This is a genomic window from Psychromonas ossibalaenae ATCC BAA-1528, assembly GCF_000381745.1.
Taxonomy (GTDB): Bacteria; Pseudomonadota; Gammaproteobacteria; order Enterobacterales; family Psychromonadaceae; genus Psychromonas; species Psychromonas ossibalaenae.
The window spans coordinates 1-50,808 of the sequence record NZ_KB907003.1 but is presented as its reverse complement, the minus strand read 5'-3'; the positions used below and the strand labels follow the sequence as shown (position 1 = coordinate 50,808).

The window sequence follows — 50,808 nt, the reverse complement described above, 5'->3', positions numbered from 1 at the left end:
ACTTAAGCAAAAATTTGATGCGGTACTAGCTCAGTGGTAGAGCACAACCTTGCCAAGGTTGGGGTCAAGAGTTCGAATCTCTTGTACCGCTCCAAATTCCTATTTCAATCCCCTTAAATAAAATAATCACCCGCAGCATTTTTGTATCTAAAACTTTACCTTAAAGAAAGTCTCCAAATTCACTTCCTGATTTTATCCCCCCTAAATGAAATCATTATTACTGTATTCAAAAAAGATCTAATTTCATTTTTATTCAATGTCAAAAGTCACCAGCTGCGGGCTGTGATCCGATGCATTTGTGGCAATGCTTTGTGAATCAATAATTTTTAATCCGCGATAATAAACATGGTCTAACGGCAGGCCGAAGACACTGATGCGCAGATCCTTTTTGAATAATGTTTCTTTAAAACCGGACTTAATTAATGCCAGCTCAACGCTCTCTAAGCGGGCATCTGTCCAGGTATTAAAATCACCACTAAATAAAATCGGCCCGTTATGCTGTTTGATTAAACTCAGGTACGGCTGCAGCTGATTTTTCAACGGCTGTGAAGTAAAAGTAAAGTTCACTCCATGTAAATTAATCACCAGTAAAGTTTGGCTGCTGTTCTGCAGCGGGTAAGCTGCCGCTAATCCCGTCTTAGGTACGATTATCCAGGGTTCACTGTAACGGGTGGCGCAGACCTGCATGGCTGGAAATTTACTTAAAGTATTAACACCGTAAATAAAACCTGCATACTTGAATGCATAGTTGTGCAGATAGAAGAACTGATTGTTTAGGCTGAAATTCTTTAACGGCTGTGAATACTTGACTTCCTGCAGGGTAAGTAAGTCTGCTTTAGCACTCCACTCCAGAAGCTTCGCACGCCAGTTTTTATTCTGCTGTTTATAAATATTCCAGTTCAAAAGGGTAAAAGGAAAGCTGAGCTTAGCGGCGTTGTCTGCCGGCTGCCTGACGCGGGATAGTTCAGGGCAGGTTGAGTGGTAAAGCTGCTGATTATTATCAAAAACAGTAAGCTGGGCAGGTGACTCAGGAAAAAAGCTACCCGCATTGCCCTGTGTGGAAAATATAAGCATAAAAATTGGTAGGCAGAATCTGCTAAAAATGATGCTTACTAGAAATGTGATATTGGATTTCATATTAGGGCCTATGTATTTCTGTTATCTGTGCCTGCTGGAGACTATTTTTATGCTCAGTAAAGCAGGAAACATACAGTGCAGCCTCTCTACATTAATGACTGAGAACAAAAATAATCCCAGCTCTTCGGCTTGAATCTGAAAATCACTCATTCTGTGCTGCTCATCGTTCATTTAGGGGCGCTGAATCTTACTATTTACGCCTTGTTTTAGGTACTTTCAGGCTCAACAGGGACAAACTTCAAAGATAAACAGGTCCAAATTATATTATTATTGATGGAGGTCAATTATCTGGGTTATATTGTTGATCCGATTAATCATATTTAAGTCTGAATTATGCCATTAGAAAGAACACTTTCAATTATTAAACCTGACGCCGTGCGTAAGCACCTAGCTGGTACGATTTTAGCGCGTTTTGAAAAAGCCGGTTTAACACCTGTTGCGGTTAAAATGCTGCAGCTGACTAAAGAGCAGGCTGAAGGTTTTTATGCTGAGCATCAGGGTAAAGAATTTTTTGAGTCTCTAGTTGAGTTTATGACTTCGGGGCCGATTATGGTTCAGGTCTTACAGGCTGAAAATGCTATCAGCTATTACCGGGAAGTAATAGGGACAACCGATCCTGCTCAAGCAGCTGCTGGCACCATTCGTGCCGACTTTGCCGCGTCTAAGCAGCATAATGCAGTACACGGTTCTGACAGCCCGGTATCAGCCTCGCGTGAAATAGCTTACTTTTTTTCTGATGACGAAATTTGCCCGCCAATAGAAGCTTAAATCCTTTATAATACGTCAAATAAAATGCAGTTTTCTTACTGCGTTTTATTTTGGCATCATCGCAACGCCGATAATGTACATTTTCACAAGCTTTTAAAGTGACGGCGTATTTATAATTTAGGGATAATATGAGCGAATTTTTAATGTTGATGGAGCAGATTCCTGCTTTACTTTACGGCACGATTACTATTTTAGGGCTGTTAGTTGGTTCTTTTTTAAATGTGGTTATTTTTCGTTTACCTGTGATGATGGAGCGCGCATGGAAATCAGAATGTGCGGAGTGCTTTCCTGAAGCGAATATCAAAACCGAAAATGATGTTTTTAATTTAGTGCTTCCCCGTTCACGCTGCCCGCAGTGTAACCACTTAATCGGCTCCGCAGAAAATATTCCGCTTATCAGCTGGCTGTTCCAGAAAGGGCGCTGTAAACACTGTTCATGTCAAATTAGTAAGCGTTATCCGTGTATTGAGCTGTTAACCGGTTTAATGTCCTTAGGCGTTGCTTACCTGCTTCCTTTCGGCTGGCCTCTGGTATTCGGATTAGTTTTCACATGGGTATTAATTAGTCTGACCTTTATTGACTTTGATACTATGCTGCTGCCGGATCAGTTAACTTTGCCGCTGCTGTGGCTGGGTTTACTGATCAATATTTCAGGTACTTTTACAGGTTTAACGGATGCTGTGTTAGGAGCTGTTTTTGGCTATTTGAGTTTGTGGTCGGTTTACTGGGGCTTTAAGCTGCTGACCGGAAAAGAAGGCATGGGCTATGGGGATTTTAAACTTTTAGCCGCCTTAGGTGCCTGGTTCGGCTGGCAGGCGCTGCCTTTGATTATTCTCATTTCATCATTTGCCGGTGCGATTATCGGTATTGCAGTGCTGTTAGCATCAAAAGATAAAAAAAGCCGTCCAATACCGTTTGGTCCTTACCTTGCTATTGCAGGCTGGATTTTCCTTGTTTATGGTCAGGCCGTGACTGAAATGTATTATAATCTGGTGCTTTAATGAATAAGGGGGAGCTGCATAAAACAGTAGATACACAGCAGTCTATTGATGAAAAATGGATGAATTACGCCTTGTCTCTTGCTGATCAAGCGGAATTATTAGGTGAGATTCCGGTTGGGGCTGTGTTAGTCAAAAATGATCGGATTGTTGCTGAAGGCTGGAATCTGTCGATTGTTAGTCATGATGCCTGTGCACATGCTGAAATTATGGCAATTCGAGAGGCTGGGAAAACGCTGCAAAATTACCGCCTGATTGACTGTACCTTGTATGTCACCCTTGAGCCTTGCCCTATGTGTGCTGGTGCGCTGGTCCATGCGCGTATTAAACGTCTTGTTTACGGTGCCGGTGATTATAAAACCGGGGCCGCCGGATCTGTCTTTGATTTAGTGCGCAGCGATAAATTAAATCATCAGATCGAAGTGACTTCTGATATTTTTGCCGAGCGCTGCGCCGCTAAAATAAGCAATTTTTTTAAACGCCGCCGCAAAGAGAAAAAAGTATTGAAAAAGCAGCTTCTTGCTGACTCTTAACCTAACTACAGAGCTGACTATGACTAAAAAAATAATTACTTTTGAATTCGAAAAAGAAACTAAAAACAGTGTACGTTACAAAGAAGTCCCAGAGCCGGGACAGGCCCCTGTTGTCGGCAGTATCTATGTGCAGAAATGGTTTGCCGGTTCAAGTAAAGAACTATCGGTTAGTATTGAGAAAAAAGATTAAGAGAATGATTCACTAAGCCGGGCCTTTCGATACTCTGCACACTATAATAATGTACAGAGTATCTGCTCTATTTTTCATTTTCCTTTTCGTTCTCCACATCTAACTCTATCGCGTTCTTCAGTTTCTGTCGTTCCGCTTGTGCGTCCTCCTTAGCTTTCTGAGAAGCCTGCAGCGCGGTAAATGCTTTATCTTTCGCTGTTTGATAGTTATTGAGTTCAGCCTGTGCCTGTTCTTTGGCTAGTAATACTGCTGCTTGTTCAGCGGCTGCTTCATTCGCCTCTTTTAATAAAATATTTTCTCTATTTAAGCTTTTCTCTTTAGCGTACTGCAGCCTTGCCTGCTCTGCTAATGCTTCATCCTGGGCGAATTTCAGTGCCTGTTCTCTAGTCATTGTCTGCTCTTGAGCTAATTTGAAAGCCTGTTGTGCGCCTAAGCTTTTTTCCTGGGCCTCCTGTAATGTTTTTTCCATTGCGAGAATTTCTTTCTCGGCATTGTGCAGATTTCTTTCTTTATCTTCGCTGTCCTTTCGGGCTTTGCGCCATGCTTTTTCTTTAAGTTCAATATCCTGTTCGGTTCTTTGTAATGCTCTTTTCCTTGCAAGCGGTTTGTTGTTTTCTTCTTCTAAAGCCTGCTGTTCAGCTAAGGCTTTCTGCAGGGCGATTTTCTCGGCGGCCGCTTTGTCTTTAGCTTCCTGAAGTGCTTTTTCTTTTGCTAATGCTTTATCTTTGGCATCCTGCAGTGCCTTAGCGGCTGCTTCTGCTTTTTCTTTTTCGGCGACCGACCAGGTGAGTGTTTTTAAATACTGACGGATATTGTTTACGTAGGTCTGCGCTTCCTGACCTCGAGCATAACCGTAACGAGTTTTTTTATACCATTTCTTTTGATGCAGCAGAGGCAGGTTCTCTTTAACATCGGACCAGGCATCCGGGTTCTGCTTTTTCATCGCTGTAATACGCCTCGCATCCATTAAATGTCCGTAACCGAGATTATAACTGGCTAGGGCAAACCATACTTTTTCATCATTCGGAATACTGTCAGGCAGGCGTTTAATTAACTGCGATAAATATTTAGCGCCGCCTTTAATGCTTTGTTCGGCGTCCAGACGGTTTTCTATACCGACGTAATCAGCTGTATCCAGAGTCAGCATCATCATGCCGCGCACGCCGGTCGGAGATTTTGCATTTGGATTCCAGTGTGACTCTTGATAACTGACAGCTGCCATCAGCAGCCAGTCAACTTCTGCCGTTGCATAGTTCTTAAATAATTTTTCGTATTTAGGTAATACTTTGTCTATACGTTTTATAAAGGTGCGTGTGTCGACAAAATCAAAATGCTGCACATGGCCGAAATACTTTTCTTCAAGTTTTGCGATACTTTGATCCTGATATTTACCGCCGATAAATTCAATAATTGCAGAATAAACACTGTCATCTTGATCGCGTTTGATTAACCAGGCTACCGGCAGCTTTTCTGAGATGGTAAAGGCCTCTGCCAGTACGGGATAATAGCGCTGCTTTTGAGCAAGTGTTGAGCTGTCCACAATAGCAAAGGTAATCTCCTTGTCGGCAACTTTACGCAGCAGCGTTTCCTGGTCTTCATTCTCTAAAATCTGAATTTCCAGGTCAGGCACTTCATCTATCATGCTGTCTAATGTTTCTTCATGGCTGCTGTCTTTAAGCACGCTTATCGGTGCATTAACATCGATTATTTTACGCGGCCGGTAAGTCCCTTTGTGATAAACCACTTTTTGTGAAACATGATAATAAGGCGGAGAGCTGCGGTATTTCTGTGAACGTTTAGGCGTTAATGTCAGTCCGGAGCCTACAAAATCAATTTTGTTATTATCCAGAGCATCAAACAGCTCTTTAAGCGAATTATATTCTTTGATACGAAAATTTACATTCAGGTAAGCTGCAAACTGTTTACCAAGTTCATAGTCAAAGCCGCTATAAACAGAACCGTCATAACTGTAAGTTAATGAACTATTAATAGTGCCCATAATAATATCACCACGCATCTGAATTTTTTCTAAGCTGCTGGTTTGGGAAAAAGGGTTACAAGCGCCCACTAATAAAAGAGCGGAGCTTACAAAAAGCCAAGCCGTTAACTGCTTGAGTTTTTTAAGTGGCATAACAGAGTCCATATCAGAATTATGAGATGAAACTGTTCACTGTTTCATCTGGATTTTGTGAATTTATCATATTAAATATCAATTAGCCTTCGACTATAGAGTGTTTCTATATAATAAAAAATGCTTTTTGCATATAATAGCCAGCTAATAGCAGTTATATCAAATAAGTAATTATTTAAAGGCGCTTCTATTGGCAGGTTGTCACCTTGAATAATTAGTTATTTATCCGTGTAATTGACGTTACCCAAGATCATTTATCTATCTAACGAGAGAAATAACCTATGGAAATTTTGCGTGGGGCACCAGCCTTATCGACATTTCGTGTTAATCAGTTATTAAAAAACTGTGAAGCCTTAAATCTACCTGTATCGCAAATATATGCAGAATATATGCATGCGGCAGATTTAACTGATGCTTTAAATGACCAAGAGCAAGCTGTACTACAAAAACTACTAACTTACGGACCTAAAATTGCGGAACATGATCCTGTCGGGTCATTATTATTTGTGACTCCTCGTCCGGGGACTATTTCACCATGGTCTTCAAAATCGACGGATATCGCCAATAACTGCGGTTTGGCAAAAGTTAAGCGTTTAGAACGTGGTATTGCTTATTACGTTGAAACAACAACGGAATTATCAGCACAGCAGCACAAGGAGCTGTCTGATTTGTTACATGACCGCATGATGGAGGTGGTATTTACTTCTCTTGATGATGCGCAGAAACTATTTGCACAAGGTATTCCTGGAGAAATGACCAGTATTGATATCTTGAACATAGGGCGCAGTGCGCTTGAAGCTGCTAATGTAAGTTTAGGTTTAGCACTTGCTGATGATGAAATTGATTATCTATTAGAAAACTTTATTGACTTGGGACGTAACCCTAACGATATCGAATTAATGATGTTTGCCCAGGCAAACTCCGAGCATTGTCGTCATAAAATCTTCAATGCCGACTGGACTATTGATGGTGAAAAACAGCCTAAATCACTATTCAAAATGATCCGCAATACCCACGAAAAACACCCCGAATTTGTTTTATCCGCATATAAAGATAATGCCGCTGTGATGGAAGGTTATCAGGCAGGGCGTTTCTTCCCTAGTGTTGATGACCGTGAATACGGCTACCACCATGAAGATATCGATATATTAATGAAAGTGGAGACCCATAACCACCCGACAGCTATTTCGCCGTTCCCTGGTGCTTCAACGGGATCCGGTGGTGAAATCCGTGATGAGGGCGCAACTGGTATCGGTTCTAAACCTAAAGCAGGTTTAGTTGGTTTCTCTGTTTCTAACCTGCGTATCCCGTCATTCGAGCAGCCATGGGAGACGGATTTTGGTAAACCAGATCGTATCGTTTCTGCCCTAGATATTATGCTGGAAGCGCCGCTGGGAGGTGCCGCCTTTAACAATGAATTCGGACGTCCGAATATCCTTGGTTACTTCCGTACTTATGAAGAAAAAGTAGACAGTCATAACGGTGAAGAGGTCCGCGGTTACCACAAGCCGATTATGTTAGCCGGCGGTCTGGGTAATATCCGCCGTGAGCATGTACAGAAAAAGGATATTCCAGTCGGCGCTAAACTGATTGTGCTGGGTGGTCCTGCAATGAATATCGGTTTAGGCGGCGGCGCAGCCTCGTCAATGGATTCCGGTGCATCTTGTGAAAATCTGGATTTTGCTTCAGTCCAGCGTGAAAACCCGGAAATGGAACGCCGCTGTCAGGAAGTGATCGACCGCTGCTGGCAGATGGGCGATGATAACCCGATCCAGTTTATTCACGATGTCGGCGCGGGTGGTTTATCAAACGCAATGCCTGAGCTAGTTGATGACGGCGGTCGTGGCGGTATCTTCGATTTACGCGCAATTCCAAATGACGAGAAGAGCATGGCACCGCATGAAATCTGGTGTAATGAATCTCAAGAGCGTTATGTAATGGCGGTTAAGCCTGAAAACCTGGCTGCCTTTGAAGCGATTTGTCAACGTGAACGTGCACAATACGCTGTGATCGGGACTGCAACTGAAGAGCTGCATCTAACACTTAACGATCCGGAATTTGATAACAAACCCATTGATATGCCTCTGGAAGTGTTATTAGGTAAAGCACCTAAAATGCATCGTGATGTTAAATCACAAACAGCACAGGGCAAACCTTTAGATCTGTCTGGTGCAAGTATTAAAGATGCTGCTGAGCGTCTGCTTCGTTTACCGTCAATTGCCGAAAAAACATTCCTGATCACTATCGGTGACCGATCGGTAACTGGTTTAGTCGCTCGTGATCAGATGGTTGGCCCCTGGCAGGTGCCGGTTGCTGACTGCGCGGTTACCGCTGCCAGTTATGATACTTATTTTGGTGAGTCGATGGCGCTGGGAGAGCGTACACCTGTTGCACTGCTTAACTTTGGTGCTTCAGCACGTCTGGCTGTAGCTGAATCAATCACTAATATTGCCTGTTCTGATATTGGTGATTTCAAACGCATTAAACTTTCTGCAAACTGGATGTCTGCAACGGGACATCCTGGTGAAGATGCCGGTTTATATGAAGCTGTAAAAGCGGTTGGTGAAGAGCTTTGTCCAGAGCTTGAACTTACTATCCCGGTAGGTAAAGATTCAATGTCGATGAAGACTCGCTGGCAGGAAGGCGATGAGGAGAAAGAAGTTACCTCACCGCTTTCACTGATTATTACCGCATTTGGTGCTGTTCGTGATATCCGTAACACAGTGACACCGCAGCTGCGCAGCGATCAGGGTGATACAGATCTGATTCTTATTGACTTAGGTAACGGCCAGAACCGTCTTGGTGGCTCGTCACTTGCGCAGGTTTATAAGCAGCTTGGCGAGTCAACACCTGATGTCGATGATCCTGCTTTATTACAGGGTTTCTTTAACGCGGTGCAGACCTTGGTCGCGGATCAGAAATTACTGGCTTACCATGACCGCAGTGACGGCGGCTTATTCTCCACAATTACCGAAATGGCTTTTGCCGGTCATTGTGGTGTAACGGTACAGCTTGACCAGCTGGGTAGTGATGATTTTTCCGCACTATATAGTGAAGAGTTAGGTGCTGTTATCCAGGTACGTGCAGAAGATAAAGAAGCTGTCTTAAATACGCTGGCCGGGCATGGGTTAGCATCGAATTCTCTCGTGATTGGTTCATTAAACGAAACTGACCAGATTGAATTTACGCGTGACGGCAATGATGTACTGGTTGCTCCGCGCAGTGAATTCCGCAGTATCTGGGCTGAAACAACGCTGAAAATGCAGTCGCTGCGTGATAACCCGGCTTGTGCATTAGAAGAGTTTGAGTTGAAGTCAGATCTTCAAGATCCGGGGTTAAGCGCAAAGTTAACCTTTGATATTAATGAGGATGTGGCTGCACCGTATATTTCAACGGGTGTTTTACCGCGTATGGCGGTTCTGCGTGAGCAGGGCGTTAACTCTCAGCAGGAGATGGCGGCCGCCTTTAACCGTGCGGGGTTCTCTGCGGTTGATGTGCACATGAGTGATGTTTTATCTGGTGATGTACAGCTGGCTGATTTTGCCGGTTTAGCAGCCTGCGGCGGCTTCTCTTACGGTGACGTACTAGGTGCCGGTGAAGGCTGGGCTAAATCCATTCTGTTTAACGCGCAGGCGCGCGAGCAGTTCCAGGCTTTCTTCGAGCGTGAGAATTCATTTGCCTTAGGTGTGTGTAACGGTTGTCAGATGTTGTCAAACCTGCATGAACTTATTCCCGGTGCTGATTTATGGCCTCGTTTTGTGCGTAATAACTCTGAACGTTTTGAAGCGCGTTTCAGTTTAGTTGAAGTGCAGAAAACGAATTCACTGTTCTTAAATGATATGGCTGGTTCATACATGCCGATTGCTGTTTCACATGGTGAAGGCCGTGTTGAAGTGAAAGATCAGGCGCACCTGGATGCGATTGAAGCAAGCGGTTCAATTGCTTTACGTTTCATTAATAACTATGGTAAAAATACCGAGCAGTACCCGGCTAACCCGAATGGTTCACCGAATGGTATTACCGGGCTAACCTCTCAAGACGGGCGTGTTACAATTATGATGCCTCATCCTGAGCGAGTATTTAGAACGGCTGCTAACTCATGGCATCCTGAGGAATGGAAAGAGGATAGCCCCTGGATGCGCATGTTTAGAAACGTACGTAAACAGTTAGGTTAATACTTAGCAGAAAAAAAAGGGGATGTTAAATCCCCTTTTTTAATTCTTGTGCTAGGATTAAGTCATTGATTTTAATGGCTTTGTCAACGACTTGTAAATGAAAGGTGGTTTTTTTGTCTGTAGATATCGAAAATGTTTTATACATTGGCGGCAATATTAAACTTGTTGAAGTTATGCTGGACATGTTTAAAGAGGTCTCTGCGGAATCTGAATATCAGATTCAGCACTTAACAAGCTGTGTTGAAATTCATCGCGCATTAGCTGAAAAAAACTATAAGTATTTAATTAGTGAAGAGATAGTGGATAAAGCTGCTGTCGATAAAGTCGCATGCGATTATCCGTCATTAAAAACAGCCTACCTGGCTGGTATTCAGAATGCGGATCAGAAAGTAGAAAACAGCAGCGCCGGTTCAGTGATCAAAGTACTGCTCACCGATGAAGTTAAAGCTACCCTGGACTGTATCCGTATTCCTATCTATTACAAGAATAAGCAGGGGGAATTTTTAGCCTGTAACAGCTATTTTGCAGAAGCGGTAGGTATGACGACCGGACAGATTATAGGAAAAACAGCCGCAGAGATATTACCTGCGCACCTGTTACCCGGTTTAGAACAAGTAGACCAAAAAGTATTTGAGGATAATCAGGTACATCTCTACGAATGTGAGTATGTTGATGCTGCCGGCATACACCGTGAAGTGGTTTTTAGAAAAGAAGCGATGGATGGCGGTGAAATTCAGGTTGGTACTATCCTGGATATGTCTGAGCTTAATAATGCTAAACGATTAATTGAAAAAGAGCGGGTAAGATTAAGAGCCACTGCAGACATGTCTTCAGACCTGATATTTTTTAAAGATCTTGAAAGCCGTTTTCTGGGCTGCAATAAAGAGTTTGAAAAATTTGTCGGCTGTCCTGAGCGGGATATTTTAGGGAAAAGAGATGACCAGCTCTTTGAACTTGACCAGGCCTTAATGTGCCAGGCGCAGGATCAGGATGTAATGACCACAAAACAGATACATCACGGCAAAGAGTACCTTACCTATAAAGACGGTGTCCGTCATTTTATAGAGATGAAAAAAGTACCGCTTCAGGACAAAAAGGGCACAGTACAGGGATTGATTGGTATGGGGCGAGATATTACTGCCCAGTACATGATGCAGAAGCGTTTTAAAGTTGCCAATGTGGTATTTGAAAACAGTAAAGACAGTATAATCGTTACCGATGAACGCGGCGATATTATTTCTGCAAATGAATCGTCATGCCGCATCTCTGGGTATTCAATAGCAGAGCTGTTACAGGCGAATATTAAAATATTTTCATCACAGCAGCATGATCATTCTTTTTATGAGCAGATAGAGAATGCACTACAGGAAAAGAATAACTGGCAGGGAGATATTAGCTACCGTATTAAAAACGGTGATACCTATTATGCCTGGTTAGAAATTTATGTGGTTAAACATCCGGGGGAAGGGGGGGAAAACCATGTTTATTCTTTTACTGATTTAAGCCAGTGTAAAAATGTTGAACAGAAAACCCAGTTCCTTTCTAAGCATGATCCTTTAACCGGCTTGTTTAATCGTATTGCGTTGTTTACCCGGCTAGAAGATGCGATTGCCCGCTCCAGTCATAAAGAAATTGCCATGGCGGTGGTGCTGGTTGATATTAACGGCTTTAAAACGATTAATGATCAATACGGGCATAATGCCGGTGACGCAGTGCTTAGAGATATCGCTAAACGCCTCAAGTCCTGCGTATATGAAAAAGATACCGTTGCACGTTTCGGTGATGATGAATTTGTTTTATTAATTGATGAACTAAGCAATGAACAGGGAGCTGCTATTGTTGCACAGAAAATAGCCCGGCAGTTCAGCAGCGTCTTCTTGATTGATAACGTCGCCGTTAAGCTGTCTGCCACCATAGGTATCAGTATATTTCCAGATGACGGTATCGATGTTGACACTTTACTGGTTAATGCAGAAAAAGCGATGCAGCGGGCAAAATATGATAAAAGTGCACCTTATCATTTTTATACCGTGGAATTAACCCGTTATTCGAATCAGCAGTTTGCATTAGAAGACGAACTCAAGAATGCGCTGCAGGCACAGCAGTTTGAACTGTATTACCAGCCGCAGTATGATCTTAATAAACGTCAGATTGTGGCATTAGAAAGCTTACTTCGCTGGAAGCACCCAGAGCATGGCCTTCTGCTTCCCGACAGTTTCTTAATCTTAGCTGAAGAGAGCGGTTTATTAGTTCCAATCGGCCTGCAGATGATCCGTAAAGCCGCTGAGCAGGCGGTTATCTGGTCTAAATCCGGGATCAATTTCGGTCGAATTGCTATTAATTTATCGGAGATTCAGCTGGAGCAGCTTAGCTTTATTGCTGATATTCAGACTATTTTAAAAGATACCGGCTGTTCAAATAACTGGCTGGAGTTTGAAATTGGTGAGTCGGTATTCAGCAGTGATTCGGTGAATATCCACGAAAATTTACTTAATTTAAGTAAGGTAGGCTTTGCGTTAACGGTTGATGGTTTTGGTGCGGATCGTTCTGTTTTGTATTCAATAGATCATTTGCGCATTGAAAAGTTTAAAATATCAAAACAGTTTATTCACGGTGTTCCCGGGCATTTAGCGGGCGAAGCTATGATTAAGTCAGTAATCGTTTTAGCACGTGCGCTGGGGATTGACGTGGTTGGAGAAGGCATCGAAAATGCTGAGCAGGAGGCATTTTTAACTGCTCATAATATCGATTCAGGCCAGGGACATTTTCAGGCTAAACCGATGAAAACTTCCGAAATGACTTTCTACCTGCGCTGTAATAAACGTAAGTAAAGATCGTTGCTAATGCGGTACAAGAGAGGCTGATAACGATCCTTGTACTGCGCTTCCTATCTGAATTTTACCCGTGCTGCCGGGCGTTTTAAATCCTCAAGTTCATCCTAAAAACAGTTGTAATGCAAAATTGTTAGTTTTTCAGATAAATTTTAATAAAGCCTTATTCATTGCCGGTTAACTCCAAACTGTTTAAGTAAGTGCTTAGGCTTAGACGAAGGGAAAGGTACTAATTGATGTAACTTGTTATTCTCATTGTGAAATTAATAATGAAGTTTTGACCGGCGTAAATGACTAGAGATGTATTCTGTTTTTTATCATCACCCTGTAGTGTTTTTTAACTGAGTGAAGAGTAAGTTAAGTCTATTTTTTGTATTTTACAAATTCTGGCTAGTTGTTATGATGCAATCGTAAGTCTTACGAATAATTGGAATTAAGTTTGTCTATATCTGCCGAGAATGTTTTATATATCGGGCATAATATTAAACTGGTTGAAGCTATGCTCAACTCATTTAATACAGCCGCGAATCACTGTTGTTACAATACCCGCCGTTTAAATCACTGTAATGAACTACAAGCTGCTTTAGCTGAAAAACAGTATAGCCATCTTATTTGTGAGGTGCCGGTTAATAAAATCCTGTCAGATAAAATCCAAGAAGATTTTCCTTATCTAAACTGCATTTACCTGGCTGACAATGATGTCAACGAAACGCCTGCATCTTCTGCCACCGAGAGTGAGCTACTTACTGATGAAGTGAAAGCTGCTTTAGAGTGCATCAGTATTCCTGTTTATTATAAAAACAGACAGGGAGAATTTTTAGCCTGTAATACCTATTTTGCCCAAGCATTAGGCATGACCACTGCACTGATTATAGGCAAAACAGCTGCAGAGATATTACCTGCGCATCTATTACCCGGTTTAGAGCAGGTAGACCAGAAAGTGTTTGCAGATAATCAGGTTCACCTTTATGAGTGTGAGTATACAGATGCCGCCGGCATACATCGTGAAGTGGTTTTTCGCAAGGAGGCGATGGGTTGCGGTGAAATTCAAATGGGTACTATGCTGGATATGTCTGAGATCAATCAGACTAAACGCTTGTTGGAAAAAGAGCGAATTATGCTCCGTACGACGGCGGATCTGTCTCCAGATCTGATCTTTTTTAAGGATCTGCAAAGCCGCTTTCTAGGTTGTAACAAAGAGTTTGAAAAATTTGTAGGCTGCTCTGAAGGTGATATTTTAGGGAAAAAAGATGATCAGCTTTTTGAACTGGATCAGGCATTAATGTGCCAGGCACAAGATCAGGATGTAATGACTACAAAGCAGATTTACAGTGGTAAAGAATATCTGACCTATAAAGATGGTGTGCGTCATTTTATTGAGATGAAAAAAGTACCGCTGCTGGACAAAGGCGGCAAAGTGCAGGGGCTGGTGGGTATAGGGCGTAATATTACTGCTGATCATCTAATGCAGAAACGTTTGAAAATTGCCGATACGGTATTTGAGAACAGCAAAGAGGGCGTCCTTGTTACTGACGGCCGGGATAAAATTATTTCTGCCAATATAGCTTGTCGTCATATCTCTGGTTTTTCAGAAGCAGAACTGCTGCAGTTAAATATCCGAACTTTTTTACTGCAGCATTATGATGAGTCTTTTTATAAAAATATTGAATCGTTATTAAAAAAGAATAAATGCTGGCAGGGCGAAATTACTTATAGCGATAAGAATGGCGAGATCCATTTTTGCTGGCTGGAAATTCATACTGTCGAACATGCTGGAGAAGGTATAACTAACAATATTTATTCCTTTACGGACTTAAGTCAAAGCAGAAGTGCCGAAGAAAAAATACAGTTTTTATCTAAACATGATCCGCTAACCGGGCTGTTTAACCGTATCGCATTATTTACCCGCCTGGAAGATGCAATTGCGCGTGCACATCATAAAGAGGCCGCAATGGCGGTGCTTCTGGTTGATGTTAGCGGCTTTAAAAAAATCAATGATCAATACGGGCATCACGCTGGTGACAAGGCACTAAAAGAAGCTGCCAGACGCCTTAAGCAGTGTGTATTTGCAAAAGAGACGGTGGCGCGCTTTGGTGATAATGAGTTTGTCATCATTATTGATGAACTAGCCAATGAACAGGTTGCCGCTCTGGTGGCGCAGAAAATTGCGCTGCAGTTCAATGAAAAAATGATTATCGACAATATTGAAGCACAACTTTCAGTAACCATTGGTATTAGCCTTTCTCCCGATGACGGTATTGATGTTGATACACTTCTTAAAAATGCAGAACAAGCTATGCTGCGTGGTAAAAAAGATAAAAGTGCCCAGTATCACTTTTATACACCTGAACTGACTCGCTACTCCAGCCAGCAGCTGCAGTTAGAATTAGAGTTAAAAAATGCATTAGAGGTGGACCAGTTTGAGCTGTATTACCAGCCTCAATATGATCTTAATAAACGCCAGATTTCAGCTGTAGGGGCACAGCTTCGCTGGAATCATCCGCAGCAGGGGCTTCTGTTTCCCGAGCAGTTTTTGATTTTGGCACAGGAGAGTGGTTTGCTTATTCCTCTGGATTTGAAAATGCTCAGGAAAGCAGCAGAGCAGGCGGTAGTCTGGCAAAAGTCGGCTGTTAATTTTGGGCGTATTGCCGTTAATATATCCAAAGCTCAATTATCACAAAACTGTTTTATTGCTGATCTGCACTCCATTTTGAAAGAAACTAACTGCTCCGGCCGATGGCTTGAATTTGAAGTCGATAAATCTATTCTTCGCCATTCTTCAGTAGAAATTCAGTCAAATCTTCTGAATCTTGGCAAGATGGGCATTGCATTAACGATAACGAATTTTGGCATTGCGAGTACTGTTCTCGATTTAATTAACCTGCTGGGTGTTGAAAAACTGAAGGTATCAAAGCACTATGTCAGTAATAGTTCAGGGGCCTTAGTGAATGAGGCACTATCAAACTCGGTTAATGTTTTTGCCCGTACTTTAGGTATCAGCGTCGTTGGAGATACCGTTGAAAATGCGCCGCAGGAAGTTTTTTCAGCTTCTCAGCATAGTGCGTCAGCGCAAGTAAATGCTCAGGTTAAAGCCATGAAAAGCACTGAAATGACTTTCTATCTACGCTGTAACAAACGCAAATAACCTTACACATGGCAGAGGCTTCAGTGGCTTCTGCCGCCGCTGCAGTATTAAGAAGCGGTCCGCCGCGATCCCTTCCGCTATTTTTTATTCTATACCGCCTGACTTGAGCTTCATGTTTAAAAGCTGCTGCGCTTACTACCTGATGACTTGTGCACCTTAAATGATAACCGGCGCATAATCTGTATCTTCTTCAGTTTTGCGTATAAGATAATCTAACCTGATGTTTTTACTATAAGAATTAGCTTATGGATTTTTTTTCTCTTGAGATGCCCTGGCAGGACAGCACCCTGTATGTAGCGCTGTCTGCATTGTTATATTTTTCTTTGCTGCTCCTTACATCACTGCGTGTGGTTATTAAACGTAAACCGATAGGTATTTCTCTTGCATGGTTGTTTTTGATTTATGCACTGCCCCTATTCGGCATGATCAGCTATTTCATTTTTGGTGAGCTGCACTTAGGTAGAAAACGTCAGAGACGCCGCGAAGAAATGAGCGGTTTATTTCAGTCCTGGCTGCATAACGAGGTAACAGAAAACCGCATCGGTGAACAGCTGACCTCACCTTCGGTTATGTCAATGCGCCGTTTTGTTGAATCCTATACCAGCATGCCGATGATGCAGGGTAATAAACTGACTCTATTATCTTCGACGGAAGCTATTTTAACTGAACTTCAGGAATGTATCGATCAGGCGCAGCACAGCTGTTATCTGATGTTCTATATCTGTTATGAAGGCGGTCTGGCAGATAACGTTATAGAGGCGTTAATACGCGCTTCACAGCGTGGTGTCAGCTGTAAAGTGCTGCTGGATTCCGTGGGTAGTCATGATTTTTTTAAATCCGTTCAACCACAGAGAATGCGTGACTCCGGTGTTGAAGTTGTTGAAGCGCTGCCCGTTGGTGCGCTGCGTCTGCTTTTTCAACGTCAGGATTTGCGCCTGCATCGTAAGCTGATATGTATTGATGAGAAGGTTGCCTACACGGGCAGCATGAACTTGGTTGATCCTGCTTATTTTAAGAAAGGGCAGGGGTTTGGACAGTGGGTTGATATGATGGTGCGCTGTGAAGGCCCTATTGTACAGCTTATGCAGGGCCTGTTTATCTGGGACTGGTACTTAGAAACCAATGTTAAACTGTCTTTTGATAAGTTATCTGAGAAAAGTTTTGCCGTTAAAGGGGAGCAGAATGTACAGCTCATCCCGTCCGGTCCGGAATTTGGTAAAGCCAGTATTCATCAGGTGTTATTAACGGCTATTTATGAGGCTAAGGACAGCCTGGTATTAACTACCCCCTATTTTGTACCCGATGACAGTCTGCAGGAAGCATTAACGGTTGCCGCTTTACGCGGTGTTGATGTAAAGATTATTTTGCCCGCTAAGAATAACTCTTTTATGGTCAAATATGCTTCACGTGCCTTTTTTGATGAGCTGCTTTGCGCCGGGGTTAAAATCTATAAGTTTCACGGCGGCTTACTACACAGTAAAAGCATAGTGGTGGATGAGAAAATAGCGCTGCTGGGCACGGTTAATCTTGACCGGCGCAGTTTCTGGCTTAATTTCGAAATGACTATGTTAGTTGATAACCGCTATTTCACCAGTGAACTGCTTAACCTGCAGATGAATTATTTAGCAGACTCTCAGCGCTTACAATTAGAAGAGTGGCAGTCGAGAAGTTACGGCAAGAAGCTGCTGGAGAGCTGCGTGTATCTGTTCAGCCCTCTGTTGTAATAATCTATTGAAACCTTGAAGCCGAATTCACCCTGCCTGCGGCTAAACTTGCAGTGTCCCTCTTCTATAAATCATCCGCACCAAAGTACTCTTTGAGCATCGTTTCTGTAAACGCCTTTAATTATGTTTTAACAGGTGTTTGTTATAGAAGATGCTAGGGTGTCAAAAGCCGTCAAAAAACGCTTAATGGCAAGCTGAGGCCGCTTTAATGGTGGTAGGCTGCATAAAAGGTTTGTAAATGTATAAACAGGAATGACTTAGTGAGGAATTTAAGACAAAAAAAAGCCTGCGGTTAAGCAGGCTTTTTTATTTAGTACTTAAGAAGATTAAGCTTCTTCTTCAGTTTCTTCTACAGCGGGTGCATCAACTACGTCAACGTAGTCTTTACCGTAGTAAGAAGCAAGAAGTACTTCTTTCAGCTCAGAGATAAGCGGGTAACGAGGGTTTGCACCAGTACACTGGTCATCAAACGCCTGTTCTGCTAGATCATCAAGAGCAGCTAGGAAGTCAGCTTCATTAACGCCGGCAGCCTGAATTGAAAGAGGAATGTTTAATTCAACTTTAAGTTCATCTAACCAAGTTAGCAGTGCGTTAATTTTATCTTCAGTGTTACCTTCGTAGAAACCAAGGTGAACGGCAATTTCTGCATAACGAGCACGTGCTTTAGGACGGTCGTACTGAGAGAAAGTACCCTGTTTAGTTGGTTTATTAGTTGCATTGAAACGAATTGTATTCGTTAGCAGCAATGCATTTGCTAAACCGTGTGGAATGTGGAATTCATTACCGATTTTGTGCGCCATTGAGTGACACACACCTAGGAATGAGTTCGCAAACGCGATACCAGCGATAGTTGCCGCATTGTGAACTTTCTCACGCGCAACTGCATCGTTTTTACCGTTATGGTAAGAGCTTGGCAGGTACTCTTTTAATAGTTTAAGAGACTGCAGAGCCTGACCGTCAGAGTATTCGTTAGCAAGCATTGAAACGTAAGCTTCAACAGCGTGAGTAACTGCATCGTAACCACCGAATGCACAAAGTGATTTCGGCATATCCATTACCAGGTTAGCATCAACAACAGCCATGTTTGGTGTTAGTTCGTAATCTGCTAGTGGATATTTTTTACCAGTCTTGTCGTCAGTAACAACGGCAAATGGTGTTACTTCAGAACCCGTACCAGAAGTAGTAGTGATACATACTAATTCAGCTTTAACGCCCATTTTAGGGAACTTGTAGATACGTTTACGGATATCCATAAAGCGCATTGCTAAGTCTTCGAAATCAGTTGCAGGGTGCTCGTATAGAACCCACATGATTTTCGCTGCGTCCATTGGAGAACCACCACCAACAGCAAGAATTACGTCAGGATTGAATGCGTTACAAGCTGCAGCGCCTTTTTGGATAATTGAAAGCGTCGGATCCGCTTCAACTTCATGGAATACTTCAACCATCATTCCTTTGCTTTCAAGGATTGAACGTAACTCGTCAATGTAACCGTTAGCGAACAGGAAGCCGTCTGTTACGATCATTGCACGCTGTTTGCCTTCTAAATCAGTCATTGCGATTGGTAATGAACCACGACGGAAGTAGATTGATTTTGGTAGTTTATGCCATAACATATTTTCAGCTCGCTTCGCAATTGTTTTAGTGTTGATTAGGTGTTGTGGACCAACGTTTTCTGAAACAGCGTTACCACTGTGTGTACCACAGCCTAACGTTAGCGATGGTGCGAAACCAAAGTTATAGATATCACCAATACCACCGTGAGATGTTGGTGAGTTAATTACGATACGACATGCTTTCATTGCAAGACCGAACGCATCAACACGCTCAGAGTTTGCATCCTGGTCTGTGTATAGTGCAGCTGTGTGACCAACACCACCGATATCTAGAACAATTTGCGCCTGGCGAACAGCATCTTCGTAATTTTTAGCTTTAAACAGACCTAAAGTAGGAGATAGTTTTTCATGTGCGAACATGTTTTCTTCTTTTACTTCAAGACCTTCACCAACTAGTACTTTAGTTGAAGTTGGTACTTTAACGCCTGCAAGTTCTGCAATTGTAAAAGCAGACTGACCTACGATTTTAGCGTTAAGCGCGCCGTCGATAAACATAGTATCAGCAACTTTTTTAGTATCAGCTTCGTTTAACATGAAGCCGCCGTACTCTTCAAGACGTGCTTTAAATTCATCGTATTTAGATTCAACAACAATTGCAGCCTGCTCAGAAGCACAGATCATACCGTTATCGAATGTTTTTGACATTAGGATTGAAGATACAGCACGTTTGATATCTGCACTTTCATCGATAACAACAGGTGTGTTACCCGCGCCTACACCGATTGCAGGGTTACCTGAAGAGTATGCTGCTTTAACCATGCCTGGACCACCAGTTGCAAGGATGATTGCAGTGTCGTCATGCTTCATGATTGTATTAGTAAGTTCAAGTGAAGGAATGTCGATCCAGCCGATAATATCTTTTGGTGCGCCTGCTTCAATTGCCGCGTCTAAAACGATTTTAGCTGCGTAGTTTGTACATTCTTTAGCACGTGGATGTGGTGCAACAATACAACCGTTACCCGTTTTAAGTGCCATTAACGTTTTGAAAATCGCAGTTGATGTCGGGTTAGTTGTAGGCACGATTGCACAGATGATGCCCATAGGCTCAGCAAGTGTAACCGTGTTTAACGATTCATTACGTGATAATTCACCAACTGTTTTTGTATCTGCAAAACTGTTGTAAATGAACTCAGAAGCAAAGTGATTTTTAATTACTTTATCTTCTATAATGCCCATGCCTGTTTCTTTTACAGCCATTTTAGCAAGTTCGATACGGTGAGTTGACACTTTAAGTGCTGCTACGCGGAAGATTTCGTCAACTTTTTCCTGTGAAAAGGTTGCGTACTCTGCTTGAGCGAGTTTAACTCGCGCAATCAGTGCTTCTAAATCAGCAACTGTGCTTACTGTCATATATTTCTCCAAAGATTTATAAAATTAAAAAGTTAAAAATGTTTTAATAAAACTGAGTTCTTATATCGAAAACTTATCTTAGTAAAAAACTTTCACATTGATTATAGAAATTTGCATTTTTGACGTATTGATCGAGATCATGTGTAAGTAAATTACAAAAAGACTGCAAATGTCAAAGCTGGCGCAAAATATCGCGCTGGCAGCTAGGTTTCACAGGGTGTTTTATAACGTGAAAGCCACTGTATTTCAAGTGTTCTTAAGGAATTGTTGCAATAATGTAATTTTATTACACCTATTTGCTTTGTTGTTGTGTAGTTTGACGAAAAAGTCTTTGCGTGCAGGCGTAAGCGGTAATAAGCTCCCTGCTTATTTTAATCAATAAGGTGAAATTTTTATGTCCAATGTTTCGGCTTCAGGCCGCTCTGTGTTATTTTTTGCCGCCGTTGTTATCTCCCTGGCCGGGATAAAAATTGCTGCTCCGATTGTGGTGCCGTTTCTGCTGTCTTTATTTGTGGCCATTATCTGTAATCCGGCGATTAATTTTTTAGCTGAACGCCGGGTGCCGCGCGGCCTTGCGATTACCATAGTAATTGTGCTGATCTTTTCACTGTTTATTGTCTTAGGCGGGGTTATCGGCAGTTCGGTGAATGAGTTTAGACAGGCAATACCTGTTTATGAAGAAAAACTATCCAGCGAGATAAGCTGGCTTCTGGTATGGATGAGCCAGTACAATATTTCTCTTTCTTTAACGGAAATTCGTGAGTATTTTGATCCGGCTAAAGTGATGACCTTAGTCACCACTACATTAAGCGGTTTCAGCAGTGTCTTAGGTAATGTCTTCCTATTGTTACTTACTGTGGTATTTATGCTGTCAGAAGGACAGGGATTTGCTAAAAAACTACATGCTGCCTTTGATGATTCTGAAGGGAAAGAAAAAAGTCTAGATCATTTTTTGAAATCAGTTAACCAGTATATGGCGATAAAAACGATTATTAGTCTGGCGACAGGTTTAATCATCGGCTCTGTTTTATGGCTGATGGGAGTTGATTTCTATATATTGTGGGCACTCCTGGCTTTCTTACTTAATTATATTCCTAATATCGGTTCAATTATTGCAGCTGTTCCCGCGGTTATTTTAACCTTCTTACAATTAGGGGTGGGATCGGCTGCTGTTGTGACAGCTCTGTTTGTCAGCGTTAATATGGTCATGGGCAGCATTGTGGAGCCCAAATTCATGGGACGCAGCCTCGGTCTGTCAACGTTAGTGGTGTTTCTGTCATTAATATTCTGGGGCTGGTTATTAGGTATGGTTGGTATGTTATTATCGGTTCCCTTAACTATGATTTTTAAAATAGCTTTGGAAAATAGCGATGACGGGCGCTGGTTTGCGGTTTTATTGAGCTCGGATCATGAGATAGATGAATTACAGACAATTACTCAACAAGATAAATAAAGATGAAAATATTAGAAAATATCAACTGGCAGCAGGTAAGCAGTCAACAGGAAAATGAACTGCAGCGGTTATTTCACGGGCGTGGTTTTTGTTTTCCGGAATACACTTTTATTAATATTGACTGGTTATCACCGGTGGTATTAATCATTTTATATAAAGAAGTGGAATCCGACTGGCTGCAGGAATTAAGTGAAGCGCTGCTTAAAAAGATGACTGGTAATGGTTTCTGCGTTAAAAGTATTCAAGTTCAGTTTCGCTGTCGTGATTTTGCGCCGACAGAAGTGCTGTTTGGTGAGTGCATTACGGATCTGACTGCTACTGAGAATGAGCTCAAGTACAAAATAAATTTAGGTAAGAACCAAAACTACGGTATTTTCTTAGATATGAAAAACGGCCGCAGCTGGCTGCAGGGAAACAGCCGTGGAAAACGTGTACTGAATCTGTTTTCATATACCTGTGCATTTTCCAATGCGGCGATCGCCGGAGGGGCAGAGCAGGTTATCAATCTTGATATGAGTAAATCTGCACTGGCTGTAGGTCGTGACAACCATAGAATAAACGGTCATGAGCTGGATAAAGTAAAGTATCTCGGACATGATCTGTTTAAGTCCTGGGGTAAGATCAAGCGTCTTGGACCCTACGATATTATTATTGCGGATCCGCCTTCACTGCAGAAAGGCAGTGTTAATATCAAACGTGATTATCCAAAAATAATGCGCCGCCTACCAGAGCTGTTAAATCCGGGGGGATTGGCTTTATTATGTTTAAATTCACCGGATCTGGATTTCCAGTTTTTAAGTGAAACGCTTAAGCATGAATGTCCGCAGGCAAAAATCATTAAAAAGATAACACCTCCAGATGAGTTTAAGAATATAAACCCGGATCACGGCTTAAAGTGTCTTGTGATTGAACTGTAAAGTCTCGCAAAATACTTTTTAAATTTCTTTAAAACAAGTTATCCGTAATCGCTGATATAAAAAAGCCCCGCTCTGTTTAACCAGGCGGGGCTTTTTAAGATTTGCTAAAGACTAAGCTCAAGCTTCAGCAGCAGCTTTTTCTTCAGCCTGGGTAGCCTGAATTGCAGTTAATGCGATTGTGTAGACAATATCATCAACCAGTGCACCACGAGATAAGTCGTTAACCGGCTTACGCATACCCTGAAGCATTGGACCGATACTGATCAGGTCCGCACTACGCTGTACCGCTTTGTAAGTTGTATTACCTGTATTTAAGTCAGGGAAGATAAATACAGTCGCTTTACCGGCAACAGGGCTGTTAGGCGCTTTGCTTTGGGCAACATTTTCCATCACAGCCGCATCATATTGAAGCGGACCGTCAATAAGAAGATCCGGGCGGCGGTCCTGGGCGATTTTAGTTGCTTCACGTACTTTTTCAACATCACTGCCGGCACCAGAAGTACCCGTAGAGTAACTGATCATTGCAACTTTCGGATCAATACCGAATGCGATTGCTGAATCAGCTGACTGAATAGCGATATCTGCAAGCTGCTCGGCAGTCGGATCCGGGTTGATTGCACAGTCACCGTAAACTAATACCTGATCAGGCAGCAGCATAAAGAAGATAGAAGATACTAAGCTTGCATCCGGTGCTGTTTTAACTAACTGCAGCGGCGGACGAATAGTATTTGCTGTGGTATGAACTGCGCCTGAAACCAGACCTGCAACTTCATTTTCTGCCAGCATCATAGTACCTAATACAACCGTGTCCTGCAGCTGTTCGCGGGCTACAACTTCAGTCAGGCCTTTGGCTTTACGCAGTTCAACCATAGGTGCAACATAATTTTCAAGTACATCAAACGGATTAATGATTTCAACATCATCGGTCAGTTCAATACCCTGCTGTGTTGCGATGCGGTGAATTTCTTCCGGGTTGCCTAATAAAACGGGTTTTGCAATACCGCGCTGTGCACAGATAAGCGCCGCCTGAATGGTACGAGGCTCTTCACCTTCTGGTAATACAATACGCTGACTAGTTTTGCGTGCCAGCTCTGTTAAGTGGTAACGGAACGCAGGAGGCGACAGACGGCGTGTTAAAGATGAATCTTCAGTCAGCGTGTTCAGCCAGTGTTTGTCGATATGGCTGGCAATATATTCCTGTACTTTTTCGATACGCTCAATATCATCAACTGGAATTTCCATATTGAAATGCTGCAGGCGCTGCGCTGTCTGCCAGGTATTACTCTTGATTAATAAAATCGGTAAACCAGACTCCATTGCACGGCTGCACAGTTTCATTACTTCTTCTTCCGGCGGGTAGTCGCCGGTTAGTAATAAACAGCCGATTTTCATGCCGTTCATCACAGCTAAACACGCTGCGATAATCACGTCACTACGATCACCGGAAGTAACCAGCATTGAGCCTGCTTTAAAGTGCTCAACCATATTCGGAATTGAGCGGGCACAGAAAGTAACACTGTGTAAACGACGGTTATCAAGATCACCTACATTTAAGACTTGTGCTTCAAGGTGGGTCGCAAGATCTTTTACGCGTGGTGCAATTAACTCAGCACTCCATGGAATACAGCCTAGAATCGGCAGCGGGCTTTTGCTGAACATTTGTAAGACTTCCAGATTGTTATTTACAACACCATCTGGAATATCAAACATTTCTGTTAAATCAGGACGTGATTTATCATTTTCATCGACCGGCGCACCAACTTTATTAATGATACAGCCGGCAATGCGTTTGTTCTTTTTACCGCCGAAAGAAGAGACCGCAATTTCCATACGTTCTTTTAACTGCTGCGAAGAATCGTTACTTGGGTGGGTAACAAATACCATTTCAGCGCTTAATGCTTTGGCGATGCTGTAGTTAATTTCATTAGCAAACTGGTGTTTGTCTGTAGGTACTAGACCTTCAACAATAATGACATCACTTTCTTTGGTGCCTTCACGAAAACGCTCAACGATATTTTCTAATAAATCAGAAGTTCTGCCTGAAGAGATTAGGTTTTCTGCGTATTTCATTGAAAACGGCTCTGGCGGAGTTAATGATGAACCGTTACGAAGCGTTGTTGTTGATCGCTCTGGTCCTGTATCACCGGGACGCGGCTGAGCAATCGGTTTGAAGAAGTTAACGGCAACACCTTGGCGTTCCATTGCACGGACCATTCCAAGACTGACAGAAGTAACACCGACACCAGAACCGATGGGAATCAGCATAATTGTACGAGACATGACTATTCCTTTTATGGATAGAATTTAAGGAAAAAAGAGGAGCACGAACTCCCCAGTTTGTTATTAATATGGTTTAAGCAGAAACGAGTGATGCTGAATCTTGTGCAATCACCCACTCTTCATTGGTTGGTATAACCATTGCTGTTGGAGAGTTTTCCGTGGTGATGGTACCTTTCTTGCCGAGTATTGTAGTTTCATTTTTCTCGCTATCAACCTGGTAACCAAACACGGATAATAGATTAAGTACTTTATCGCGTACCATGGCAGAGTTCTCACCGATACCTCCAGTGAATACCAGCGCATCAATACGACCTAGCGGTACAGCATAACCCGCAATATATTTAGCTAAACGATAACAGAAAATATCACGTGCTAATATTGCTTGTTCATTGCCTTTTTCACAAGCACTTTGAATATCACGGAAGTCACTTGAGACACCAGAAATACCTAATAAGCCGCTCTGTTTTTGTAAAATGTCCATTACGCCGGCAGGGCTGTAACCTTCACGTGCAACAAGATGTTCAATAATACTTGGGTCAATATCACCACAACGCGTACCCATGACTAAACCAGCAAGTGGTGTCATGCCCATGCTTGTATCAACGCATTTACCATTTTTTACAGCACAAACAGAACCGCCGTTGCCTAAGTGAGCTGTGATAACGTTCGTTTCTGCAAGAGGTTTATCTAATAGGCGGGCTGCTTCACGGCTGACAAACAGATGGCTTGTTCCGTGCATACCGTAACGACGAATACCTTTCTCTTTATAGAGGTGGTACGGCAGCGCGTATAGAAAAGCAGATGCTGGCATTGTCTGGTGGAATGCGGTGTCGAAAACAGCAACTTGTGGTAGTTCAGGGAAAGCTGCTCGTGCTGCTTTAATGCCCATAATGGCTGCCGGGTTATGTAGAGGAGCTAAAGAAGCACACTCTTTAATGCTTTTACAAACGTCAGGAGTAATGACGACTGATTCAGTAAATTTCTCTCCACCATGAACAACACGGTGTCCTACAGCAACAAATTGTTCTGCAAGACCCTGCTCATTTTTAATGATTTCTTCTACAATATAAGAGATTGCTTCAGCATGTGCGCTATTTGGAGGCAGATGTGCTGCATCTTTCTTCCCTGAAATATTCCACTTCATACGCGCATCGGGAAGATTAAAGCATTCAGCAAGACCGCTGATAATTTCATCACCGTTATTAGCATTGATAACAGCAAACTTGAGAGAAGAACTACCACAATTAAGGACAAGAACTAGTTTATTGCTCATGAAAAATTCCACTAAATAAATTAAGATAATAGTCATCAGCCGACTAACTGATGAAAACGCTACCATGTGTGCAGTCCGCCGTTATTTCATGTTCTTGAGCGGGTGATTTGCTTCACATAATTTTTACTGAAGTCTACGCTTATGTAATAAAATGACAATCTACAATCGGGGTAAAAATTATTTAAAATCAAATTTTTTATTAACAATTCTGCAAACTCTTGCTAGTGTTAATTTACAGCCGTTATTTATTGTTATCCGGAGGGCTATTGAACTTATTTACAGATGTCGTTAAACAAGGCGATCATTACCTGAAAACATGGCCTAAACAGCCGACATTAAACTGCTTGTTTATTGATAGTAAAGTAGTTTATTACACTCAGCTGCTAATCAAGACCGTACCTGCTTTTGTGATGCTGGTGGTCGGATTGAATATTTTGTTTCCGTCTTTATTTGTCTGGCCGATAACTGTGACCTTTGTCCTGTTTTTACTAGGCTTGCCGATTCAGGGTTTATACTGGCTAGGTAAGCGTTCGCAGGAATTATTACCGAACAAACTGCTGCCCTGGTATATCGCCATACAGAGTGAGTTGAGCGGTAAGCGCTGTGAGCTGGAAGAAATGCTGATCAGGCCTTCGTATCTAGACCTGGCTAGACTATTAAAAAATGCTTTTAAAATCGGTGGTGATAATTTTTTACAAAATCATGAGCTGATTTAAGAATAGCTAAATACTGTTTTTCAGGGATTTTTTAGAGGATAAATCAGGCCTTGTTTTCTTATTTTTCTGCGCTGGTAAATTCGGCGTTTTTTGTCTGTAAAATCTGCAGATGAAAATGCGACGTTATATTAATGTAAAAGTAATTACCTTGTCGTTACTGTTGTTGTTTTTGCTGAACCCTGCATAAAAATCAGATTTTACTTCGCTGCTTTTGTGTTTGTTAAATTCCTAAGCACAACATGAAAGCATATTAATTAGTTTTTATTATTTATCCGTTTACTCTTTATCTTTTTGATAAATCTCGAGATTAAAATCACACTCAATCGACCATGATTTTTCAGCTAGCAGCTCCTGCATTTTCTGCTCATTAAACTTCCATGAAAACGGTGTCATATTAATCAGATTTTTAACCGTTTCAGGATCATCTGTCTGCAGCGGGTAATTAAGGTTTATCTGTTCTACTTTAATAAATCCTGAAGGTGCAGAATTCTCTACTGCGTGGTCGTTAACCTGCTGGTAAATCTTTTCACGCAGCTGCTGTAGATGACGTGGGGCAGGGGTGACGGTTATCAGATAACCCTCTGCTTTAATTAAGCGCTGCAGTTCAGTGTCAAGAGAAGGGGCATAAATTCGAATCAGGGCATCTAAGCTGCTATCAGGGAGCGGTACATCATAGGCACTGGCGACACAGAAATTGACGCTTTTATAACGCTTTGCCGCATAACGTACAGCTACTTTGGAAATATCTAAGCCGTTGATAATAAACTGCTCGGGAAGATGTTCAGCTAAAAGTGCAGTGTAATAACCTTCACCACAGCCTAAATCAAGGATCTGAGCCTGTTCTTTACCTTTCAGGTATGCAGCGGTTAATTCACTGACTTTTTCTGCAAGCGGTAAATAGCCGTCACTATTTAAAAAAGCGCGTCTTGCCTGCATCATCTCTTTATTATCACCGGGATTTTTTGAGTTTTTAGCATTCACCGGCAGCAGGTTTAAGTAACCTTCTTTGGCAATATCAAAATGGTGGTTATTAGCGCAGATTTGCGTGTTGTTGGTTTTTGAGAAGGCAGTCTGGCAAAGCGGGCAGATAAAAGGGGTCATAATGCGGCTCAGTTAAGGCAGGTAAAACTTACCTGCCGGGATAAATCAGTAAATGACGTTGTCATTGTATTGTAAAAGAATGTTTTTGATAATTTCCATGGTATCGCGTGATGGAGGATGTACACCGTCTAAAGGATAGATCTCGCCCATTGCGGTCCACTTATGTTTGCCGAGTTCATGGTAAGGCAGCATTTCAATCTTTTCGATATTTTTCATCGGTGCAATAAATTTACCCAGTGTATGCGCATCTTCTTCGCAGTCGGTATAACCGGGAACAACCACGTAACGCAGGTAAACAGGTTGATTCTGCTCTGCTAAATATTTAGCAAAATCAAGTGTGTATTTATTGCTTACATGCGTCAGATCGATGTGCTTTTCATTATCCATCTGCTTGATATCTAACAAAACTAAGTCTGCTACATCAAGCACACTTTTGGTTGTTTGATCAATGCGTCGTACAAAACCATTGGTATCTAGACAGGTATGTATACCTTCTAAACGACAAGCTTCGAACATAGCTCTGACAAATTCCGGCTGAAGCATCGCTTCACCGCCGGAGATGGTAATACCGCCGCCTGACGCATTCATGAAATGACGATACTGCAGAAGTTCTGCCATTAGTTCGTCGACACTCATATCTTTGCCGCCTTCGATATCCCAAGTATCGCGGTTATGACAGTATTTACAGCGCATCAGACAGCCCTGTAGAAAAATGATGAAACGAATACCTGGACCATCTACGGTACCACAGGTCTCAACTGAATGAACGTGTCCAATTACTGACATCAAAAACCCCTAAGAAACTGATTATTTCGTTTGTTTCCACATGAAAAACAAATGAAATAATCACTTTATTCTAGACAAAAAGAAAGGCTTCATCCGCAAAGATGAAACCTTTCTTGATTATAACAGGCAAACTCAAAAGTTTACCTGAATAATTTTATTTTTATAACGTCGCTGTGAACGTACGAGCGATAACGTCGTTTTTCTGTTCTTGAGTAAGCGAGTTAAAGCGAACTGCATAACCAGATACACGGATAGTTAACTGAGGGTATTTCTCAGGGTTTTCCATTGCATCTAATAACATTTCACGGTTCATTACGTTTACGTTTAAGTGCTGACCACCTTCAATTTCAGGAGTGTGCTTAAAGTAACCGTCCATTAGACCCGCTAAGTTAGCTTTTTGTGCGTCATCTGTTTTACCTAATGCGTTCGGTACGATAGAGAAAGTATAAGAGATACCATCTTGTGCGTATGAGAACGGTAGTTTAGAAACAGATGTTAATGATGCAACCGCACCTTTTTCATCACGTCCGTGCATCGGGTTTGCGCCTGGCGCAAAAGGAGTACCAGCACGACGACCGTCAGGAGTGTTACCCGTTTTCTTACCGTATACAACGTTAGATGTAATAGTAAGGATAGACTGTGTAGCACGTGCGTTACGGTACATTGGGCGCGATTGAATTTTCTTCATGAAGCTTTCAACAAGCTCACAAGCGATATCATCTACACGAGGATCGTTATTACCAAATTTAGGGTAATCACCTTCGATTTCAAAATCAGTTGCAATGCCGTCTTCGTCACGAACTGGTTTAACAGTTGCGTATTTGATTGCAGCTAGTGAGTCAGCAGCAATTGAAAGACCTGCGATACCACATGCCATTGTGCGAGAAACGTCACGGTCATGAAGAGCCATTAGAGACGCTTCGTAGCTGTATTTGTCGTGCATGTAATGGATACAGTTAAGTGCAGTCACATATTGCTCAGCTAACCAGTCCATGAAGTGGTCAAGGTTTGAGTAAACTTCATCGTAATCTAAAACTTCAGCAGAGATTGCCGGGATAGTACGAGGACCAACCTGTGCTTTAGACTTTTCATCTACGCCGCCGTTGATTGCGTACAGAAGAGTTTTAGCGAGGTTTGCACGCGCGCCGAAGAACTGCATCTGCTTACCAACAATCATTGGTGATACACAACAAGCGATGGCGTAATCATCATTGTCGAAGTCGTTACGCATCAGATCATCATTTTCATACTGGATAGATGAAGTATCGATAGATACTTTTGCACAGTATTTTTTGAAGTTGATTGGAAGCTCTTCAGACCATAGAACAGTGATGTTCGGCTCTGGAGATGGACCCATAGTGTATTGTGTATGTAGGAAACGGAAGCTGTTTTTAGTTACAAGCGTACGACCATCAACACCCATACCACCGATAGATTCAGTAGCCCAGATAGGGTCACCAGAGAACAGATCATCATATTCAGGAGTACGTAGGAAACGAACCATACGCAGTTTCATTACCAGGTGATCGATTAGCTCTTGAGCATCAGTTTCAGTGATAACACCAGCTTGTAAGTCTTTCTCGATGAAGATGTCAAGGAAAGAAGCTGTACGGCCAAATGACATTGCCGCGCCGTTTTGAGATTTGATTGCAGCCAGGTAACCAAAGTAAGTCCACTGAATTGCTTCTTTAGCGTTAGTCGCAGGACCTGAGATATCGCTGCCGTATTTAGCCGCCATCTCTTTCATTTGACCTAAAGCACGGTACTGCTCGAAGATCTCTTCACGCAGTTTCATTGTGTCTTCTAATGAAGAACCAGCAACTAATTCAGCTTCTAAACTTTTGTGTTGAGATGCTTTCTCTGCCATTAGGAAGTCGATTCCGTACAGTGCAACACGACGGTAATCACCAATAATACGACCACGACCGTATGCATCAGGTAAACCTGTTAATACACCTGATTTACGACATTTAAGGATATCACCTGTATAAACATCAAAAACACCCTGGTTGTGTGTTTTACGGAATTCAGAGTAAGTTTGACGAATACCTGCGTCTAATTCTTTACCATAAACTTTACAAGAACCATCAATCATACGAATACCGCCGTTAGGGATAATCGCACGTTTTAGCGGTGCTTCAGTCTGTAAACCAACAATTGTTTCCAGATCCTGGCTGATGTAACCCGCGTCATGAGAAGTAATTGTAGAAACAACATCTGTATCAAAATCAACAGGAGCGTGTGTGCTGTTTTCCTGTTTGATACCAACCATCACTTTTTCCCAAAGTGTGTCAGTTGCTGGAGTTGCATCTGCTAGGAAGCTTTCATCACCTTCAAACGGCGTGTAGTTTTTTTGGATGAAGTCACGAACATTAACTTCAGTTTTCCAAGTATCACCAGCAAAGCCGTTCCATGCTGATAAAAAGTCTTCGTTAAGTTTAGTCATAAAGATTTACCTTTATAGTTAGAGATTAAAATTAAATGTACTTATAAATTTATTTTGTTTTTTTGTGCCGGACGCAGATAGATCATCCAGTGCATCAAACCAACAATTACACCGCCGCCGATAATATTACCTATGGTGACGGGAATTAAGTTGTTAAGTATAAAATTCATGGTCGTTATGTCTGCAAATTCACTGGCGTTACGGCCGACTGCAAGCCAAAACTCCGGCGGCGCGTAATGGTGAATAAGAATCCCTGTCGGTACCATAAACATATTTGCGATACAGTGTTCAAAACCAGAAGAGACAAACATTGCAACCGGCAGAAGGACCGCAAACATTTTATCCGTTATGGTACGCGCACCAAAAGCCATCCAGATTGCTAGACAGACCATTATGTTGCATAAAATACCAAGTGCGACAGCTTCTGTAAATGAATGATGCAGTTTATGTTGAGCTGTTTGTAATGCGGTTAATCCCCATTGTCCATTGTCTGCGTTATATAAACCAGCAAAGAATATAAGGAATACTAAAAAAGTTGCGCCGACATAGTTGCCAAAGTAAACGACCGCCCAGTTTTTTAGCATTTGTGCGGTGCTGATCCGGTGGCTGGCTTTGGCAATAAGGGTAAGTGTATTACTGGTAAATAACTCGCCGCCGACAACAACGACTAATAAAAGGCCTAGGCTGAATGCAATGCCGCCGATGAAGTTTTTAATGCCCCATGCAAGATCCTGACTGCCGGTAGTAACTGTGATGTAAAAGACGAAAGCTAGGCTGATAAACATGCCGGCAGTAATGGCAAGATAAAAAGCGGACAGGAAGGCCTTGGTTGCTTTGCTGTAAGCCACATTGTCGGCTTTTTCGGTGATTTGATGAGGAAGTAGTTCATCAATTTTATTTTCTGCTCGCATCGAATATTTAGTCCTGCTTATTGAGTGCGGATTGAGTCTAACAAATGGATTTTACCGTAAAGTTGATCTAGGTCAGTTTTTGCAAGAAACCTGTAATTTTATTACATATTTATTTTTTTACTCCTTTTTAAAGCTGTTTTTTTAACCGAATCTGCAGTTATTTACTCATAATTGTTGTTTTTTTTCTAAATTCAGTATTTGACGACCATCGCTATGTGGTGAACAAACGTGATTTACAAAGCTGCTGCAGATCTTATTTTAACTTCTTTTCAATAGTGATAAATAACGCTTATTTTATTCGTGGTTTATAATTTAATTAGATGTACACTTGATGTATAAGTTTCTTTTATTAACAATGAATTATCGTTTAATCGTGTAAATCATCTATGGGAGTAAGTTTATGAATGTTCAAATAATGGTCACAGTTAGCGGCTCAAATCAAACTGACTTAGTAAAAGTATTATCAGAAAAAACCCATGCTTTAGATGGAAAATGGTTAAACAGTCGAATCAGCCATATAGATGATTATTTTGCCGGATTGATTAAAATCGAAATTAAAGCGGAGAATGTTGAAACGCTGGTTAATGAATTCAAAGCGTTAGAGATTCAGGTTGAGGCAGTTGAACAGGGCAGCGTTTCTCAGACCAGATCAACACACTTAAACTTAAGTATTGATGCTAAAGATCGTCCAGGTCTAGTTAGCCAGATTTCACAGGTGCTCAGTGAAAACAGTATTAAAGTTGAAGATATGCAGTGCCATCGTTTAGGGCTGCCTGATATCGGCGGTACGGTATTCACCAGCCAGTTTAAGATCGCTGTCTCAAACAGCTTTAATAAGGAGCAGCTGATTAGTTCTCTGCAGGAGATAGATACTGATTTAGTCATTGATCTGCGTGCTCAAGCTTAAATTAATAGCCTGAATAGAAAAAGGCCGACTAGCTTGTACTAGTCGGCTTTTTTATTTTTTGTCAGTAAAAAAGCTAAAAAAAAGGCGCCTGTTTGACAGGCGCCTTTCTAATATTCACCGCAAACTATTAAAGAAGGGCTGGAAGACCGTATTGACCCTCAAACATACCAACTGCAAGCATCGCGAGTAAACAGATAATTAATACGCCGCCAGGAATAACGATTTTATCTAAGAACGAAAGTTTAGTCGCACGCTCTTTATCACCAATTAAGCCGTTATTATCTAATAACATAGTTAATGCCCAAGCTAATACTGGGTTTAGTACAGCTGCAGAGAAGATACAGATACCGGCAGACTGCGAGTCTTTAGTATTTTTAATCATCTGCATACCCGCTTCAAGTAATGGTAAGAATACACCAACAAGCAGCGCAATACGCATTACTGGAGGCCATACAGCCGCATCCATTGGGAAACCAAGGATCGCAATAATGATACATAGAGAACCAAGCAGGATTGCACCGCCTGGAATAGGGCGTTTAGCGATTGCCGCCGGAATCATGTAAGTACCCCAAGATGACGTAATGTTACCACCACCCACTGCTGTACCTACCATTTGACGAATAGAACACATAGTCATTGTGTCATCAACATCCATCAACACTTTTTCAGTGTTTCTCGGGTAGTTTAATTCCTGGAAAATACGGTGACCTAGGAAGTCTGGCGACCACATTGCAACAGCTAAGATTGCAAACGGCAGTGAAGCGATGAAGTGCTCAAGGTTAGGCAGACCTAACATCCAGCCTTCTGTTGTGCTGCCCCACCAGTAAACTGGGTTAAGGTTAGGAAGACCCATTTCAGTATTGAACTGAAGGTCAAAGCCTGCACCTAATGCTAATGCCAGCACTAAACCTGTGATTGCACATGCAGGGATTGCTAACCAGCGCTTGTTGATTTTAGCAAGGAATGCATAAAGGATAACATTAACAGCAAGTACGATTAAACCAACATGCCCCATATCGATGCCTTTAGCCCAGCTTTGAATTTGACCAATCTGGCTAAATGCACCGGTGAAACCTAAGAAGACCAATAAACCGCCGGCAACCCCTTCACTGGTTAAGTTAACCAGTTTTGAACCACCTTTAAAGTAACTAAGTAACAGACCAAATACACCTAATAACAATGCCAGAGCAAGGGGATGGGCACCCGCCAGTGCAATTGCACCGATTAACGGGATCATTGGGCCGTGGTTACCCGCTAAGTTAGCGCGCGGATTAAGAAAACCTGATGCGATAATACAGAAAAGTAATGCAGGAATAAGCATCTCTACACGAGCAACTTCGATGGCAAACTCTTTACCAAGGGTGATATGCGGCCAGGCTTCAGTTAGACCGTCAGCCCAGGACATCATTACCGCAGAGTACATTGCAATAATACCAATGGTACCGGCGATTGCTGGAACAAGATCTTCCCACTCAAAGCGGAAGTCACGACCAGGCAGGTTTAAACCAAAGCGGCGCGGCTTCATTATTTGTAGTTCGTGATCTAAGTAGTCAGAACGAGTTGCAAATTCACTTGACGGCTTATGCAGTTCGCTATAACTCTTAGTTTGTTTTTCATCCGACATAATCGGGTACTCCCTTACGGTTAGAGTGTTTTAATTTTAAAAGAATTAGGTAATAGGGCTTAACTGGTAAATGAGGCGCTAATATATAAAACGACCAGCTATTTCCAATTTTATTGGTCGCGTAGCTTAACGAATACGTTTTAAATCAGGTTGATCTGGATCAGGATAGTAACGATGCTGAAATTAAATAACTAAAAAGTAATGCTGGAAATGTGATCTTCGATGTAAAAAATTGGCTTTTAGCAGCTTTGTTGATCGTATTTCGATCAACAAAGTCAAAATTTAAGCGGTTGTGTCTTGCTGCTGTTTATTATTAGATAAGCAGATTTACAGTAATAACTCGATTTCTTGTAAAATCTGTAAGCACCACTGCTCGATACGCTCATCACTAAGCTCATACTGAGAGTCTTCATCAAGTGCCAGTCCCATAAACTGTCTGCTGTCTGCTGTTAATGCTTTAGATGCACTGAACCGATATCCCTCTGTCGGCCAGTAACCGACAAACTTCGGTTCCTGCGGAGATAACTGTTCATGGAGCATACCAACAGCATCAATAAACCATTCTCCATAACCTTCCTGATCACCCAAGCCGTATAGTGCGATTATCTTGCCGGACACATTAACTGACTCAAGTTCATTCCAGATTGCTCCCCAGTCTTCCTGTAATTCGCCGTAATCCCAGGTAGAAATACCGAGAATAAGGATGTCATAGTTATTTATCTTGCTAAGCGGCTCGGTTTTTATGTTAAATACATCCACTAGGTCTGCACCTATGCAGGCTTGAATTTTTTCAGCTGCGATTTCTGTATAACAAGTGCTGGAACCGTAAAATAAACCAATTTTCATAATTAAAACCTTAGCAGTAAAGAAGGGGAGAGTTTAATGGAAGAATTAACTATTGACCAATTTTTAGATTCATTATGGCTGGAACGAGGGTTGTCAAAAAACACACTGGATTCCTATCGTCATGATCTGCGTCTGGTTGAAGATTTTCTGCATAATAACAGCCGGACATTAACTAATGCCGATTTTTCGGATTTAAGTGATTATTTCAGTTTTAGATTAAACTGCGACAAAGAATACAAAAATAGTTCAACTGCCCGTTTAATGAGTGCTTTACGCCGTTTTTATCAGTATTTATGCAGGGAGAAAATCCGGGAAGATGACCCCAGCGCAAAACTGCAAAGCCCTAAAACCATAAAACCCCTGCCTAAGTCTTTATCTGAGTCTGAAGTTGACGGTTTGTTATCTGCTCCGGAACTTAGCGATGTGGTGCAGTTTCGCGATAAAGCCATGTTAGAGCTTTTATATGCAACGGGGCTGCGTGTTACTGAACTGGTTGGTTTAACCATGGAGGAGATCAACCTGCAGCAGGGGGTGGTGCGTATTACAGGTAAAGGTAATAAAACACGGCTGGTTCCTTTAGGTGAAGAGGCGGTTTACTGGGTCGAACGCTACCTTGAAGAGGCGCGGGCAGAGCTGTTAAAAGGGCAAAGCAGTGATATTTTATTTCCCAGCCGACGAGCGAAAATAATGGTAAGGCAGACCTTCTGGCATCGCATTAAATTTTATGCTCAGGTATGCGGGATAGATAAAGAGGCATTATCCCCCCATGTATTACGTCATGCTTTTGCCACTCATTTGTTAAATTATGGTGCGGACTTACGGGTAGTGCAGATGTTATTAGGCCATAGTGATTTGTCTACAACACAGATATACACTCATATTGCGCAGGACAGGTTAAAGGATTTACATCAGGATCATCATCCAAGAGCATAGCATTAAATAGTTGTTACAAAATTTAAACATTCACAATTAAGTTCGTTCTAGGCATAATTATGAATGTTAATATTTTTTCCTGATTTTATGATCAACTTGAGGTTTTTATGCGGACTATTTTTTCTAAAACAGGTGTCGCCTGTTTATTTGTTTTAACCAGTTTTTCTTCTTTCACATCTGCCGCTGAACCAGTTTCGAAAGAGATCTCAGAAAAGATCGCAGCAAAAATGCAGATCTTAAATATCCCGGCTGATTCAATCAGCAAGTCAACGGTTGACGGTTTATATGAAGTGACTGCAGGTGGAGATATTTATTATGTTAGTGAGGATACTCAATACCTGGTGCATGGCAATATTTATGATTTAGATAATCAGATGCATAACCTGACAGAGCAGAAACGCGCTAAACTGAGCAAAGATAAAATATCAGCTAATCTCAATAAGCTGCAGGCTTTTGAGAAAGACATGATTGTTTATAAAGCAGAAAATGAAAAACATGTTATTACTGTCTTCACTGATACAAGTTGTGGTTACTGCCGCAAGCTGCATGCAGAAATTGAAGATTATAATAAATTAGGCATTACTGTTCGTTATTTAGCTTTCCCGCGGGGCGGCATTAATACTGCTACGTACAATACAATGGTTTCAATCTGGTGTGCAGATGATCCTACGACAGCCATGAACCTTGCTAAAGGCGGCAAGCAGCCGGAATATAAAACCTGTAAAAATACAGTAAAAGAACAATATGAGTTAGGTCTGTTTTTCGGCGTGAAGGGCACTCCGGCAATTATTTTAGAAGACGGTTCGCTTAAGCCAGGGTATTTACCGGCAAATAGATTAATTCAGGCGTTAGAGCAAAAATAAATTCATAGTACTTTTTATCTCCTGATAATCAGAATAAACTGCACGGTATTTTATTAGCGTGCAGTTTAAACCAATTGCATAGTTTAACCGGAGCAATGGTTTTATTTATGACCCCAATTCAAGTAAAAACTAGAATCCCAGTTGATTGTGGTTTCCTTAATCTTTCCTGCTCAGCGCTGTTAAAACAGCTTTATGCCAATCGCGGCATCAATAGTGCGCTCGAACTGGACAACAGCACCAGAAACTTATTAGCCGCCAGTCAGTTAAAAGGGATAAATGAAGCCTGTGAACTGCTCTATCAGGCATTATTATCATCACAGAAAATAATTGTTGTCGGAGACTTTGATGCCGATGGTGCGACGAGCACAGCATTGAGTATTTTAGCACTACGCGCACTAGGTTTTAGTAATATTGATTACCTTATCCCCAACCGCTTTGATTACGGTTACGGCTTAAGCCCTGAAATAGTTGACCTGGCAATAGAAAAAGGCGCGCAGGTGCTGATGACTGTTGATAACGGTATTTCTAGTATTCCCGGTGTTAAACATGCAAAAGATAAAGGCCTGCAGGTCTTAGTAACAGATCATCATCTTCCTGGTGAAGAGATACCCGCTGCCGACGCCATTGTTAACCCGAACCAATGCGGTTGTGATTTCCCCAGTAAAAATCTAGCGGGGGTCGGCGTGGCCTTTTATATTATGCTGGCACTGCGTTCATTTATGAACAATAAGGGGTATTTTGAAAATATTAAAGCACCGAACCTGGCATCTTTATTAGATATTGTCGCTTTAGGAACGGTTGCTGATGTGGTAACTCTGGACTCTAATAACCGCACTTTAGTACAGCAGGGATTAGCCCGAATTCGTGCCGGTGTCTGCCGCCCCGGAATTAGTGCTTTAATCAGTGTTGCTAAACGAAATCAGGCACAGCTTGTTGCTTCTGACTTAGGTTTTTCACTGGGCCCCAGGTTAAATGCAGCCGGGCGCTTAGATGAAATGAGCTGCGGGGTTGAGCTGCTTCTCTGTGAAAACCCGGAACGAGCGAACATCATTGCTAACGAACTTGATGCGTTAAACCAGTCCCGCCGTGAAATTGAGCAGGGCATGCAGGATGAAGCGTTAAAAACCCTGGCCGGCTTGACCGTCGATGAAAATAATATTCCCCATGCTATCTGCCTGTTTGAAGCTGACTGGCATCAAGGTGTGATCGGCCTGGTTGCTTCGCGAATTAAAGAACGTTATTACCGGCCCACTTTCGCGTTTGCTAAAGCGGGTAACGGTCAGATAAAAGCCTCTGCCCGTTCCATACCCGGTGTGCATATTCGCGATATGCTGGATCTGGTTGATAAAAAAATTCCCAATGTGATTTTAAAATTCGGCGGGCACGCAATGGCTGCTGGTCTTTCTCTGAAGGAGCTGGATTTTAAACTGTTTGAGAAAACCTTAAATGAAGTTTTAAATGAACAGGTTGATTCGGAGTTATTAAACAATGTTATTTTGTCGGACGGACAGCTAAATTCAAGTCAGTTCAGTCTGGAGCAGGCACTGGAACTGCGGGATGCCGGTCCTTGGGGACAGGGATTTCCCGCACCGCTGTTTGACGGTTCATTCAAGCTGTTACAGCAGCGTCTGGTCGGTGCTAAGCATCTAAAAATGACAGTTGAAATTGACGGTAAAGCGGTTGATGCGATTGCTTTTAATGTTGACCTTGATTTTTGGCCTAATCCATTGGTAAAAAAGGTTTATTGCGCCTACCGTTTAGATATTAATGAGTTCAGAGGGAATCGTACAGTGCAGATAATAGTGGAGTTATTACAACCCGAGACCCCTTAACCGTAAACAAGTCGATTTATTAAAGACAAGGAAAATTTTTTGCGATTACTCTTTTTATTATTTTTGATCCCGTTTTCGATGCAGCTTACGGCATCGGAAAAAACGCTCTATGCGCAGGAGTCAGACAGTTATGTCACCGAGCAAAGTGAGCTTGTTTTTAGTGAGCAGGAACTGAGCTGGATACAGGATAACCCGACCGTCAGTGTGATAGGTGCTCCCGCCTGGTTTCCCTATGAAGGTTTTGATGAAGACGGACAGTTTGTCGGTATTGTGGCTGAAACTTTAACACTGATTTCAGAAAAATCAGGCTTAAAGTTTGAAGTTACTAATACCAACAGCTGGAGTAATACCATAGAACTCGGCAAGGTGCAGAAAGCTGATATTATTTCCGGCAGCACTTCTAACCCGCAAATCGAAAAACAGTATCGTGCGACTTACAGTACTATTGAAAATCCGGTAGTGATGATTGCCCGCGGTGATATTCACCATATTACTGACTTAAATGCTGTCAAGGACCTGCGTATTGCGGTGATGGGGCAAAGCGGATACGGGCAGGAAATTATTGCAAATTATCCGGATATTGACTTTGTGAAAGTCGATTCAATAAATGAAGCATTGCTGGGTGTTGCAGATGATAAATATGATGTGGTTTTATTAAGTATGGCGGAGGCTAGTTATCAGATGGCGCAGTTGGGTCTTTATGAACTGCGTGTTGTTGGTATTACTGATATCCATATGCAGTTAACTCTGTTTGTTAACCGCGATAAACCGATATTATGGAATATTATTAATAAAGTAAAAAAAAGCGAAACAACCCAGGAACGCCATCAGATATTATCGAAATGGGTACAGTATAAATATATCGACCGTTCCTCTTCTGAACGTATGCGTGTCTCACTCTTTCTGATTGTTCTAATTATCGCTTTCTTTTTGTACCGCCGCAGTTTATTAAAGAATCATGACCAGCAGTTAATTGAGCTTTCACAAACGGATAAATTGACAGGCTGCAGTAACCGTCTTTATCTGGATAAGCTATTACGTTTGAAAATTGCCCATAGTCAGCGTTATAAAACCAGATGCTGCCTGATTCTAGTTGATATAGACCACTTTAAGCGGATTAATGATAATTTTGGTTATCTGCAGGCAGATAAGGTATTAGTTGAGTTTAGCGGTTTATTAATCAGCAGACTGCAGAGCGGTGATGTCTTAGGGCGCTGGGGAGGCGGGCAGTTTTTAATTGTCTGCCCGGAAACCAGCTTTAACGAAGCGGAGAGGCAGGCTGAAGAGATAAGAGCAGCAGTTAAGCGGTTTGCTTTTTCAGTGGGAGGCGGACAGACAGCCTGCTTTGGTGTTGTTCAGTTTAATGATAATGAATCAGTTGAAAAATGCCTGAACCGTGCTGATGATGCTCTGTACTGCGCAAAAAAATCCGGATCTAATCAAGTATCTGCCTCTTAAGCTCTATAAACATGCTGTTAAGGGAAATAAGCCCCTTTAACAGCAGGAGCCGTTTTTATACGGCCCCGTCAAAATCAAGCTGGCGCCAGGCTTCATAAACAAAGACGGAGACTGCATTAGACAGGTTCATGGAGCGGCTTTCCGCCTTCATTGGAATACGCAGCTTTTGTTCAAGCGGCAGTACATCTAAAATCTCTGCAGGTAAACCGCGAGTTTCCGGGCCGAACAGTAAAACATCTCCAGACTGAAAAGCTGCGTTACTGTGAAATGTTGTGGTTTTTGTGGTACAGGCAAAAATTCTTTTTCCGGCAGTTGCGGTTAAAAATGCCTGATAATCTTTATGGCGATAAACATGGGTCATTTCATGATAATCAAGCCCGGCTCTGCGTACTTTTTTATCATCCAGATCAAATCCTAACGGTTCAATTAAATGTAATACACAGCCCGTATTTGCACATAAACGGATAATATTACCTGTATTCGGTGGAATTTCAGGTTCAAACAGAGCGACTTCAATCATTTTATTTACTTCTTATATTATGAAAAACGCGGGAATTGTAAATGCATACATACCTGCTTATCAATATTTTCTGCCCAAATTTTACCACCGTGTTTAAGCATGGCATTTTCAGCAATACTCAAACCTAAACCGACCCCGCCCGTCTCCCTGTCTCTGGATTCATTGAGACGATAAAAAGGGCGAAAAATATTAGTCAGTTCGCTTTCTGGAATTAATTCGCCGTCATTTTTAATGGTTAAAGTGATTGTTGATGGAGTTACGGTTATATAGACAGAAATTGTTTGTCTGGCGTATTTGATGGCATTACGAATAATGTTCTCTATCGCCCGGTAGGCAAGTTCCGGATAAATGTTGATTGCAGTGGAGGCTAATTCTGGATAGGTAAAGGTTTTTCCGTATTCACCGGCTTCAAATTTAGCGTCCAGTAATAAATCTTCTAAGAATTCATTTAATGCAATATTATCTTTCTTGTCGTGAGTTAACTGGATGCGGGAGAGATTGAGCATTTCTGCAATCATCAGCTCAATTCTTTGTGTTTCAAGCTCGATCCGCTGCAGCTCTTTACTGTCTCCTGCGTGTTTTTTATTGATCGCAAGGGCAAGGCCTAAGCGCGTTAACGGGGAACGTAGTTCATGGGAAATGTCACTGAGCAGGCGCTGCTGGTTATTAAGCATATTTTTTAACGAACTCACCATCAGCTGCATGGAGCTGGCCAGTTGGGTAATTTCATCACTGTTTTTGATTTCAGGGAATTGTGTATCCAGATCCCCTTGAGCAACTTGATTGGCAACCTCTTTTAACTGACGTAGTGGATGGGTTAAATGCCATGATAAAAATGCGCACAACGGTGTGCTGACCGATAAGGCGGTGATAAGCAGCAGCAGCGGATTGTCAATTAACCACTCAATTAAGGCCAGTGACTTTTTTCTATTCGGAACTGATACATAGAGAAACAGAGACTGCTGTTTATATTTGACTAGTACCGGGCCTAAATAGGTTTTACTTTTATTTACTTTTTTTAAAGGGGTTTGCGGTTCATTACTGTCAATAATGAACTGACGTATTTTTCTTGGAGCGCGGTCATTAACCAAACGGCCGGATGCATCTGTGAAAAAAATATTTCGGGAGCTTCTTCTAGGATCTGAGTTTATTAACTGCACAGCGCTTGCTTCCGGGTGGCGTTCGATATACCGATGAATACGATGTTTTTCTTTATTTAAGATGATCCTGTCAATTTTTGTAAGCGGCTGCAGCTGGCGTCCGTCAAGCTTGGGTAATAAAATTAATGCGGTTGTAAGGAGCAGTATTAATAACCAGAAGGCTAAAAATATTTTGATGAATAATGAATTAAATGAAGTCAGCCGCACAGTAGAATCCTATTACCAAAGACTCTACTATAGCAGTAAATTAGGCGCCGGCTAAACAGCTAAAGACGCCAAACTATAGAAGTTAGTATTAACTAGCTTCCTTAGCTATTACATCACCTTCTAACCACATGTAACCACGTCCTCTGAAGTTTTTAACACGAGTCTGACCGTCAAGTCTAGCGGGTAACTTGCGTCTAAGATTACTTAAATGCATATCAATGCTGCGGTCAAAAGGCTGTAATTTTTTACCTAGGACCTGTTCGCTAAGCTCTGCTTTTGAAAATAACTCTCCAGGGTTATGCAGGAATTTTTCCAGCAGCAGCAGCTCAGTACCGGTTAATTCAATAGTAAAGTCCTGGCAGACAGCCTGCTGTTGAGTAGGGAAAAGCTCTATGTCTAAATGTGATATTTTACTGTGGACTTCTGCACTTTTGTGCTGTGTACGACGTAAGATAGCACGGATGCGGGCAAGCAGTTCGCGCTCACTGAATGGTTTTGCCAGATAATCATCAGCACCCATTTCAAGTCCTAATACTTTATCGATTTCATCGCCTTTGGCGGTAAGCATTAATACAGGAATTTCACTTTTTTGACGTAACAGCTTTAACATTTCAAAACCGTTCATGCGGGGCATCATTACATCTAACAAAATCAGGTCATAGCTGCCTGTCAATGCTTTCTGCAAACCTGTTTCACCATCAAAAGCCGTGTCGATATTGAAGTTTTCCAGAGATAAAAATTCGGCAAGTAAAGAAACAAGTTCTTTGTCATCATCAATTAGGAGTAGATTTTTCATGTTGTGACCTTGTAAAATACCTCGGCATAAGGATAAGTCACTTATAAAGAGGCTAAAGTAAAATAAAATTCATCTCTAATTCAAATCCATTCGTAGTAAAGAGTTAGTTGTAAGCGTAATGCATGTTTTATTGATGTGAGTATTAAACAGTATTTTAAGTCATTTGTAAGAATATTTACACTTCTTTACACAACATTACCCAGATCTTACGTTGTCCTGGCAATGCTGTTTTATACTTGTATAAATGACTAATTATAGTCAAAGACATTAATGACAGGAGAATATTATGAATTCATTCTTTAAAAAAATGCTGCTGGCGAGTGTGATTGTTCCTCTTACTTTTTCTACCGTTTATGCGAAGCCTGGGGGCAAGGGCACGCACCACGGTATGCCTTTCAAAGGAATGCTTAAACAAGTGGACCTGACTCCTGAGCAGCAGGCTGACATTAAAACTATTATGCAGGGGTATCGCAGTGATAAAAAAATCATAAGTAATAATGAAGGAGCTTTTCATGAGCGTCAGATGGAAATAATGAAAGCCCCTGACTTTGATGAAACGCAGGCGAGTGCTTTAATTGATGAGAAAAACGCCCTAAGAAAAGAGGTTCAGCTGAAGAGAATGCAGATGACCTTTGAGGTTTACCATTCTTTGACCCCGGAGCAGCAGGGGAAAATGGATCTTCTGTTTGAGCAGCACCAGCAGAAAATGCAGGAAAAAAGAGATAAACGGGCTCAGCAGGCTAGAAAATAATTCGACTGCTGTAACAAATAAATTGTTTATATAGCCGTTATGTTTTCTGGGCGGCTTATCCACCGAGTGCCGATTTTTGCATCTTGATTGATAACGGGTATAATTACGCCTTCATAAAACTGATCTATTGAAGGTGTTTTTTTGCACAACAATCTCACTAAAGAAGAGTATGGACGTTTAGTTAAGCTTGCCGGGCGGGCTGCTGTCGCTGCTGCCTCTTTATTAATCATCGTTAAATTAACTGCCTGGATAATGACCGGTTCTTCAAGTATTTTAGCTGCATTAACTGACTCGTTAATGGATGTTATGGCTTCGATTATCAACCTCTTTGCAATTAAAATAGCGCTCCAGCCTGCTGACGATGACCATCGTTTTGGTCATGGTAAAGCGGAAAGTCTCGCAGGCTTGGCGCAGGCTGCATTTATTTCCGGTTCTTCTGTATTCTTGATGATCAATGGTATTTCTGCGTTAGTTAACGGCAATCAGATTGTCGCCTCTAATGTTGGGATCGCGGTGATGATTTTCTCGGTGATCGTCACTTTTGCGCTGGTTTCATTTCAGTCTTATATTGTGAAAAAAACAGGCAGTATGGCGATAAAGGCTGATTCACTGCATTATCGAACGGATATTGCACTGAATGGTGCAGTGCTGCTGGCATTAATCTTAGCCGGTATGGGCTGGCATTGGGCAGATGGGCTTTTTGCTATTGCGGTTAGTTTATATATCCTGCATGGTGCCTGGGAAATAGGAACACAGTCCATTAATGCCTTAATGGATAAGCAGCTGCCGAAAGTCGAAGAAGAACAAATTATTAAAATGGCCTATCATATACCGGGTGTACGCGGCGTACATGATCTGCGTACCAGGCAGTCGGGTAATACCAAATTTATTCAGCTGCATTTAGAGCTTGATGATGATCAGAGTTTATTTGATGCACATAGCAAGGCGGATAAGTTAGAGGCAGCCCTGGAAGGGATATTCCCGCATGCGGATATTCTTATTCATCTGGATCCTCTTTCTGTTGTGCCGTTAGAAAAACAGAATGAAAAACTACAATTTGAAACAGAGCCAGTCAATTTCAGTAAGGATGCTTAATAATGGAAGCGGTTCAACAGCAGCTATGGGAAAAAATCAGGGAAGAAGCGCGCAGTTTTTCTGCAAATGAGCCAATTTTAGCAAGCTTTTTTCATTCAACCATTTTAAACCATCACAGCTTAAAAACAGGGTTAAGTTACCAGCTGGCAAACCGTTTAGACTGTCATACTATGCCTGCAATTCTGATGCGTGAAGTGATTGACGAAGCCTTCAGCAAATCACCGCAGATTGTTAATGCCGCCATGGCGGATATTATCGCAGTGCAGGACCGAGATCCGGCTGTTGAAGATTATTCAACACCACTGCTGTATTTAAAAGGTTTTCATGCTATTCAGGTGCATCGTGTTGCAAACTGGTTATGGAAAGAAAAACGCATTCCTTTAGCGTTATATTTACAAAACCGCAGCTCTGAGCTGTTTGGTGTTGATGTCCATCCAGCCGCGACTATCGGTCAGGGTATTATGTTTGACCATGCTACCGGGGTTGTTGTCGGTGAAACTGCCGTGATTGAAGATAATGTATCATTACTGCAGGGAGTTACTTTAGGGGGGACTGGTAAAGCTGGTGGAGATCGTCACCCTAAAGTTCGTCAGGGAGTAATGATTGGAGCCGGTGCGAAAGTATTAGGGAATATTGAGATAGGTATCGGTGCCAAAATAGGTGCGGGCAGCGTTGTTTTAGATGCCGTTCCTGCTCATACAACGGTTGCCGGAGTCCCCGCTAAAATTGTCGGGCGTCCGTCCTGCGAGATGCCGTCGCTTTCGATGGAACAGGATCTGTAATAAAATCGTCTATCTGACCAGTATTTTCAGCTGATGGTCAGATTAGCATCTCTCTTTTTGTTCATTAATTTATATACCTTCACTAACCTAAACAGCGCCCTTAGCCGTAAGGGGGATCTTTATATAATGGATGGTAAACAAGCATTTACTTTCCTAAAATACTGTAACCTCGGCTGACTAACTTCAATTAGATAATAAAATAGCAGTATGAACTCTGTAATTTCTCGAGAATCCTATAATATTGCTGACAAATTAAAAACAATGGTTGAATAAGCAAACGGTAATGCTTATTCTCACAGAATTAAACGAACATTAACCATGTCAAATGACATGCATTCTTTTTAGGGGCGAGTGATGACATTAGATCTATTAGAAAAATTAGAAAGCAAAATCCAGAATGCAGTTGATACAATTGCATTACTGCAGATGGAAGTTGAAGAATTAAAAGAAGACAAACGAAGCCTGGCGGAAAAGAACGGTTTATTACAGGCTGAGAATATCAAGCTAAGCGAAGAGCACCAGCAGTGGCAGTCTCGTTTAAGCGCGCTAGTTGGTAAAATCGAACAAGCCGAAGAAACTGTATAGGTTATTTCGTGCAGCCGTGTTAAAAAGCTGTTAGTTTTCTAAATACAAAAAAGCCCGCTTAACTGCAGTTAAGCGGGCTTTTTAATATTTGCGAACAGATATTTATTCTACTTCTTCTGTTTCTTCATTGTCATCTGCGCCATCAGTCTCTAAAGGCTCTGGTGAAATAATAATGCCGGTGCTGTCGGCATAAAGAATGTCTTCAGGTAGGAAAGTCACACCGGCAAAGTTAACCGGGGCATTCGTTTCACCAATATCAGAATCTTCTGCTCCAACCGGAATGGCGGTAATTGCCTGAATACCGAGATCTAACTCTTCAAGAATATCCACTTCTCGAACACAGCCGTTGACAACAATGCCTTCCCAGGCGTTTTCAACGGCAAGCTCTGCAATATGCGCGTTAATTAGCGCTCGGCGTAATGAGCCTCCGCCGTCAATGAGCAGAACCTTACCTGCCCCGTTTTCTTCCAGGGCTTTGTAAATCAGCCCTACAGACTCAAAACACTTGATGGTGACAACTTCACCGGCAAAAGAACTACGACCACCAAAGTTTGTTAATAGAGGTTCAACAACATCAACGGTGTCGGCATAAATATCGCAAAGAAGAGAAGTATTATATTGCATTATCAGGCTCGCCTATGATTAGAAAGGTAGTAGTACCTATGCTACTTGAATATATGAACGATCCAAGTGATTGATTATAAGTATAAACCGAACTTGTTCTTTTACAATCTTGTTTTTAGGGGCAAAAACACAGTTTTATACTTTGCTTGATGAAAATCAATCGCTGTCCCCGGACCGCTGCGGAAGGGGGACAGTTCTGGAGGGGGGCTTATTTAATCCAGCTCTGTAAAAAATGAACGTTGAAAGGACTTTTCACAGTAATGACATTTCAGTTTTAAAGTCGTTTTGTTATTAACGTAGAAACGCGTTTTTACCGGTTCATTATGGCTTATACAATTGCTGTTCGGGCAGGCTAAGACGCCGATAAATGAAGACGGCAGCTGTACCGGAAATTTATTGACCACTTTAAAATCTTTTATCTGATTTATTGTGGCATTAGGAGCGAACAGTGCCAGCTGATTGGCCTGCTCATCACTGATAAAGGTGTTCTCAACTTTAATCAGATCTTTACTTTTACCATTGTGTGTCGATAAATTGAGACCGATAGTTATTTTTTCATTGGTCTGGGTAAATTTAAAGAATTTCAGTATTTTAACTCCCTGCTGAGCAGGAATATGATCAATTACTGAGCCGTGTTGAATTGCTTCAACTTGTAATTTTTTCTGCATCATTGTCTTTAAACCTCTACTTGAAACTGGTTTGTTAACAGTAAGGCAAGTAATGCCTGTCGTGCATAAACACCATTTTGCGCCTGCTGAAAATAATACGCATGGGGGGTGTCATCTACATTATTATGAATTTCATCAATACGCGGTAAAGGGTGCAGTACTTTTAAATTATCACGAACATTCGTGAGCATCTGTGCATTTAATAAAAATGCAGATTTTATATGCTGATATTCTGTCTCATCAAAGCGTTCTTTTTGTACGCGGGTCATGTACAGAATATCCAGTGAATCCACGACTTCTTCTATGCTGGCGTGTACCGAGTAGTTAATGCCTTTATCTGTCAGCTCTTCCAGAATGTAGTCCGGCATCGCTAATGCGTCGGGGGCTATAAAAAAGAAGTTACAGTTGAACAGTGACAGGGCCTGTGCAAGTGAATGTACTGTTCTTCCGTATTTCAGATCCCCGACAAAAGCAATATTAAGACTGTCTAAGGTATCTTGTGTTTCATAAATGGTAAACAAGTCCAGCAAGGTCTGCGTCGGATGCTGATTCGCGCCATCACCACCATTAATTACCGGAATCTCAGTAAATTCAGATGCCAGACGTGCCGCTCCTTCCTGCGGGTGGCGCATAAAAAATGCATCTGCATAAGAGGCGATCACTTTAACAGAGTCTGCCAGTGTTTCGCCTTTTTGTGCTAATGAGGTATTGCCGCCGCTGTCAAAACCAATCACGCTGCCGCCTAAGCGCTGCACTGCGGTTTCAAAGGAAAGACGGGTGCGTGTTGATGCTTCAAAAAAGCAGCTGGCAACAACTTTATTTTTTAACAGTTCAGGCTGTGGTTTTTGTTTTAAGGAATGGGCGGTTTGTAGAATAAGTTCAAGATCTGTTCGGGATAGATCGGCGATTGAGATAATGTTTTTCTGGTATAGCGGATTATTCATAGTTTCAGACTCACGGTAACGAGTGAAGGTAGAAAAATTATACCACCGCCTCCGGATGAATTCTGCAGCTTTAACAGCCTAAGTTCAGTATTTTACAATACAGTTACAGAAAATATTGCAGATAAAAAGAAGTAAGGAAAAGAGGGGGGCAGCTAATAATATTAATTAATTATAGGTGTGGAAATTGGGTTTGCAGGCGATTGGCGTTATGATGGAATTTCTGCTGTTACTGGAATTTTGTTATGACTCGTTATTTTCTTTGTTTTATTGTTTTTCTTCTGCCGTTTAATTTGTCTGCTGAACAATGGTCTGCTTTACATTCTTTATTACCTAAAGGTACGCAGCTTTCATATATTGTTACTGATCCGTTGAAAAAACGTGTCATAACACAATCTCAGCAGGAAATTTTACGTACACCTGCCAGTATGCAGAAACTGCTGACGGCGGCTGCCGCAAAACTTTATCTTGGCGATGATTTTCGTTATCAGACCACTATCGAAGGTCAGAAAAGCAGAATAAGCAGGCGCAGTTATCAGGGGGATCTTACCTTTCGTTTTGTTGGTGATCCGACCCTGTTGAGAGCTGATATATCTACTATGCTTAATTCATTAAAGCGCTTGAATATTAAACAGATTAATGGAGATCTGCTCCTCAATGAAACTCATTTTAATGGTTATCAGTGGAGCAATGGTCAAGCCTGGAATGATTTAGGTGTTTGTTATACCGCTCCTTCGAGCGCTATTGTTATTAATAAAAACTGTGTCTTAGGTAATTTAAGCTTATCTAAATCAGATGCAGAGAAAGCCACCCTGTATATTCCAAGTTATGAGCCGGTCGATATCAGCAGTGATGTGTCTGTCGTTACTGCTCAGCAGCGGGAAGAGCAGTTCTGTGATCTTGAGGTCACTCGTAACAGTCAGAACCGTTATCACCTGTGGGGATGTATGGTGCCCCGCAATCGGGCATTCCCTTTGGCCTTTGCGGTTAATGATCCTTTTGAGTATGCGCAGCAGATAATTAGCGATGAATTACAAAAAGCGGGCATAAAAATCAGCGGTCAGGTGAAACTGGACAATTCGAATAAAAAGGACATAAAAGAGCAGATTCTCGTTAGTCATCATTCGCCTGCTCTGAGTGAGATGTTACGAACAATGATGAAGGAGTCCGATAACTTAATTGCGGACAGTCTGTTTAAAACACTAGGTGCGGCTTACTTTAATACATCGGGTAATTTCCGTAACGGCGGGCAGGCGCTTAAACTGATATTACTCGAGCATGGTATTGATTTAGAAAATGCTTACTTAGCTGACGGCTCCGGTTTATCCCGTCACAATTTAATGAGTGCGGAACTGTTTATGTCTGTGCTTAACTATGTGTATTTAAACGATAATAAATTGAATTTATTATCTACTTTCTCGGTAGCCGGGATAGACGGAACGCTGCAGTATCATCAGGCCCTGCGCAGGGATCTGTTTAAAAGCAAAATTATTGCTAAAACTGGATCTATGAAAGGGGTTACTAATTTATTAGGTATAGTGAAAAGCCTTCAGGGAGACAGGCTTTTTGTTTTAATTTTAAATGGTTATAACACAGAGAGTAGCGGCAAAAATAAAACAGAGCCTAAATATCATTTTGAGCAGGCTTTTTTTGAAAAAATGATGAGTTCCACTTCTGCAGTGACGAAGTAAACCAGGCTTTTTTTGAAAAAATGATGAGTTCCACTTCTGCAGTG

General features: G+C 41.8%; 38 protein-coding genes and 1 tRNA gene. 22 read left to right on the top strand and 17 right to left on the bottom strand.

Annotated elements, in window-relative coordinates:
• The first annotated feature begins 19 nt into the window (after positions 1-19).
• Positions 20-94 (top strand) — tRNA-Gly (locus G327_RS0116430).
• 155 nt (positions 95-249) lie between these two features.
• Here G327_RS0116430 and G327_RS0116425 read toward each other — a convergent pair.
• The gene (locus G327_RS0116425) at positions 250-1,074 is read right to left on the bottom strand and encodes an endonuclease/exonuclease/phosphatase family protein (RefSeq protein WP_019615894.1); all 825 of its coding nucleotides are present in this window, start codon (positions 1,072-1,074) and stop codon (positions 250-252) included.
• Between the two features lie 396 nt (positions 1,075-1,470).
• Between G327_RS0116425 and ndk the strand changes: the two genes are divergently transcribed.
• The 4 genes from ndk to G327_RS27080 all read left to right on the top strand — a co-directional run bounded on the left by ndk (position 1,471) and on the right by G327_RS27080 (position 3,626).
• Positions 1,471-1,905 (top strand): nucleoside-diphosphate kinase, encoded by a 435-nt coding sequence (ndk, locus tag G327_RS0116420; protein ID WP_019615893.1) that lies wholly within the window; start codon positions 1,471-1,473, stop codon positions 1,903-1,905.
• A gap of 128 nt (positions 1,906-2,033) precedes the next feature.
• Positions 2,034-2,906 carry a prepilin peptidase gene (locus tag G327_RS0116415; protein WP_019615892.1) on the top strand — a complete coding sequence of 291 codons (873 nt, stop codon included), beginning with the start codon at positions 2,034-2,036 and terminating at the stop codon, positions 2,904-2,906.
• On the top strand, positions 2,906-3,436 hold the full coding sequence (gene tadA, locus G327_RS24945; protein WP_019615891.1) for a tRNA adenosine(34) deaminase TadA: 531 nt from the start codon (positions 2,906-2,908) through the stop codon (positions 3,434-3,436). Before G327_RS0116415 ends, tadA begins: the two co-directional genes overlap by 1 nt.
• A gap of 19 nt (positions 3,437-3,455) precedes the next feature.
• Positions 3,456-3,626: a hypothetical protein gene (locus G327_RS27080; protein ID WP_019615890.1), complete on the top strand. Its 171-nt coding sequence runs from the start codon at positions 3,456-3,458 to the stop codon at positions 3,624-3,626.
• 67 nt (positions 3,627-3,693) lie between these two features.
• On the opposite strand, the gene mltF is transcribed toward G327_RS27080, so the two are convergent.
• A complete protein-coding gene (gene mltF / locus G327_RS24940) occupies positions 3,694-5,757 on the bottom strand; it encodes a membrane-bound lytic murein transglycosylase MltF (RefSeq protein ID WP_019615889.1) in 2,064 nt (687 codons plus the stop codon).
• A 281-nt stretch (positions 5,758-6,038) separates the two neighbouring features.
• Here mltF and purL point away from each other — a divergent pair, with 281 nt between their 5' ends.
• The 4 genes from purL (at position 6,039) to cls (ending at position 17,632) form a co-directional block, all read left to right on the top strand.
• Complete coding sequence (gene purL, locus G327_RS0116395; RefSeq protein WP_019615888.1) at positions 6,039-9,932, top strand: phosphoribosylformylglycinamidine synthase; 3,894 nt, start codon at positions 6,039-6,041, stop codon at positions 9,930-9,932.
• 113 nt (positions 9,933-10,045) lie between these two features.
• A complete protein-coding gene (locus G327_RS0116390) occupies positions 10,046-12,763 on the top strand; it encodes a sensor domain-containing protein (protein ID WP_019615887.1) in 2,718 nt (905 codons plus the stop codon).
• A 439-nt stretch (positions 12,764-13,202) separates the two neighbouring features.
• Entirely contained in the window at positions 13,203-15,908 is a 2,706-nt protein-coding gene (locus G327_RS0116385) for a sensor domain-containing protein (RefSeq protein ID WP_019615886.1), read from the top strand.
• A gap of 245 nt (positions 15,909-16,153) precedes the next feature.
• The gene (gene cls, locus G327_RS0116380) at positions 16,154-17,632 is read left to right on the top strand and encodes a cardiolipin synthase (RefSeq protein WP_019615885.1); all 1,479 of its coding nucleotides are present in this window, start codon (positions 16,154-16,156) and stop codon (positions 17,630-17,632) included.
• A gap of 326 nt (positions 17,633-17,958) precedes the next feature.
• On the opposite strand, the gene adhE is transcribed toward cls, so the two are convergent.
• Positions 17,959-20,598: a bifunctional acetaldehyde-CoA/alcohol dehydrogenase gene (gene adhE, locus G327_RS0116375; protein ID WP_019615884.1), complete on the bottom strand. Its 2,640-nt coding sequence runs from the start codon at positions 20,596-20,598 to the stop codon at positions 17,959-17,961.
• Positions 20,599-20,992: 394 nt separating this feature from the next.
• Between adhE and G327_RS0116370 the strand changes: the two genes are divergently transcribed.
• Both G327_RS0116370 and G327_RS0116365 read left to right on the top strand, forming a co-directional pair.
• Positions 20,993-22,051: an AI-2E family transporter gene (locus G327_RS0116370; protein ID WP_019615883.1), complete on the top strand. Its 1,059-nt coding sequence runs from the start codon at positions 20,993-20,995 to the stop codon at positions 22,049-22,051.
• A 2-nt stretch (positions 22,052-22,053) separates the two neighbouring features.
• Positions 22,054-22,968, top strand: coding sequence for a class I SAM-dependent methyltransferase (locus tag G327_RS0116365; protein ID WP_019615882.1), 915 nt, complete (start codon positions 22,054-22,056; stop codon positions 22,966-22,968).
• Between the two features lie 117 nt (positions 22,969-23,085).
• Here G327_RS0116365 and pta read toward each other — a convergent pair whose 3' ends face one another.
• Positions 23,086-25,248: a phosphate acetyltransferase gene (gene pta, locus G327_RS0116360; protein ID WP_019615881.1), complete on the bottom strand. Its 2,163-nt coding sequence runs from the start codon at positions 25,246-25,248 to the stop codon at positions 23,086-23,088.
• 73 nt (positions 25,249-25,321) lie between these two features.
• A complete protein-coding gene (locus G327_RS0116355) occupies positions 25,322-26,521 on the bottom strand; it encodes an acetate kinase (RefSeq protein WP_019615880.1) in 1,200 nt (399 codons plus the stop codon).
• A gap of 266 nt (positions 26,522-26,787) precedes the next feature.
• Here G327_RS0116355 and yfbV point away from each other — a divergent pair, with 266 nt between their 5' ends.
• Positions 26,788-27,237: a terminus macrodomain insulation protein YfbV gene (gene yfbV, locus G327_RS0116350; RefSeq protein WP_019615879.1), complete on the top strand. Its 450-nt coding sequence runs from the start codon at positions 26,788-26,790 to the stop codon at positions 27,235-27,237.
• A gap of 276 nt (positions 27,238-27,513) precedes the next feature.
• On the opposite strand, the gene rlmA is transcribed toward yfbV, so the two are convergent.
• The 4 genes from rlmA to focA all read right to left on the bottom strand — a co-directional run bounded on the left by rlmA (position 27,514) and on the right by focA (position 32,481).
• Positions 27,514-28,338, bottom strand: a complete 825-nt coding sequence (gene rlmA / locus G327_RS0116345; protein WP_019615878.1) for a 23S rRNA (guanine(745)-N(1))-methyltransferase — start codon at positions 28,336-28,338, stop codon at positions 27,514-27,516.
• A gap of 45 nt (positions 28,339-28,383) precedes the next feature.
• Positions 28,384-29,124, bottom strand: a complete 741-nt coding sequence (gene pflA, locus G327_RS0116340; protein ID WP_019615877.1) for a pyruvate formate lyase 1-activating protein — start codon at positions 29,122-29,124, stop codon at positions 28,384-28,386.
• A gap of 160 nt (positions 29,125-29,284) precedes the next feature.
• On the bottom strand, positions 29,285-31,570 hold the full coding sequence (gene pflB / locus G327_RS0116335; protein WP_019615876.1) for a formate C-acetyltransferase: 2,286 nt from the start codon (positions 31,568-31,570) through the stop codon (positions 29,285-29,287).
• A gap of 41 nt (positions 31,571-31,611) precedes the next feature.
• On the bottom strand, positions 31,612-32,481 hold the full coding sequence (gene focA, locus G327_RS0116330; RefSeq protein WP_019615875.1) for a formate transporter FocA: 870 nt from the start codon (positions 32,479-32,481) through the stop codon (positions 31,612-31,614).
• Positions 32,482-32,881: 400 nt separating this feature from the next.
• On the opposite strand from focA, the gene G327_RS0116325 reads away from it, so the two are divergent.
• Positions 32,882-33,388, top strand: a complete 507-nt coding sequence (locus tag G327_RS0116325) for a glycine cleavage system transcriptional repressor (protein WP_019615874.1) — start codon at positions 32,882-32,884, stop codon at positions 33,386-33,388.
• 127 nt (positions 33,389-33,515) lie between these two features.
• Here the strand turns inward: G327_RS0116325 and G327_RS0116320 are convergent, their stop codons facing one another.
• Positions 33,516-35,012, bottom strand: a complete 1,497-nt coding sequence (locus G327_RS0116320; protein ID WP_019615873.1) for a DUF3360 family protein — start codon at positions 35,010-35,012, stop codon at positions 33,516-33,518.
• A 327-nt stretch (positions 35,013-35,339) separates the two neighbouring features.
• A complete protein-coding gene (gene fldB, locus G327_RS0116315) occupies positions 35,340-35,858 on the bottom strand; it encodes a flavodoxin FldB (RefSeq protein WP_019615872.1) in 519 nt (172 codons plus the stop codon).
• Positions 35,859-35,894: 36 nt separating this feature from the next.
• Between fldB and xerD the strand changes: the two genes are divergently transcribed.
• The 4 genes from xerD (at position 35,895) to G327_RS0116295 (ending at position 40,944) form a co-directional block, all read left to right on the top strand.
• Positions 35,895-36,791 (top strand): site-specific tyrosine recombinase XerD, encoded by an 897-nt coding sequence (gene xerD / locus G327_RS0116310; RefSeq protein WP_019615871.1) that lies wholly within the window; start codon positions 35,895-35,897, stop codon positions 36,789-36,791.
• Positions 36,792-36,898: 107 nt separating this feature from the next.
• The gene (dsbC, locus tag G327_RS0116305) at positions 36,899-37,654 is read left to right on the top strand and encodes a bifunctional protein-disulfide isomerase/oxidoreductase DsbC (protein ID WP_019615870.1); all 756 of its coding nucleotides are present in this window, start codon (positions 36,899-36,901) and stop codon (positions 37,652-37,654) included.
• A 107-nt stretch (positions 37,655-37,761) separates the two neighbouring features.
• Entirely contained in the window at positions 37,762-39,486 is a 1,725-nt protein-coding gene (gene recJ / locus G327_RS0116300; RefSeq protein WP_026339405.1) for a single-stranded-DNA-specific exonuclease RecJ, read from the top strand.
• A gap of 39 nt (positions 39,487-39,525) precedes the next feature.
• Positions 39,526-40,944 carry a transporter substrate-binding domain-containing diguanylate cyclase gene (locus G327_RS0116295; protein WP_019615868.1) on the top strand — a complete coding sequence of 473 codons (1,419 nt, stop codon included), beginning with the start codon at positions 39,526-39,528 and terminating at the stop codon, positions 40,942-40,944.
• Positions 40,945-40,999: 55 nt separating this feature from the next.
• Here G327_RS0116295 and trmL read toward each other — a convergent pair whose 3' ends face one another.
• The 3 genes from trmL to G327_RS0116280 form a co-directional block, all read right to left on the bottom strand.
• Positions 41,000-41,464, bottom strand: a complete 465-nt coding sequence (gene trmL, locus G327_RS0116290) for a tRNA (uridine(34)/cytosine(34)/5-carboxymethylaminomethyluridine(34)-2'-O)-methyltransferase TrmL (RefSeq protein WP_019615867.1) — start codon at positions 41,462-41,464, stop codon at positions 41,000-41,002.
• 17 nt (positions 41,465-41,481) lie between these two features.
• Complete coding sequence (locus tag G327_RS0116285) at positions 41,482-42,831, bottom strand: ATP-binding protein (RefSeq protein ID WP_019615866.1); 1,350 nt, start codon at positions 42,829-42,831, stop codon at positions 41,482-41,484.
• An 88-nt stretch (positions 42,832-42,919) separates the two neighbouring features.
• Complete coding sequence (locus G327_RS0116280; RefSeq protein WP_019615865.1) at positions 42,920-43,627, bottom strand: response regulator; 708 nt, start codon at positions 43,625-43,627, stop codon at positions 42,920-42,922.
• Positions 43,628-43,913: 286 nt separating this feature from the next.
• Between G327_RS0116280 and G327_RS0116275 the strand changes: the two genes are divergently transcribed.
• The 4 genes from G327_RS0116275 to G327_RS0116260 all read left to right on the top strand — a co-directional run bounded on the left by G327_RS0116275 (position 43,914) and on the right by G327_RS0116260 (position 46,840).
• Positions 43,914-44,378: a Spy/CpxP family protein refolding chaperone gene (locus tag G327_RS0116275; RefSeq protein WP_019615864.1), complete on the top strand. Its 465-nt coding sequence runs from the start codon at positions 43,914-43,916 to the stop codon at positions 44,376-44,378.
• Between the two features lie 141 nt (positions 44,379-44,519).
• Positions 44,520-45,473: a cation diffusion facilitator family transporter gene (locus G327_RS0116270; RefSeq protein WP_019615863.1), complete on the top strand. Its 954-nt coding sequence runs from the start codon at positions 44,520-44,522 to the stop codon at positions 45,471-45,473.
• Positions 45,474-45,475: 2 nt separating this feature from the next.
• Positions 45,476-46,255: a serine O-acetyltransferase gene (cysE, locus tag G327_RS0116265; RefSeq protein WP_019615862.1), complete on the top strand. Its 780-nt coding sequence runs from the start codon at positions 45,476-45,478 to the stop codon at positions 46,253-46,255.
• A 354-nt stretch (positions 46,256-46,609) separates the two neighbouring features.
• Positions 46,610-46,840, top strand: coding sequence for a cell division protein ZapB (locus G327_RS0116260; protein ID WP_019615861.1), 231 nt, complete (start codon positions 46,610-46,612; stop codon positions 46,838-46,840).
• A 102-nt stretch (positions 46,841-46,942) separates the two neighbouring features.
• On the opposite strand, the gene rraA is transcribed toward G327_RS0116260, so the two are convergent.
• From rraA to pyrB, 3 genes are all read right to left on the bottom strand, one after another.
• Entirely contained in the window at positions 46,943-47,464 is a 522-nt protein-coding gene (gene rraA / locus G327_RS0116255) for a ribonuclease E activity regulator RraA (RefSeq protein WP_019615860.1), read from the bottom strand.
• 212 nt (positions 47,465-47,676) lie between these two features.
• The gene (gene pyrI / locus G327_RS0116250) at positions 47,677-48,132 is read right to left on the bottom strand and encodes an aspartate carbamoyltransferase regulatory subunit (RefSeq protein WP_026339404.1); all 456 of its coding nucleotides are present in this window, start codon (positions 48,130-48,132) and stop codon (positions 47,677-47,679) included.
• An 8-nt stretch (positions 48,133-48,140) separates the two neighbouring features.
• Complete coding sequence (gene pyrB / locus G327_RS0116245; RefSeq protein WP_019615858.1) at positions 48,141-49,076, bottom strand: aspartate carbamoyltransferase; 936 nt, start codon at positions 49,074-49,076, stop codon at positions 48,141-48,143.
• A 242-nt stretch (positions 49,077-49,318) separates the two neighbouring features.
• Between pyrB and dacB the strand changes: the two genes are divergently transcribed.
• Positions 49,319-50,764: a D-alanyl-D-alanine carboxypeptidase/D-alanyl-D-alanine endopeptidase gene (dacB, locus tag G327_RS0116240; RefSeq protein ID WP_019615857.1), complete on the top strand. Its 1,446-nt coding sequence runs from the start codon at positions 49,319-49,321 to the stop codon at positions 50,762-50,764.
• The last annotated feature ends 44 nt before the right edge of the window (positions 50,765-50,808 follow it).

Coding starts and splice junctions, on each gene's coding strand:
- G327_RS0116280 (WP_019615865.1), bottom strand. CDS start 43,627: ATGAAAAATCTACTCCTAATTGATGATGACAAAGAACTTGTTTCTTTA.
- G327_RS27080 (WP_019615890.1), top strand. CDS start 3,456: ATGACTAAAAAAATAATTACTTTTGAATTCGAAAAAGAAACTAAAAAC.
- pta (WP_019615881.1), bottom strand. CDS start 25,248: ATGTCTCGTACAATTATGCTGATTCCCATCGGTTCTGGTGTCGGTGTT.
- G327_RS0116325 (WP_019615874.1), top strand. CDS start 32,882: ATGAATGTTCAAATAATGGTCACAGTTAGCGGCTCAAATCAAACTGAC.
- fldB (WP_019615872.1), bottom strand. CDS start 35,858: ATGAAAATTGGTTTATTTTACGGTTCCAGCACTTGTTATACAGAAATC.
- focA (WP_019615875.1), bottom strand. CDS start 32,481: ATGCGAGCAGAAAATAAAATTGATGAACTACTTCCTCATCAAATCACC.
- tadA (WP_019615891.1), top strand. CDS start 2,906: ATGAATAAGGGGGAGCTGCATAAAACAGTAGATACACAGCAGTCTATT.
- G327_RS0116320 (WP_019615873.1), bottom strand. CDS start 35,012: ATGTCGGATGAAAAACAAACTAAGAGTTATAGCGAACTGCATAAGCCG.
- rlmA (WP_019615878.1), bottom strand. CDS start 28,338: ATGACCCCTTTTATCTGCCCGCTTTGCCAGACTGCCTTCTCAAAAACC.
- adhE (WP_019615884.1), bottom strand. CDS start 20,598: ATGACAGTAAGCACAGTTGCTGATTTAGAAGCACTGATTGCGCGAGTT.
- dacB (WP_019615857.1), top strand. CDS start 49,319: ATGACTCGTTATTTTCTTTGTTTTATTGTTTTTCTTCTGCCGTTTAAT.
- xerD (WP_019615871.1), top strand. CDS start 35,895: ATGGAAGAATTAACTATTGACCAATTTTTAGATTCATTATGGCTGGAA.
- pflB (WP_019615876.1), bottom strand. CDS start 31,570: ATGACTAAACTTAACGAAGACTTTTTATCAGCATGGAACGGCTTTGCT.
- dsbC (WP_019615870.1), top strand. CDS start 36,899: ATGCGGACTATTTTTTCTAAAACAGGTGTCGCCTGTTTATTTGTTTTA.
- ndk (WP_019615893.1), top strand. CDS start 1,471: ATGCCATTAGAAAGAACACTTTCAATTATTAAACCTGACGCCGTGCGT.
- G327_RS0116415 (WP_019615892.1), top strand. CDS start 2,034: ATGAGCGAATTTTTAATGTTGATGGAGCAGATTCCTGCTTTACTTTAC.
- purL (WP_019615888.1), top strand. CDS start 6,039: ATGGAAATTTTGCGTGGGGCACCAGCCTTATCGACATTTCGTGTTAAT.
- trmL (WP_019615867.1), bottom strand. CDS start 41,464: ATGATTGAAGTCGCTCTGTTTGAACCTGAAATTCCACCGAATACAGGT.
- G327_RS0116355 (WP_019615880.1), bottom strand. CDS start 26,521: ATGAGCAATAAACTAGTTCTTGTCCTTAATTGTGGTAGTTCTTCTCTC.
- recJ (WP_026339405.1), top strand. CDS start 37,762: ATGACCCCAATTCAAGTAAAAACTAGAATCCCAGTTGATTGTGGTTTC.
- G327_RS0116370 (WP_019615883.1), top strand. CDS start 20,993: ATGTCCAATGTTTCGGCTTCAGGCCGCTCTGTGTTATTTTTTGCCGCC.
- rraA (WP_019615860.1), bottom strand. CDS start 47,464: ATGCAATATAATACTTCTCTTCTTTGCGATATTTATGCCGACACCGTT.
- G327_RS0116425 (WP_019615894.1), bottom strand. CDS start 1,074: ATGCTTATATTTTCCACACAGGGCAATGCGGGTAGCTTTTTTCCTGAG.
- G327_RS0116260 (WP_019615861.1), top strand. CDS start 46,610: ATGACATTAGATCTATTAGAAAAATTAGAAAGCAAAATCCAGAATGCA.
- cls (WP_019615885.1), top strand. CDS start 16,154: ATGGATTTTTTTTCTCTTGAGATGCCCTGGCAGGACAGCACCCTGTAT.
- pflA (WP_019615877.1), bottom strand. CDS start 29,124: ATGTCAGTAATTGGACACGTTCATTCAGTTGAGACCTGTGGTACCGTA.
- G327_RS0116275 (WP_019615864.1), top strand. CDS start 43,914: ATGAATTCATTCTTTAAAAAAATGCTGCTGGCGAGTGTGATTGTTCCT.
- cysE (WP_019615862.1), top strand. CDS start 45,476: ATGGAAGCGGTTCAACAGCAGCTATGGGAAAAAATCAGGGAAGAAGCG.
- G327_RS0116365 (WP_019615882.1), top strand. CDS start 22,054: ATGAAAATATTAGAAAATATCAACTGGCAGCAGGTAAGCAGTCAACAG.
- mltF (WP_019615889.1), bottom strand. CDS start 5,757: ATGCCACTTAAAAAACTCAAGCAGTTAACGGCTTGGCTTTTTGTAAGC.
- pyrB (WP_019615858.1), bottom strand. CDS start 49,076: ATGAATAATCCGCTATACCAGAAAAACATTATCTCAATCGCCGATCTA.
- pyrI (WP_026339404.1), bottom strand. CDS start 48,132: ATGCAGAAAAAATTACAAGTTGAAGCAATTCAACACGGCTCAGTAATT.